Source organism: Planctopirus limnophila DSM 3776, assembly GCF_000092105.1.
Taxonomy (GTDB): Bacteria; Planctomycetota; Planctomycetia; order Planctomycetales; family Planctomycetaceae; genus Planctopirus; species Planctopirus limnophila.
The window spans coordinates 576,715-634,385 of record NC_014148.1 but is presented as its reverse complement, the minus strand read 5'-3'; the positions used below and the strand labels follow the sequence as shown (position 1 = coordinate 634,385).

The following is a 57,671-nucleotide window of genomic DNA, read 5'->3' as shown; positions in this document are numbered from 1 at the left end:
TCGACGACATACGCAAAGATGCCGAAGAAAAGGCCAAAGGCATTATCTTACGCTACAAACTCAATACGAATCCCGAGGCTGGTATTGACCCCGAAAAGTTTGAGAACTTCTATACCAAGCTGCCTTCTCCGAATGACGAGTTTTTTAAGGTGGAATACTTTGTTGCCGACAAGCGCTGGCCTCGCATTCGCCTGATCCCGCGTGAGAACAAAGGGATTACTGTCGAACAACTCGCCTCAACAAAATCCGCAGGAAGACGCCTGCTGGCAAGTATCGATCCACAAAAGTTTTATGTTGTCTTTGATGTTTTGACGAACAGTTTCGATGCCTACCTCTCCGCAAGACACGTTTTGATGCAGGCCAACGTTCCTGCCGGCTGGGAACCCAGACCTGATCAATGGGTTTACGAATCCTGGATCCCGGGAAATATTGAACTAGGACCACCACGTCCACCGGCGCCACCTCCCATCACCCCTCAAACACCCGCAAAACCACCCAATGTTATCGATTAGCCGGTCATCGATTAACCGGTGGCCCGTCTTCAGCGAATCACAGGACCAGTCCCATCGTCGATCATGTTTATGAAAGATGCCGCTCACTCCAGCAGATTCTGGCTCGCCAGGTAAGCACTTAATCATGCTGCATCTGTGCCGGACTGTTTGCTGCGATGCCTGAAACGATTCCCCAGCCGTGAGCAAGATACCAAAGAATCTCAAAAATCTTTCTCTTGGCCGTTTTTCTGCGAACCAGATTTGCCTGAGAAAGGTCTATTAGGGGCCAGCCAGGAACACGATCTTAACGAAATGACCAAGATAGCTGAGTACGCCTCTTGTATCGAAGTGACGTTCAAGAGCGATTGGATATTGAACATGTCAATTCTGCACAAGAACCATCTTCAGTTCATACAGTCCTCCAGAGTGAGCCTGAATCCGTCAGGCAATCAAGGCTCGGCGAGTCATTTATTATCCTTGCTGCCCAATCAGAACAGACAGAGTTGCCGCCAAATCTCCGATGAACGAAATCGGAAACACACCGATAGCCTCGATGGGTTGACCTCATAGACCAGGCCAGCCCACAAGACTGGTAACCCGGTGTGACCTTGAGGTGACACCGGGTTTTTTCGTAGCTATTCACAGGTTACCTGGCTGTCGATTGGTCATTGAAATCCATCAGCGAAGGGCTTGCCGACGGGTCGGCACTTGGATTTGCAATCCAGGTCACAGGGTTCAACTCCCTGCAGGTCCACTGGCGGCAAAGCCGCAGAGCCGTAGACAAGAGAAATTAGAGAGTAGAAAAGACTTGACCATCTACTGCGGTCTACTTTCTGTTCTCTAATTTCTCGACTGATTCGCCGGGCAGAGGCGCAGATGTGAGCAGGCCTGCTTTGGGAGCAGGAGGATCTCGGCTCGACCCGGAGGTGCCCGACTTAAAGAGATGGTAGTCGAGGGCTGGTTGCGCAAATTCGGCTGATAACCGAGTCGCGCTGAGTTCGATTCTCAGAGCTACTACTGAAGAACAAACAACACAAGGGACAACACAATGCCATTACTTAGCTGCTTGAAATACATAGCCACAACCATCGATGAGGTTATGGTGTAGCGGCAGCATAGCGGACTTTTAATCCGTAAAGCGTGGGTTCACACCCCACAGGCCTCACTCATCACGGCATGTAGCTCAGTGGTGAGAGCGGCGTCCTTATAAGACGTGAGTCGAAGGTTCGATTCCTTCCATGCCGACTTGGAAGACAAAACGTAAATGGGATTGTGGCAGACGAGGTCATGCACTGGTCTCTTAAACCGGCCGATGTGGTTTCGATACCCACCAATTTCACTTTAGAAGTTTGGAGTAAGAAGTTTGAAGTTTGAAACTTTCACACTTCCCAATTCGCACTTCATCGCTCATTGACAATTTGGTTGAGCCAACAAAAGGCGTCCATGGTGTAGTGGTAACCCATCTCCTTGCCAAGGAGGAATTGCGAGTTCGATTCTCGCTGGACGCTTTGCTCAGGCTTCAGGCTTCAGGCTTCAGGCTTCAGTCCTCAGCGATCGAAGTAATCCGTTAAGCACGCGTCCTGTTTCACTGGCAAGTGAGGCTGTTTCTTTGGCGGATTGTGAATCGAGATATCCAAGGCGATCTGCAAGTGATATTTGATATTCTACTTCGCAAACTGAGCCATACGCTATTTCCAGAAAACGTGAGTAATCAGCTTGCGACGATTTCGCACAACCCTCAACGATATTTGATGGTACTGAAACTGCCGCTCGTCGAATTTGTGACGTAAGCCCAAACATCTCCTCTTTTGGAAATGACTTTGTACATTTGTAAATCTCCAGTGCTAATTGATCGACTAATTCGAATGCACGCAGCTTGTGATAGTCTCGCATGATTTTCTCCTGAAAGCTGACTCCTGAAGTCTGAAACCTGATCTTACTCCGGTGGGTCCTGTGCTGGTACGGGAAGGCGACTGTTAATCGCCTGGACGCAGGTTCGATTCCTGCCGCCGGAGCCTTTCAGAAGTGTGAATTGAGAAGTTCGAAGTTTGAAACTTCGAACTTCAAACTCCCACCGTGCCATTGGCCGAGCGGCAAAGGTTTTTAAAGGTGGCCGGAAAGTCACACGTTGTGCAACGATTGATTCCCCAACGAAGTCGATCATGAAACAACGTGAAAAACCTTCCAATTCGGTCAGGTCGGTTCGACTCCGACATGGCACTCTGTTTGATGAAGGTTGTTCGGATGTCGGCTAATGGTAAGCCAACTGCCTTTGAAGCAGTGGTATGAAGGTTCAACTCCTTCCGCCCGGGTTGATAGATATCAAATTACCGGAGTAGCAACTGTTGGTCGTTGCGTCTGGCTCTGAACCAGAAGCTCGCAGGTTCGATTCCTGCCTCCGGCAATGTGGCCGTCCTGTATTGGTTTCAGGAACCTGGCTGTGAACCAGGTCGATGTCGGTTCAATTCCGATCGGTCACCCTTTGCCAGACTTCAGGTTTCAGGTCCCCCTTCTCGCTCTGAAGCCTGATCCCTGATGCCTGAAACCTGATCTGGAAGACATCCGGCTGGATGAGGAAACCGTCTTGAAAACGGCTGGCGCCTGGCGCTTCGGGGTTCGAGTCCCTGGTCTTCCGCTCTTTTTAAACGCATCGTCCTGTGGCCTAGCGGCGAAGGCATCTGTCTTACAAACAGTCGATCGACAGTTCGAGTCTGTCCAGGACGATTTAATCACGGCGCTAATCCGCTTGGTGCGGGGCGTGTCTGCAAAACACGCTGATCGCGAGTTCGAATCTCGGTAGCGCCTCTTTTGTTTACGGCCTATTGGTCCAGCCTGGAGTGGACGCCGCCCTGTCACGGCGGAGATCACCGGTTCAAATCCGGTATGGGTCGCTCGGAAGTTTGAATTCAGAAGTTTGAAGTTTGAAACTTCCCACTTCACAGTTCTAACTTCTCAATTCACAATTCTTTCGGTGCAGTACGCCAGCGGCTGAGCGGCTTGTTTTAGAAACAAGTGTTTGTGGGTTCGAATCCCCCCTGCACCACTAATCACGTTTCAGGATTCAGGTTCCATTTAATGTCCTTGAGGTGTAAGGGACTGCATTTAACCCTGCGAAGGTTACGGACCAGGTTCAACTCCTGGCAAGGATATTTCCTCTTCCTGAAACCTGATGCCTTCCCCCTGATACGTGTTGATAGGGCCCGCGAGTGTGATGGATTCGCACGAGAGTCTTCGAAACTTTCAGACAAGGTTCGATTCCTTGGCAGGCCGTTTGGAAGTGTGAATTGTGAAGTTCGACGTTTGAAATTTCACACTTCACACTTCTCAATTCAAACTTTTTCCGACGCGGTACGCGAATTGGAATAGCGGCGAAGCTTAAACCTTCGTGATTGCGGGTTCAAATCCCGCCTGCGTCACTCATCAGGTTTCAGGAGTCAGTTATCAGGCTTCAGGAATTTCAAAACCTGAATTCTGAAACCCGAGGTCAGAAACCTGAATTGGAAGGTAGCCGGATATGGTTGGCCGGGCCTGTTTGCTAAACAGTGCAGCATTCGTGCTATATGGGTTCGAATCCCTTACCTTCCGCTCAAAAACAGTAGTGAGGAGTGAGATGTGAGTCTTGAGGATTTTCTTCAGACTCAAGTCTCCCTCCTCAAGACTGCTCGCAGCTCGATGGTGAAGTGGATATCACCTCTCGCTTCTAACGAGAAGTTCCAGGTTCGACTCCTGGTCGAGCTACTAGAACAGTCTTTAGGAGTCAGGTGTCAGTCTTCAGGAAATCCACACCTGATACCTGGAACCTGAATCCTAAAGTCTCAAACAACGATCGACTGCCGAGTTGGAGCACAGCCTGATAAGCCGGAAGTCGTGGGTTCGAATCCCACTGGCGCAACTTTGATTTAGTTCATTGCGCCGTAGCTCAGTGGTAGAGCGCCGTAAACCCTCTGACACATCTCTTCATCGATCGTTTTGAAACAACACTTGACTGCCGGTTCGGAGTACATGGTTTAGCAGGTTCGATTCCCGCCCGGTCCACTCGTTAATGTAACAATGGGCCGGAACCTCGAAGGTCGCTTTGCGTCCGTCGAGGTAATAACTCTGGCCACAACCTCGTCAGGTGTTTTAATCAAAGGAGGAAATTGTGATCGCTTGCGTCGATGTCGGATATCAAGTGCAATCTGCGCTGGCGGCATGCGTCACAATCTCCGATTGGAAGGCAGAGTTGCCACAGGGGAGTCACACGGTCGAGATTCCGAGCATCGAAGATTACATCCCTGGAGAATTTTACAAACGCGAACTGCCATGCATAAAGGCAGTACTGAATCAGCTTGTTGCCAAACCAAGCCTTATCGTTGTCGACGGATACGTATGGCTCGATGCCAACGGAAAAAGGGGGTTGGGTGCTCACCTGTTCGAGTTACTTGAAGGTCAAGTCCCGGTGATCGGTGTGGCCAAGACTTCGTTTGCGACAGCAAAAAACGCGATTGAAGTTTATCGGGGGAAAAGTTCGAGACCACTCTGGATCACAGCAGTGGGAACCAACGAAAGCGAAGCGGCAAGGTGCGTGAGCGAGATGCACGGAAGTTACAGGACTCCCACGATTCTCGCACTTGTCGATCGTCTGAGCAGGAGTGGACCCGAGCCTGTTTCGAAAAGTCAGGATGATGCATGAACCAACGCCAGCGCTGGAGCTTGCTATAGCTACGGATCTGCGTGTTCGGATCATCCCGTTGAACGACACTGCCAGGATTGTCGATCTCATGGATTACCAGTTGTATGACTGAAATGAATAGAGCCGGCTTGTGCCGGCTCGCGATGAGCCATTTATTCGGCAGGCCAACACATTTGTATTTCTGAGGTGATTGCCTTGGCCAGATTCGATGCGTTGCCGATGCACACGGTTACTTTCGGGCGCAGAGACGCCTGCAGATTGCTATCGTCTCGCATTTCGGTCGCCCCGCTGATCTCTTTTACTTTACCTTTTGTTCCTTATTCTACAGGAATGTTCGCCTGGGAGCGGACTCGGCCTCCAAAACCGATGGACAGTGTTCGAATCACTGCGTTCCTGCTCGTAAACCAAAATGACTGCTCATCTTCCTTTACTCCAAATCTCAAAAAACATGCGAAAACTGGCAACCATACAGACAATTTCAGCCATCGAGCCAATCACAAATGCAGACTCGATTGAACTGGCAAGGATTTTGGGTTGGGCGGTTGTGGTCAAGCGCGGAGAGTATCGCGTCGGTGACAAAATCATCTATTGTGAAATCGACTCACTCCTTCCCGAGCGTTCAGAATTCGAGTTTCTCCGTAGCAATTGCTTCAAGCCCGCACAAATCGATGCGACCGGTCGCATTGCGGTACCAGCTGGTTTCCGAATTCGCACAATCAAACTCCGCGGACAATATTCACAAGGAATTTGTTTTCCCGTTTCCCTGGTGCCGAACGGTGATCACCTGCCGCTCGGCACTGAAGTCACTGCCGAGCTCGGCATCGTGAAATGGGAGCCCCCTATACCTGCTGGTATGGTTGGCAAGATTAAAGGTCCGTTTCCAAGCTTTGTGCCCAAAACAGATGAAACTCGTGTTCAGCTGCTCGCAGACGCACTCGAGCGACACAAAGGAAAAGAGTTGATTGTCACCGAAAAGCTCGATGGAAGTTCCTTCACGGCATTCCATTATCAGTCTCAGTTCGGCATCTGCAGCCGCAATCAGTGGATTGACGAGATGGATGGCACATCGAAGTATGTCGCCATTGCCGAGTCATTCCATTTGAGGGAAAAGCTGGCTGAAATGTCAAAGCAACTAGGCTTCGACCTGGCGGTTCAAGGAGAGATGATTGGCCCGGGAATCCAGGGCAATAAATACCGGCTCGAGTTTGTGACACTGAGAATTTTTAATGTCGTGAACTTAACGACCGGGATGCTGTTGGACTTCGATCAAATGCAAGAGGTGATTAAGTCGCTTGGTCTCGTGGCGGTACCATTCCTCGAAAAGGTGACACTGAACCATTCCATCGACGAACTGATTAAGCTCGCCGAAGGAAAAAGTGTTTTGAACTCATCCACCTTGCGCGAAGGAATCGTTCTCCGTCCCATATCGGAAACATTCGAGCCGGACACGGGGGGACGATTAAGCTTTAAAGCGATTAACCCCGCCTTTCTTGTGAAGTATGACGAGTGAGAAACATCGATGGCGCCATTCGCTTCAGTACAAGAATCACGGATATGGCTTGGAAAAGACCAAACGTCCATATAATACGCATCGGCACTGCATGCTTATCGACCTTGACGCGAATCTACCCTTCAGCTCTGGCAACAGAACCACTCTAGGGAGCATTATCGAGGAACTCGTCGATGCGAACATGGACCGGATTCCGGCTTTAATGCCTTCAAGATCGCTGAAGTGAAGCGAACCTTCCATCTCATCAATGAGTCCAACAAGGGCTGGAACTGACGGACAGGATTCCATGACGGGCCTAAGGTAGCGATTGCGGGGTGACCCGCTAGTGAATGGCATGCGAGTCTTTTCAAAGATAGACATGCCTGTCAACGGTCGAGTGACAATGTTGCTTGAAGTCGGAAGTCCGTATTGCCGAAAGGCAACTCTTGTTCATACCTCGTTCCAACATTTTCAAGCCGAGATAATGATTGCCTGCTGATTCAGAGTACACCGACGAAGTTCAAAATGGGAAGTTCGAAGTTTGAAATTCATTCTCGCGACTTCTTGATGATCGTTGTCAAAATAGCGATGAGTTCATTTGCTTCACTCGTGAGTAGTTCTAATCGATCTTTTGGAACGACCTCTGACACGGCCAATAGACGAAGCCAGTAATGAGACTCGCGTGCCTCTTTGCAAGCGATTGCATACTTGTGAATGAAGTCTTTGCGGCTCTCTGATGCTCCAGCTTCCTCAACGTTGGCTCCCACCGATGTACCCGACCTAAGCAGTTGCGTTGCCAATGTTGTTGACACTCTGCCATTTTGCTCCAAGAACATACAAAACCGCACAATTCTTTCTGCAAACGCGAACGTTCTATCAGGTAAATCGCTCTTCATATTACCTTCGACTATTCAAACTTACTGACTCGCGCCGTCATCTTACGGTTTCAAACTTCGAACTTCAAACTTCACAATTCCACTATGGCAAACATGTCTCTTTTCGCAAGCATACTTGGCCGACTCCCGAAGGCCAACGCCGTCAACGAAGCCGGTGGCCTCGCATATCAACTCGAACCTAAACACGCGCTGGCCCAGGTGGCTGCTACCGGCACCTTCAACAACGCGTTCTACAGTACTGCAGAATCACAGCTCGACGAAGTGCTCAAGTTGATCGACACAGTCGACGACAACCAGTACCTGGCGAAGCTGGCTCTCTATGCTCGTGAGAAAGCGTTCATGAAAGACATGCCGGCTGCATTGCTGGTCGCGCTGTCAGTTCGTGATACCGAGTTGATGCATCGCGTCTTCGATCGCGTGGTCGACAACGGTCGCGTTCTGCGAACTGTGTTCCAGATGATTCGCTCAGGTCAGTTCAAGAACAAGGCCGGTAAGAGTCGCGTTGGCTTGTCGAGCTCTGTGCAGCGAGCCTTCCAGCGTTGGCTAAACACCGCCTCGGTTGGAAAGCTGTTGAGCGCGTCTATCGGTAACGATCCGAGCTTGCGGGATATCCTGCGTATGGCTCGACCGACACCTAAGGACAACGCTCGCCGGGCGATGTTCGGTTGGTTGACCGATAAGAGCATCGACAAGTGGGCACCCGCCACGGAAGCCGACCTGCCGGTCGAAGTTCAGTCGCTGATCGCGTACCGCAAGTCGGAAAGCGAAGAAGCGCAGGCCTTGATCGCTGGTGGACTCGACATCGTCCGCTGGGACTTGTTGTCCGATGCCGCCAGGGGACCGAAGGTTTGGGCAGTTCTGGCTCGCAAGATGGGTCCGCAGGCACTACGTATGAACTTGAACACTTTGCTGCGACACGATGTGCTCGCCACAAGTGCAATGGTTGATTACGTGGCTGACCGGATCGCTGACAAGACGGAGATTCAACGCTCCAAGCAGTTCCCGTACCAGTACTTTGCTGCGTACTTGAACGCAGACGACAACGTTCCGCAGAAGATCAAGACTGCACTGCATAAGGCCGCCGAGATCGCCTGTGGAAACGTACCGGAGTTGCCGGGACCGGTGGTGATTGGTCTGGATACATCTGGATCAATGAGCAGCCCGGTCACTGGGAACCGTGGACGAGGTGCAACTTCGAAGATGCGCTGCATCGACGTGGCAGCACTGTTCGCAGCAGCGATCCTCAGGCGTAACCCGGCCAGCGTTGTGATTCCGTTCGATACGTCGGCTTACGATGTGAAGATCGATCCCAACGATTCGATCCTGAGCATTGCTCAGCGATTGGCGAAGTACGGCGGTGGCGGAACGGATTGTTCGCTGCCACTGGTTGTTGCCAACCAGAAGTATGCGAGACGAAAGTTCGCCGGCATGGTTCTCGTGAGCGATAACGAGAGTTGGGTCGGAACAGGACGGCACGGTTCAACCGGTGTGATGACGGCCTGGGAAGCTTTTTCATCGAACCAGCGAAAGCTGAGCCGAAAAGCTGCCCCACCGAAGTTGATTAACATCGACTTGCAGCCGTACCAGACAGTCCAGGCTTGTGAGCGAACTGACATCATGAACATCGGTGGCTTCAGTGACGCCGTGTTCAACGTGATCAGTGCATTCCTCGCTGACAACAACCAGCGATTCGTGGCTGAAGTGGAAGCGATCGAACTGTAAACGCGAATTGGACTCCGATCCATTTTCTGTATACTCAAGCCAACACCCGCGGGTCGAAATTCCGGCCCGCGGGTGTTGTTATTTGATGGGAAGAGACAGTCCATGGAAAAAGCCGAAGCCCCATTCCATAGCGAAATGACCCTTTCCGGGAGTAGATCTCGCATCAGCCTACCGACATGCTTATTCTGTACAGAGAAATCCGTCTTCCCTCTGATGGAAAGTCCCTTGCATGCCATTTGAGATTATCTGCGGCTCCTGTCAAAACCCGATGATGGTCGAGGCCGAAGGAAATGTGGTTGTGGAGTGCCCCGAGTGCGGTGCCCATCTCGAAGTTCAATCAGAAATCCCCGTGGAGTCCGAGCCTGTCGCTCCGGTGAGTTCCGAAGCAGAGAGCATCGATTCGACATTTGATTTTTCTCAGCTTGGTGCCCCTGCCAAGAATTTCCCTGGATCAGCATCAATCCCGGATTTTCTGTCATCCATACCTCAGCCTGATTTTTCGACCAATACAACTTCCTCCCCGATGGCCTCAAAAGATTTCTTGCCTCCGTTCATACCTGCTATCGACAGCCCGACAGGCGCAACAAGTCCGGCGACCGTCAACTTCGATTTTCTCCAGACTGTTCCATCCTCGACAGAGCCCTCAGGCCCTGGCGAACATCATGATGATTTGCAGTCTTTTGTATTTCCGAGCCCACATCTTCCCGGGATGGATGAGCTCCCCATTCCAAGTCTGGGATCAATCATCGCGGAAACAGTGCCGGCAGAATCTCTTCCTGGCATGCCTTCTTTTGAACCAGCCCATGCCGTGACCAGCGAGCCGGAAGAAGAGGTGGTGTTCGACTTCATACCCGACTCACAGCCAGTGATCGCCCCCCATTCCAGTTTGCAGGAAATCAGTGAATCATTCCCTGCCGTGACTGAAGAGACTCTAAATCCAACACTTGCAGATGACAGCTATAGTTCTCCGGCTGGTCTACCAGGCCACACCATAGCCACAACGATCGATCCATCCCTCAGCAACGATCTTCATACCAGCGATCCGGAAACAGATCACTTCTCCCAGTCATCACCACAACTGGCCGAACTCATTCGACAGACAGCCGGCGTTGGGCTCATGACAGCAGAGCCTGCCATGAATCTCACAGAACCTTCGATGACTGTTGACGTAACGACGCAAGGTCACGGAGATTCAGCAACCCCCGATTTCCCAGCCGTCGCCACATCAAATGCGCCATCGATCTCCGCAGGTACGGAAATCAACTCCGCCGAAGATCAATCGCTCGCTTTTCTCTCAAATCTTGATCAGCCGTTAGTGGCTGCACAAACCCCCGAGACGAATCTGGATGTCCAACAGCTATCCAGCTTCTCCCAACTGGCCCAACCTTTTCCGACCGGTGAAGATCTCACTCTGGTTTCCACTGGAACTACATCAGAAAAACGATCAGGAGACAAAGTTCAGGAGGGTAATTTTCAGTTCTCGAGGCAACCTGTGCCAGTCGGAAGTTTATCGGCCGGAACTGCCGACGCTTTTCCGGAGAATCCTGCATCTCTCCGAAAAGAAGAGGTCGTCTCCAGGCAACTCTTTCTCCTGCTGGCGGGCTATGCCAGTGCCTCGACTCTTGCACTTCTCTTTTTCATCGTGCAATACATGAGACAACCTTACCATCAACTCGAAAGCCTGCCGGATATCAAACCGCCCGCCACCGGCATCTCAGTCACACTCATCAATCCCGACAATCGTGTGGCCCCGCTACACACCCTCAAACTGAATCAGACGCGTCGCTTCGGCAACATCGAATTGACTCCACTGAAAGTCACTCGCGGCCCGATCAGCATCGTGCAGAATGCCTCGAACTCCTCATCAGAAACAACCGAGCCAGTTCTGAAGCTGCTCGTTCGATTCAAGAATGTCAGCCGGGATCAGACCATTATCCCTTTGGATCGAGAGCTGGTATTTTTTCGTGATCGACGATTTGGCAGTCGTGCCAATCAGTTCATCAAGTGGGCCGATCAACTGGCGTCAGATACCGGTGTGATCAATCTTTTTGAACTCCCTCTGCAAGATGAAGTGTCGATTGCCAACATGCCCCTGGGGATTGCGCTCGCACCGGGAGAGTCTATTGAGACTTTTCTCCCTTCCGAGGCCGGCGGTATCGATGAACTTAACGGCAATCTCATCTGGCGACTGCAGTTCCGCAAAGGTCAGAATCCCCGCAGTGGGTACCCGGTGACAACTCTGGTCGACGTCCAGTTCAACTCGGATGACATCGAACGCGAGGCCACAGCCAGCTGATCAATTCATGTTGTTTGATCGATCTTCATAGCCAACGCAGGTTCAGAACGTCACGCTCACAACCATCCTCATTTTCACCAGTTGTCCATCATGCCACCACTCTCTGAAGCACTGACTGGCCTCATGGGTGGACTGGGGCTTTCGGCGGCCAGTGGTTTAAATACCTACGTTTCTTTAATCACGCTGGGGCTAGCACATCGAAGTGGCTGGATTACGTTAGCTGCACCCTATGACTGGCTTGGCAATGAATATCTGCTGATTGCGATCACCATTTTAGGGCTGATCGATTTGATCGGGGATAAGATTCCTGCCGTTGACCACGCTCTGCACACGGTCGGCATGTTTCTGGCTCCCATCGCCAGCGCCATTCTGTTTGCCAGCCAGACATCCTCCGTCATCCAGATTCACCCTGTGATTCTCCTCGCTGCTGGTTGCCTCGTAGGGAGTACCGTCCATCTTTCCCGCTCAGCGATCAGACCAGCAGTGAACGTAGCCACGGCTGGAACTGGAACCACTGTCGTTTCGGTGATTGAAGACCTCATCGCATTACTGCTTTCGATACTGGCAGTGGTACTTCCGATTCTGGCCGGAATGATTGCGATCGTGTTGCTCGTCATGATGAGCTGGTTATTTTTTCGCGTACTGGGCTATGCAAAAGTTCGACTTCGGCAGCGATGGCTTCGCCAAACAGGCGATGCTGCCATTCACGGTGACGAACCTCGTCGAGACCAAGTTTCTGACATCCCTCAGCCAGCAGATCAGGACGGACAAAAATTGCCGCCGGAGTTGCATGACTGACGAGATCAGCCACGCTGCGAAGCTCGATTGACTCTGTCTTTGTCAAAACATGTGCTTCGCAAAGCTGAGTAAACAAACTCTGGGACGGCTCAACCCGATGTTCTCTGACCAGTTTGAGTTGATCAACCACGTAGAGCATGAGCCACAAAATCAAAATGGCAACGAGTGCTCCGCCAAACCAGTACAGCGGCATGGCTGCCTGCATGAACCAGGCTTGTCTCAGCACATTCTCGATCATGTACTGACTTTCAAGCGTCATTACCGGAGCCTCTGAATTTAAAGACTTGATTATTCAATTGATTGACCGGGTTTCATCAGCTGGATTAGCCCATGCCAGAATTCCCGAATCGTCTGTTGATGAGACAGGACGCTCGGCCGTTTCTACGTGATTCGACAACTGACTTGCCAGGTTCAATTCCCCCATCGATCCTTTCAACCGTTGGAAAGCAACGACAGCCGCTTCTCTGACTCGCAGACTCTCATCACGAGTCAGATATTGCAGTGCAAGTAAGGAATCCAAACTCGGTAACTTGGCAAGAATATCAACCAGTGTCCTTCTGACGAGCGGGTCGATATCCGTCAACATCTTGAACAGAAAGGCCTGCGTTTCGTGAATCAGTTCCATCCGGTCAATCGCCATTAATGCCCGGATTCTGCGATGACGAATCGCATGGTTTAACTCCAGTTCAATGGTCGTTAACGCTGAATCGTCAATTTCCAGCAGTAAGCGACCTGCATGGCGCCCGATCTCAGGAGTCATGGCCTCCTGCATCTCAAGCATACGTTCAGCGTGAAACCACTCGAGTAACTCTGCCCGGGCGACTTCTCGAACCTCTCGATCTGCACAGCGGAGCTTCTCCAGCAGGAGTCGTGCAGCATCGGGAAACTGTTGCGTTTTCAATTGCGAACAGGCCCAGGCAGCGACAGCACTGTCAGCGGAGTTGAGACTGCTGCGAACGATCTCTTTGACCTTATCGCCATCATGCTGGGAAGCACTCTGAACAGCGACTTCACGGGCCTCAGAGCAACCGTACCTTAACAGCCATTCTTCCACATTCCTCCGGCAATCTCGTGATAACCTGGTCAGATTGATCAAGTGGATAATCCCTGCCTGATACTCTCCGGGGATCCAGGATAAATCGAGTGATTCTCGACTAAGCCAGTTGACCGAGCTGATCTGTCTCAGATTCTGCATCAGCTTTTGAGAGATTGGTTTCGAGATCGTCATTAATAATGAAACCACAAACTCGGGATCATCCCGCTCCTGAACTGCATCGAGTGCTCGGGGATGCGGATAATTGTGGCCAAGAGATCCAATAATCGACCGGAGTATCCCGGGGTGTGTACCACTCATCATCAGATGACGCACAATTTCCCGGACACTCGGATTTGACGACCAGAGGACTCGTCGTACTTCGGGAGCATCATCCGGGCCGATGATCATGAGACACTCAATAAACAACTCTCGAACATTGGCTTTTTGCAGTTCTAAATGGTCAACTTCCAATTCCAGAGCACGCGATAACGCCTCGATAATTGGCAGTCGATAACGGGCTGCCAGTGCCGCTAAAGTCGGATGTAATCGCTTTTCGCTGCCATGTTCTGTTAACTCATGTAGCTTCCAGGCCATACTCCGCAAAAGATTCTCAGCCCTATCCAGAACTGGCTGAGGAACATTGGCCCTAAGTAGCTCAATAACAACAGGGACAGGCTCCAATGTTTCCGTCAGCTCGATCGCATCAAGAGCTGCAATTGCCTGCGTGGGAGTCCCATGGATCAGCAGCTGCCTGAAAGCCACAGAGAGCGTGTCAGCATTCGCCCTGATCTTCTCACCCAGACACACGGATGGTCGAGCGGCAGCAGCAATCAGCATGGCCTGAGCTGGTAAAGAGCCATCAGCCAGCAGCATCTGGGCACAGGCATCCTCAATACGATCGACACCAGAACTCAGACCAATGGCCAGAAGATCCAACCTCTGATTTCCAGACGCCAGCTCCAAAGTCATCAAAGTTCGTAAAAATGGGTCTGGCATATCAGATCATAGCACCCACTCAAACTAGATGACTGAACTGTCAACACTCCCGCAAACCGGGCTGCTCGATCCCTTTGAACACAACAAAAGGTTCCGAAGCGACTCAAAGATGAAACCTATACACTATCCATCAAAAAACGCGTTCAGTGTGCCATGCTTGCAGTTCTGGGCAAGCATGCTTTCCCAATCAACAACGCGTAGCTGCTTTCCGGGACCCGCACTAGATCAGTTCACAACGGCAGCTCAACAATTGCCTGGTCAATTCACCTTCTGGCAACTTCTATAGTCGTCATCATTGATCAGCACATCCAGAAATGCCCCGACTCTCGATACAACCGATAAAACAAGAAGACCTTGGCAACAGTGCCAAGGTCTTCAAGGTATCTCATCGAAAAACTCATCCAGCCTAGACGGGATCAGCAGCGGGAGCTTCAGGAGAAGTTACTTCAGCTGGCGGTGCCTCTTGCCTGACCACTGGAGCTGCGCGTCTCTGTCGTTTGAGGCGATCATTCTCACCGACGAATTCGATCAGTGCACGCCTCCCGGCATCGCCCAGACGGAATTCAGCAAGTCGAACAATCCGGAGATATCCACCCGGACGATCGGCGAATCGAGGCCCGAGATCATCGAACAGAATCTCTAAAGCCACTTTATCACGCAGAGCAGCGAAGGCCCTGCGACGAAGTGCAACGGCGGGAGCAATAGCGTTCGACCACTTCTGCCACTGGTCTGACTTACGCCAGGCTCGCCACTCTTCGGAGTTTCTCTCAGCAGCGGTAGCAAACGGAGCGGCGGCCTTTTCAGCCTCCTGAGCTCGCTTAGCCAGCGTGATCAGCTTCTCCAGATGAGGACGCAACTCTTTCGCCTTCTCAAGAGTTGTCACAATCCGACCTGGGACTTTCGCTTCGCCGTCCTTCTTTTCGGAACGAACTGTCAAAATCAAACTGACTGACATGTTCCGAAACATGGCATGACGATGTGATGCATTGCGCCCGAGCTGGCGCCCGGCAACTTTATGTCGCATGATAAATCCTAATGTCTCTCACGGGCAGAGCCCGGCAATCCAGTAATGTCGAACAAAACTCACTGCCTGAAGGCAGGTAAACAGCTAAACTAAACACGTGCCGAGTTAGGCAACTTCATACCCAACCGCAAGCCAATCAATCCCAGACGCTCGCGAACTTCCGTAAGGGTTGTCTCACCGAAATTTCGCACCTGCAGAAGTTGATCTTCCGTTCGCGTCACAAGGTCTCGAACGAAGTTAATTCCTTCAGATTCCAGACAGTTCGTCGCACGCACAGAAAGATTCAGCTCAGCCAGACTCTGGCCCAGCTTCTCTTCCAACTCAAGATCCACAGGAGCATATCCCGTAGCTTCGAGCATATTCCGGAGTCCACCTTCCGGGAACATTTCCGGACCTGGCTCGCGGTAGGTAATAAACGGATTGAGATGCTTGCGCAGAATCTTGGCAGACTCCACGAGTGCAGATTCAGGAGTGACTGTACCGTTGGTCCAGATTTCGAGGATCAGGCGGTCGTAGTTCGTCCGCTGACCAACTCGAGTCTCCTCGATCAGATAACGGACACGAACCACAGGTGAGAAAATCGCATCGAGGGGAATAACTCCCAGCTCTTGTTCCGGACCATGATGATCAGCCGCAGGAATATAACCACGGCCATTCTCAACGGTCATTTCCAGATACAGGGGCACGTCATCAGTCATCGTGGCGATCACGAGATCACGATTCAGGATTTCCACCTGATCATCGGTGATGATATCGCCAGCAGTAACAACTCCACGCGAGGTCTTCTCAATTCGCAGAGTTTTGGTCGAAGGACTGTGATTCTTGACGATGATCGCCTTCAGATTCAGAACGATCTCAGTCACATCCTCGACAATCCCCGGGATCGTCGTGAATTCATGCTGGACACCTTGAATCTTGACCGAAGTCACAGAGCTACCTTCCAGACTGGAAAGCAGAATCCGACGCAAGCTGTTACCGATCGTTGAACCGAAACCACGTTCGAACGGTTCAACTGTAAACTTGCCGTAAGTCGAACTCAATGTCTCGCGCTCAGGAACAACCCGGCTCGGCAATTCCAGTCCACGCCAGCGAATCCGCATCTGTCAATCTCCAAAAGCCACAGGACTCAAACTTAACGTGTACGTCAGGTCAATCTCGTAGAAAGACGGCAGACTACATAGTTTCAACAAATCACCGATCAGAAAGTGCTTGACCAGCCGGCACGTAAATCAGACGCGGCGCTTCTTCGGTGGCCGACAGCCGTTGTGCGGCAGTGGCGTGACATCTTCAATCGAGCGAATGGAGATACCAGCACCCTGAAGGCCGGTGATAGCGCTCTCGCGGCCAGAACCAGGCCCCTTAACGCGGATTTCCATTTCTCGAACACCGAACTTGGCAGCGCGTTCGGCACATGTCTCAGCAGCACGCTGAGCGGCGAAAGGAGTACTTTTACGGCTCCCTTTGAAGCCCACTGTTCCAGCGGTGGCCCAGCAGAGCACATCACCATTTGCGTCAGTGATAGTCACTGTCGTGTTATTGAAAGTCGCACGGATATGTGCAATACCGCGGTTCACGTTGCGACGAATCTTACGACGCTTAGTCTTTGCCACTATCAAACCCTCAGGCGTCAACCGCCATCAAAAAACGAACAGAAATGCAACCAAACCGAGACTGCAGAACACAAGCACAGACCACTCACACACGTGGCGGCTTAGTGCTTCATATCCTTCACGCCCTTCTTACCGGCAACCGTCTTCTTAATGCCCTTACGAGTACGAGCATTCGTACGAGTTCGTTGACCTCGGCAAGGCAAGCCTCGACGATGACGCAACCCGCGATAGGACTGAATGTCACGCAAACGCGAAATATTCTGCTGAATACTTCGCCTTAACGACCCCTCCACGAGGTAATCCTTATCAAGCATGGCCGAGATGCGTGCCAGCTCGTCATCGCTCAACTCACGAGCTTTCCGCTGAGGATCGATCTCCAGCTTGAAACAAATCTCAAATGCGCGGAAATCACCCACACCGTAAAGGTATTGCAGCGAAATGTAAGTCGGTTTGTCATTGGGGATATCAACCCCCTGAATACGCGGCATAACGAGCTACTCTCTCAAGCTGTGACAATCGGCACGAATTGCAATCACAAGCCAGCCCCGACAGTCACTGGCAAAATCGATCGCGACAATCAAAAACTAGACATACACATCAGTTACGGACGCTTTCATTGTAAGCTCCGCAAGAAACGTTCTAACCCTGGCGCTGCTTGTGCCGAGGGTTCATCGAACAGATCACGTAGACGCGACCCTTCCTCTGCACCATCTTGCAATGCTCACAAATCCGCTTAACGCTTGTCCTGACCTTCATAATCTGCCTTCACAAGGACCACTTCCATTGAGGAAGCGGCATAGTCTATCTTTCAAATTCCCAACTCGCAATCGATACAGGAATTTGTCAATCTCAATTCCGCAAGTTCGGCATCAAAGTTGATTTCCTGCCTGCACAACAGAAACTGTGAACATGTGCTCACATGCCAAATCAAGCAGCGTTATCAGACTCCAGAAGACCGCGGTAGTTTCTCATCACGAGGTGACTGTCAATTTTCTGGACCAGGTCGAGCGCCACTGAAACACAGATCAGCAAACCTGTTCCGCCATAGAAACTCGCGACCAGTGGATCAATTCCCAGAGCATTCGAGATCACAGTCGGGATGATCGAAATCAGACTCAGGAACGCTGCACCCACAAATGTCACGCGAACCATCACAGCCTCCAGATAAGCTGCAGTCCGCCCGCCAGGCCGGTAGCCTGGGATAAAGCTGCCGTAGTCCTTCAGATTATTGGCCATGTCTTTCGGGTTGAATGTAATGGCGGTCCAGAAGTAACAGAAAAAGTAAATCAGACCGATGTACAGAATGTTGTAGATAAATCCACCGTGGTTCTGCATGGTGGCCTCAGCCAGACGGAAGAAACCAACGGTCGGGAAAAACTGAGAGAGAATCTGGAACAAAAACATCGGGAAGAGCAGAAGGCTCGATGCGAAGATAATCGGCATCACACCCGATTGATTGAGCCTCAATGGGAGATACGACCGCTGTCCACCAGCCACGGATCGCCCACGCACATGCTTCGCAGACTGGACAGGAATCTTTCTTTGAGCCTGTGTGATCGCCACGACACCAACGATCACGCCGACGAAGAGAATTCCCAGGAGCAGAAACTTTTCGATACCGGTCTGACTGCCGAGCTTAACGCCATTCTGAAAAGCGGGTTCGAGCAATGCCTGGCCAGCTTGGGGCATACGAGCCAGAATACCAGCCATAATGATCAGACTGATGCCGTTGCCGATGCCATACTCATCAATCTGCTCACCAATCCACATCAGGAGCAACGTTCCGGCAGTCATCGTCAAAGTACAGATCAACTGGAAGAAGACACCACTGTAAGCGGCAATCAAAAGACTTCCTTCATTTCCCATGATCCCGCCAGAAACGGCAAGTTGTCTGATCCAGAAAAAACTCTGTCCGAAGGCGATAAAAACTGTCGCAATACGAGTGTACTCATTGATCTTTTTGCGACCGGCCTCACCTTCCTTCTGGAGCTTTTCCAAAGGTGGATAAACCGTACCGAGCAGCTGAAATATGATCGAGGCCGAAATGTACGGCATGATCCCCAGGCCGAAGATTGTACTCATCCCGATACTCGTACCCGAGAAAAGGGAGATCATACTCATCACCCGCCCCATGCCGTCGCTGCCTTGCGACTGAAGCGTCTCAGCCAGTTTCATCTGATCGATAAATGGCAAAGGAATTAAGCCGCCCATGCGATAGACGGCTAGCAAAACGAGCGTCAACAGGATCTTCTGCCGCAACTCAGGAATGCGAAAAATCATGGCGAGTTGTGAGAACATCTGAGCGATTCCATACAATGATGCGACGCGTGCCCTGTTTCCAAGTCACGCGTCAGAGTCTACTTCAGAGCCTCTACAGTTAAGACAAGTGACATTTGGTAGCCAGAAATCTGAAAATCACAGAATCTCAGATGAAATCCGACGACGAAAAACGGCACTAAACCAACTTAACTGTCGATCCACCTGCAGCCAAAATCTTTTCCTCAGCTGAGGCAGAAAACCGATGTGCAGTCACTGATAGCGATTTTGTCAGATCACCATCGCCAAGAATCTTGACTTGATCGAAGCGGCCCTTAGCCAATCCGCGAACTGAAAGCTGTTCGGGAGTGACGACTTCACCCACTTCAAAAGCCTTCTCAATCGCAGAGAGATTCACTTCCGCAATCTTCAGAGCGAAGAAATTATTGCTGAAGCCCCGCTTGGCGATTCGACGCATCAATGGCTTCTGGCCACCTTCGAACCCCAGACGACGCTTGGTTCCACTGCGGCTGCCAGCACCTTTATGGCCACGACCAGAGGTCTTGCCATGTCCCGAGCCAGGGCCTCGGCCGACACGCTTGCGTGTCTTGTGGCCATTGATTCCGATGTTCACATCATGAAGCATCATAATTAAATCTTCACTCCCCGCAGACGAGCGACATCTTCTCGCGTCCGCAATTTCTCAAGAGCAGCGAAGGCGGCCTTGACGGCATTCAGCGGATTACTTGAGCCCCTGACCTTCGTCAGAATATCTCTCATACCCAGTGACTCAGCAATCGCCCGCAAACTCGAACCAGCAATGATCCCGGTACCAGGGTTGGCCGGCATGAACATCACCTGACTTGTTCCATAGTTGCCAATCACCTGGTGAGGAATTGTTCCATCAACCAGAGGGACTCGCACCATACGCTTGTTGGCCTGCTTGACAGCCTTTTCAACTGCCAGAGGAACTTCAACGGCTTTACCGTAACCGTAACCGATACGACCATTCCCATCGCCCACAACGACGAGTGCGGTGAAGCTGAAACGCCGTCCACCCTTAACCACGCAAGAGCAGCGACGAATCTGGACAACTCGCTCTGGAGATGAATTCTGATTTTCCGAGCTCACACCTATTTCTCCGACTGATCAACTCACCAGAGCACTGAGACTTAAAGCAACAAACAGAAGATGTCACACGACACAAGACTCAACAGACTAAAAGGAGAGTCCAGCTTCACGTGCCGCATCTGCCAATGCCGCCAGACGACCATGGTAACGATAGCTGCCGCGGTCGAAGGCAATCTCAACAATGCCTTTTTCCTTAGCACGTGACGCGAGAGCCTTTCCCACGGCGGCCGCAGCAGCGCAGTCGCTGCCATGCCCCTCAGGCAGAACTGACTTCTCCACTGTCGAAGCAGAGACAAGCGTCTGGCCTGCCACATCGTCTACGATCTGAGCGTAAATATGTTTGTTGCTGCGAAAAACCGTCAACCGGAGACGCCCTGAAGACCGCACACGATTCTGCACGCGGAATCCACGTCGCTCCTTTTGCTTGGCAGCTCTCTTGATCAGCTTCATAACAAACTCACTTTTCAGACAGATACAAAATCAACAAAGAAGCAATCTGTTGTAACACACAGGCCCAGAAAATACTAACTCATGGCCTTGCCGCTCTTGCGGCGAACTCGCTCGTCGGAGTATCGAACGCCTTTACCTTTGTAAGGCTCAGGTGGCCTGACTCGTCGAATATTAGCTGCAAACTGCCCTACGGCCTGCCGATCAGCACCACTCACAGTAATATGAGTGGGATCAGCCAGAACGCAAGACACCCCCGTAGGAACATCCAACTTGATCGCATTGGCAAAACCGACCTGAAGTGTCAGAGTCTTTCCAGCCAGTGCAGCCTGGTAACCCACACCCTGAATCTCCAGTTTCTTTTCCCAGGGCTTATCGACGCCCACAACCATGTTGTTCACAAGAGCTCTCGTCAGACCATGGAGTGCCCGACTCTCGCGAGTATCATCGGGACGCTCGACGAGAACTTGACCTGCGTCTACGCGGACAGTGATCTTCGGATGAACGGTGAGCGAAAGTTCGCCTACCTTCCCCTTGACTGAGAGCTTATCCCCCGCGACCTGGACTGTAACTCCAGCGGGAATAGCAACTGGTTTTTTACCGATACGAGACATATTACACCCTGAGTCCCAACCATAGCGGCCGGAAAATTCTCTCAATAACGACAGACACAAAAACAGCAAAAGGCGTGAAGTTACAGACTACCAGACAGTGCAAATAACCTCACCACCAAGTCGCTGCTTGCGTGCTTCTCGATTACTCAGCACACCCTTGCTGGTGGAGACAATCGCAATCCCCAAGCCCTGGAGAACATTGGGAAGATCGTCAACACCCGCGTAGACTCGACAACCCGGCTTGCTGATCCGCTTGATCTGCTGAACAACCCGCTCACCACTTGGACCGTACTTCAGACTGATCCTTAATGTAGAACGGGGCTGCCCTTCGATGACTTCCGACTCCCAAACGTACCCCTCGCGCTGCAACACAGCAGCGATAGCAGCCTTTTCGCGTGAATAAGGAATATCCACGAAAGGGCGCTCGCAAGCTACGGCATTGCGAATTCGAGTCAACATGTCAGCCACAGGATCGGTCATCATAGCAGAAGAAACCTTAACAGCTTCCAGACAAAGAACTTACCAGCTCGCTTTTTTGCAGCCGGGAATCAAACCATCGAGTGCCAGATTTCGGAAACAAATACGGCAGATCTTGAACTTACGATAAACTGCTCGGGGACGACCACAAAGCTGACAGCGATTTTCACTTCGCGTCGAGAACTTAGGGGTTCGCTTTGCCTTCGCAACGTGTGCTGATGTGGCCATATTCCAATCTCGGTCAACTTAAGGAGCTAAGCAGTACGACTCTTCAAACCTAATCTTTACGGAAAGGAATACCCAGCTTTTTCAGCAGGAGCCTTCCTTCATCATTATTACGGGCGGTGGTGACCATGGTAATGTTCATCCCCTGGACGAAGTTCACCTTATCCGGATTGACCTCAGGAAACACAAGCTGTTCCGTAAGACCCATGCTGTAATTTCCGTGGCCATCGAATCCATTAGGATTCACACCACGAAAGTCACGCACTCTGGGGAGAGCCAGAGAAATCAAACGGTCAAGAAACTCATACATCCGGCGACCGCGCAACGTCACCATACAACCAATTTCCATCCCTTCACGAAGGCGGAAACCTGAAACAGCTTTCCGAGATTTCGTGATCAACGGCTTTTGCCCAGTAATCGATGCCAGGTGCTGAGCAGCCTCTTCCAGTCGCTTTCGTTCACCAATGGCCTTACCCAAGCCCATGCTGACAACGACTTTGGTTAATTTTGGCAACGACAGTTCGTTCTCACGACCCAACTCTGACTTGAGAGAGGGAAGAATCTCAGAACGATACCGTTCCATCAACCGTGCCATGAAACTAGCCTACCTTCCACACAAACATCACTGCCACAGCAGATTCAAACGTACCAGTTTCAATTAACCAGGAACCGATGCACTTTTTGGAGCAGGACTGATTACACCAATCGACGCATCACACTTTTTGCAGAAACGCTCTTTGCGTCCGTCTGCCAGTAATCGCATCCCAATCCGAGTTGGCTTGCCACATGCACTGCAATAGTAAGCCACATTGGAAGATGAAACTGGCATCTCACGCGATAAACGACCGCCCTGCTGGCTCTTGGGATGCCCACGTCGTACGTGCTTGAAAACACGATTAACACCCTCAACAACCACTTTGTCACCCGACTGGACGACAGACAACACCTTGCGAGGTGTCGCGCTCGCGTCATCACCCGTCAGAACAACAACCATGTCACCCTTGCGAATTCGCATGTTAAACCACCTCCGACGCAAGACTGATAATCTTCATATATCGCTTCTCACGAAGCTCACGGGCCACGGCACCAAAAATGCGTGATCCCTTAGGATTTCCATCATTATCGACAATCACGACAGCATTTGAATCAAAACGGACATAACTGCCGTCAACACGACGGGATGGCTGGCGAACCCTTACCACCACGCCCTTAACGACACTGCCGGACTTAACCGAGGATCCTGGCAATGCCTTCTGAACCGCCAGGACAATCACATCACCTAAGGTCGCAGTTCGCTTCCGTGAGCTGCCTAGAACCTTAATGCAGCGCGCAGTTTTTGCACCGGTGTTGTCAGCAACATCCAGCATAGTCTGCATTTGAATCATGACATCAACTCGCTTAAATCACGCAGCCACTAATTTAAATCGCACAACTGTCACAGCAAAAATCAGGAAGCATCGCTCGACGTGGGCAATGCTGTTTTGACGACCGAGACAAGAGCCCACCTTTTGAGGGCGGACATGGGTCGACTCTCAATGATCTCAACTGTGTCACCCAGGCGAGAAACATTATTCTCGTCATGGGCATGGCAAACAGTTCGACGGCGAACTGTCTTACCATACTTCGGATGCTTAAAAATTCTTTCAACTTCCACTCGGCGGGTTTTACTCGCCTTATCGCCTGTTACAACACCGATGACTGTCTTACGCATCTATCACTCCGTCTGCGAATCTGCAGGACAAAAATTTAGACCTTTGCCAGTTCCTGCAGACGCAGAACCGTCTTAATACGAGCTATCTCCCGTCGGGCTCGACGAACAAGACTGGGAGTTTCCAACTTCTCGGATGCTGCCTTGCAACGCAGGTCAAACAATGCCTTCTGCGCTTCATCCAACTGAAACTGCAATTGTTCAGCAGACATCTCACGAAGATTACGGGCACTTGTCATGATCTGCATTTCACCTCAAACAAAACTCTCAAAACCAATAACTGTGCGAAACACAGCATCAAACCTTAATCGTGCGCCCAACCAGCCTGACCTTCAAAGGGAGCTTGTAAGCCACACGAGCGAAACACTCGCGGGCTGCTTCCTCCGAAACACCAGCCAGTTCAAACAAAATTTTCCCAGGTCGAACCACAGCCACCCAGTGGTCTGGTTCACCCTTACCTGTACCCATACGAGTCTCTAAAGGACGCGCTGTGACAGGCTTGTTCGGAAAAATTCGAATGTAAAGCTTACCTTCACCACGAACATATTGCGTTGCAGCAATACGACAGGCCTCGATAGTTGTTCCGCGAATGTGTCCAGGCTCAAGAACCTGCAGACCCCAGTCGCCAAACGACACCTCGATGCCGCGAGTCGCATTACCTTTTACGCGACCTCTTTGCTCTTTGCGGTGCTTGACCCGCTTGGGCATCAGCGCCATAGCTCTCTTCCTCGTTACGATATTCGCCCAAGTCGATCCACACCTTAACGCCAATGACACCCATTGTGGTCTTAGCAATCGCAAGACCATAATCGATGTGCTTCTGCAGAGTTGAAAGAGGAATCGAGCCTCGGATCGCCTTTTCGGTGCGGGACATTTCAGCCCCCCCAAGACGACCATTCATCTCGATTTTGATCCCCTCAACACCTGACTCCATCACCTGATCCAGTGATCTCTTCATCACGCGACGAAAACTACCACGCTTCACAAGCTGCTGTGCAATATCCTCTGCCACCAGAACCGCACTGCGATGCGGCTGATGAATTTCGACAATCTTGAGCTCCATCCGACGACCCGTCAGGTCTTCAAGCTCGGCCTTCAAACGATCAACTTCCTGGCCCTTCTTACCAATGATGATACCAGGACGAGCCGTATGCAGATGGACAATCACCTGATCACGGGTTCGTTCGATCTCGATCCTTGGTATTCCGGCAAACTCATACTTTGTCTTGATAAATCGCCGGATCTTCTGATCCTCGATGAGCAGATCACCAAATTCCTTCTTGGTCGCGTACCAACGACTTCGCCAGTCTTCGACTATCCCCACTCGAAAGCCTGTTGGCCGAACCTTCTGACCCATTGCTGGTCTACCCTTCTGACGGATGGAAACCATCCTGATGCTTCACCAAATCGGCAAATTACCCTGCAATTGATTTCAAAAACAAACGACATCCACCACCGGGAGACATATAGCCTGAAGCGGCAATACTACTGACCAGCGACTGGACTTTCAATCGATCCAATAGCGATCGTGATATGAGAGAAACGCTTGCGAATCACAAACCCCATTCCACGAGCGTGAGGCTGAATCCGCTTGAACATCGGACCGCCATCCACCTTGCACTCAATAATTCTGAGAGACTCGGGCACTCTTTCTCCCCGATCTTCAGCATTGGCAATAGCGCTACTCAAGACTTTCTCGAGCATTCTCGCACCACGATGAGGCATGTACCTGAGGGTCGTTAAACCCTGCCCAGCAAACTGCCCACGAATCAGATCCGCGAGATGACGAACCTTGGTTGGTGCAATACGAGCGAATTTGTGAACAGCCTGGTAACGCATGATCCACCTAAAAGACGAAATCCATTAACACTTCAAAGCAACAATTCTACTTGTTACCCTTGCCACCGTGACCACGGAAGATACGCGTCAGGGAGAATTCACCCAGCTTATGACCGACCATCTCTTCTGTCACATAGACCGAAAGATGTTGCTTGCCATTGTGAACAAGAAAGGTATGTCCCACAAACTCAGGGCTGATTGTGGAGCGACGAGCCCAGGTCTTAATGGGTTCTTTCTTGCCGGCGACGACTAACTTCTCAATCTTCTTGAGAAGCTTTTCATCGACGTACGGGCCCTTTTTCGATGAACGACTCATTCACGTATACCCTATTGCACACAAACACGAACAGTTAACTCAAGCCGATCAAAATCATTCAAATCAAAGCTTCAACTGACCATAACGCACAGACTTACGACGGCGAACAATTGCGTTACGGCTGGTCTTCCGAGGATTACGAGTCCGTCCACCCTTGGCCAACTTTCCAGTCGGACTGACTGGGTGACGGCCACCAGAACGGCGACCTTCACCACCACCCATCGGGTGAGCAATCGGATTCATGGCACTGCCGCGAACGTAGGGCCGCTTGCCCATCCAGCGAACACGACCAGCTTTCCCGATAACAATGTTCATGTGCTCACCATTACCGAGCACACCAATGGTAGCCCTGCATGATGACGGCACGCGGCGCACTTCACCTGAGGGCAATGTAATCTGAGCCCAACCCGACTCACGAGCATTCACAACTGCGGAAACACCCGCACTGCGACAAAGCTGCCCGCCACGACCAGGCTGCAATTCGACATTATGAACAGACGTTCCCGTGGGGATCTTCTCCAAGGGCATGCAATTGCCAACGATCGGCTCCAGGCCGTCGTTCGCACTCATGATCTTGGAACCCGCCGCCAGACCTTCAGGAGCAAGGATATATCGCTTCTCGCCATCTTCATACTGCACGAGAGCAATACGGCATGTTCGGTTAGGATCGTATTCGATGTGTGTCACGACTCCCGTGACGTTGTCCTTATTCCGCTTGAAGTCAATCAGGCGGTACATCTTTTTATGGCCGCCACCAATATGCCGACTGGTGATTTTGCCCTGGAAGTTGCGACCACCGGTCTTCTTGTAAGGGACTACAAGAGACTTCTCAGGCTTCTTCTTACGATCGGTGATTTCGGAGAAATCACTGACCATGCCACCGCGACGACCGGCACTTGTGGGCTTGTAAAAACGGACACCCATAATTCAATTCCAACAACTCAAATGAACGTGAGTCAGCGGGACAAAATCGACTCGATTTCAATCAACCACAAATATCAATAACTAAGACCTAAAAGAAAGCAATGCGGTCGTCATTGTTGAGAGTCACAATTGCCTTCTTCCAGGCAGATCTATAACCCAGCTTCATACGATGCCGACGTGGCTTACCAACTCGATTCTGAGTGCGAACCTTCTCAACCTTAACTGAAAAAAGCTCTTCAACAGCCTTCTTGATATCAAATTTCGTGGCCAGCGGATTCACCTGGAACGTGTAGGCATTACGCTTAGACGAAAGATAAGTTCCCTTTTCCGTAATGAGCGGCTTCAGGATCACCTGATATGACTCGAGCACTACACCAGACTTAGGAACAATGGCCATAACAAACTTCCTTACCCGCCAGAACCGCTACCAGCCTCATCTCAATCGAAACATGCCCTATAAAACTACTGTGCCGGCTTTCTCAATAAATCCAACGCATCAGTTGTGACAACCAGCTGCTTACGGAGCAGCAACTGATAAGCATTAAGCCCGGCAGCTGGCGAAACACCAACCTTGGGAATGTTGCGGGCAGACTTCCAGACATTTGAGTCGTGTGAAGGAATACTGATGAGACAACCCTTCGACTCAAGACCCAGCTTATTCAACAAACTTGCCACGACCTTGGTCTTAGGAGCCTCAAGGGCAAGCGACTCAATAATTGTGACTTCGTTGTCCTGGAACTTACCGAGCAGCGCCATCCGAGTTGCCAACTGCAAAGCCTTGCGAGGCAAACGATAGCTGAAATCTGTCGGACGCTTTGCGAAAGCATGTCCACCGCCACGACGGACTGGCTGTCGCTTGTTCCCCTGGCGGGCGCGACCTGTCCCCTTCTGTTTGAACAGCTTCTGCTTACTTCCCGCAATCTCTGCTCGGCTTTTGGATTTAAACGTTCCCTGCCGCAAATTGGCCTGATACATCACCACAGCATCGTGAAGCAACTGCTTATTGATACTGTCTGCCAGCTCCGCTGGATCAAACTCGTAGTTGCGACCCGTCGCCTCACCCGTCGATGTATGAATTGGAAGACTGATCATAATTGAATGTCTTTACTATGCAAAACAAAAGAGACGCTGACTCAATCAGGCAAAGGCACGAGGGAAGAACCTACTTACAGTTCGTCTTCCGCACTCGCACAAACCCGCCGCTATAACCAGGAACTGCGCCGCGTACCAGCAGCACATTATTTTCATCATCAGCTCTCACAACCTGGAGCCGACGGACAGTGACCTGAGCATCGCCGTAGTGCCCGGGCATCTTCGTTCCTTTGAAGACCTTACCCGGATCCGTACTCTGACCAGTTGACCCACCAGAGCGGTGCACCTTCTTAACACCATGGCTCGCACAAGTACCGTGGAAGTTATGCCGCTTCATAACACCGGCAAACCCGCGACCCTTCGAAGTCCCCACCACATCAACGTGCTTCACTTCACCAAAGATCTGGGAGACCGTCAGCACCTGACCAACAGTAAAAGCGGAGGCCTCTTCGGGGGTGACGCGAAACTCTCGAACGAATCGCTTGGGTTCGCAATCCGCCTTTTCCGCAAGTGCCACACCAGCGGCAGCAAGCGACTTTCGCCTCTTGCTATCAATCGCAGCCACATGCCCTCGCTCTGAGCGAGATGCGAGGCGACGAGGCTTATCAGAAAACCCCAACTGAACCGCTGAGTAGCCATCACGCTCAACAGTGCGAATCTGGAGCACGACACAGGGACCACACTCAATGACGGTCACAGGAATCGCTTCACCTTGAGGGGTAAAGACCTGAGTCATACCAACTTTGCGACCTAACAATCCGCACGACATACCGAACACCTTAAAACCTAGCGGACTGTTCATCGCCATCGCCAGAGCCTGGCAATGCGGACATCATCCGAACAAATCAACGTATCAAACCGAATCTATCGCGACGCCAAGGCAAAACTTAGCTGGCTGTCGCCTTAATCTTCACATCCACACCGGCAGGGAGAGACAGCTTATTCAGCGCGTCAATCGTTTTGCCAGTCGGTTGAATAATATCAATCAATCGCTTGTGTGTACGAATCTCGAACTGCTCTCGAGACTTACGGTCAATGTGCGGAGACCGCAACACAGTGTACCGCTCAATTCGAGTTGGAAGCGGAATCGGTCCATGAACGATGGCTCCGGTCCGTTTTGCGGTATCCACGATTTCGCTTGCCGACAGATCGAGAACCGAATGATCGTAGGCTTCCATTCGGATACGAATCTTTTCCTGCTTCTGACCAACCACTCGAACTTCCCTTCAGCCAGCAACTTACGCGTTTTTCAATGAGCGATCCAAGAAGCGAACTCATGGACGGAGCGAAGATTCTAAATTCACCACCCTTGAATGTCAATCAACCGGGATTGACAGTTCTTTCGCTTTGGTTCCAAACGCTCAAATACGGAGATGAAACGGAGACTTCATTCACCCAGCATTGTTTTGAGTACGGAATCTGGGGCTGGCGCAAATCGCAGTGGCTCCATGGAATAGGAGGCACGCCCCTGCGAAAGACTGCGCACCTGGGTCGAATAGCCAAACATTCCCGAGAGTGGAACCTCCGCCTCAATCACAACCAGATTGCCTCTGAGCCCGGTATTCAGAATCGAGGCACGCCGGGAGTTTAAATCGGCTGTGACATTCCCGACAAAGTCATTGGGTGTAACAACTTCCAGCTTCATCACAGGCTCCAGAAGCATTACCCCCGCCTCATCAAGGACTCTTCTCACGGCACTGGACGCTGCAGCCCGAACGGCGATTTCGTTGGTTTCCCCTTCGCGAAAACCGGCTCCCAGCACCTGCAACTTCATGTTCATCAGTGGATAACCGACCGTTCCACCACTTTTGGATTCGTCGTTCATGGCCTGAATCAACACCTGAGTCAACTCGGCCGGGAATGCCCCAGGTTTCATTTTGTTTTCAACCACAACGGACTGAGCACCCTCCAGAGGTTCAGCCCGCAGCTTGATCAGCGCATAAAGCGATGTCGCCCCCGCCTGCCGCTCAAAGACTTCTTCAAACTCCACCGCTTTACAGATCGTTTCGCGATAGGTTACCCGAGGCTTATGAATTCTCATTTTCAGATGGAAGTCACGCTCCATCCGTTTACTGATAATTTCGAGGTGCAATTCCCCCATGCCGCTGACAATTGTCTGGCCGGTCTCTTCACTGACTTTCGCACGGAATGTGGGATCCTGCTTGGCCAGCAGCTTGAGTGTCTCTTCGAGTTTTTTGCGATCAGCACTCGTCTCAGGCTCAATGGCCATCGAAATCACAGTCTCAGGGAATGTGATTGACTCCAGAAGAATCGGCTGATTCGCTTCACACAGAGTGTCCCCTGTTACAGAACTCTTCGGCCCCACGACCCCCACAATATCGCCAGCGCCCGCCTCATCGAGCTTCACCCGGGAGTCGGCCTGCATTTTCCATAACTGGCTGATCAGTTCTTTCTCGCCAGTACGAGGATTGAGCATTCGCGAGCGGCTTTTTAACACTCCCGAATAGACCCTTACGAAGTACAACTCCGAATGCTCGTCGACCTGGACTTTGAAGACCAGGCCAGCGAATGGTTCATTTTCATTCGGCTTGCGAACTTCAATGTTCTCTTTTTTCGGATGCCGACCTTCCACCGGCGGGACATCCAGTGGACTGGGCAGATAATCCACCACAGCATCCAGAATCGGCTGCACACCGATGTAATCCAGTGAAGCCCCACACAATAGAGGCTGAAACTGACCCGTGATCGTGCCTTGACGAATCAGACGATTCAAATCGGCCAGTGGAATATCCCCGGTTTCGTCATACACGGCAAAAACATCGTCATCGAGCATGGCTACGCTCTCGATGAGCCGAACGCGATAATCATCCGCCAGATCCTGACAGGCGGCAGGGATCGGCTCACGGCGAATCTCCCTCCCCTTCGACTCTTTATCAAAGTAAACCGCTTCCATTCGCAACAGATCCACGATCCCCGTAAATCCGTCAGAATTCGTAGCTGGCCCACTCCCGATAGGAATTGAAAGAACTAACGGAACGCCCTGCAATCGCTCGGTGATCTGACCAATCACACGCTCGAAATTAGCCCCGATCCGATCCAGCTTGTTAATGAAGCAGATGCGCGGAACCTTAAATCCATCCGCTTGGCGCCAGACTGTCTCGCTTTGAGCCTCGACACCTTCCACCGCACTGAAGACGACCACGCCACCATCAAGGACCCGCAGGCTGCGCTGGACTTCCGCAGTAAAGTCCACGTGCCCGGGAGTATCAATAATGTTGATAGAACAACCGCGCCAGGAGCAGCTGATGGCTGCCGAGTAGATCGTGATCCCCCGCTGAGCTTCCTCGGGATCAAAGTCCGTCACGGTATTTCCATCATCCACATTTCCAGGGTTATGAATTTCGCCTGCATAGAACAGGATGCGCTCGGTAGTGGTCGTTTTGCCTGCATCGATATGAGCAATAATGCCAATGTTGCGAATTGATGAAATGTCACGAATCATGACCCGTTTTCCTCTCTCCAGCAGCCAACGCGAGGTTCAAAATAAACCTCCAGCAGTCAGCCACTCAGTTTGATCTGACAGACGCTCTCGAACAACTCACTGAGTGAAGACGATGGATCCGAAAAAAAAGTGCGGCGTGATCGATTATCACGCCGCACTTCAAATCAGTAGCCGGCTGAACAGCCAGAGTGCAACACTTGAACTCAGCTTCCAACCAGTAACAGTCGGAAATTAGTTAGCAAAGTGAGCGAAAGCCTTGTTGGCATCGGCCATGCGGTGCACGTTTTCACGGTAAGTGACAGCAGCACCTTCACGACGGAAGGCGGCCATAAACTCTTCAGCAAGCTTACGGTGCATAGGGCGACCCTTCTTGCCACGACAAGCAGCCAGAATCCAGCGAATCGCCAATGTCTGCTGACGCTTGGGCTTCACCTGAGTCGGCACCTGGTAGTTGGCACCACCCACGCGACGCGAGCGAACTTCGACGTTGGGACGGCAGTTATCAACAGCCGTGGTAAAGATCTCAATCGGGCTGCGATCGGGAATCTTCTCGGCAATGATATCCAGAGCATCGTAAAAGACGCCTTCTGCGACACTCTTCTTACCATCGTGCATCAGGCAATTGATGAACTTGGAAGCCAGACGGGAACCATAACGGGTATCGGGCTTAAGTTGATCAGCACTGGCTGTAAATTTACTGGCCATAAATCTCTCAAACGTTTAGCAAGACGAAAACAAGCTGATGTTTACCGACTGACAATCTCTGACCACCACAACAAGGCAGACGCATCTCACAAAAAACTGTGATAGAGAACATCCGCCCTCAATGATCGCCTACTTAGGCCGCTTGGTACCGTAACGACTGCGAGCCTGCTTACGATTGTTCACACCCAGAGTATCAAGCACACCGCGGATGATCTTGTAGCGAACACCCGGCAAGTCGCGAACACGACCACCGCGCACGAGCACAATCGAGTGCTCCTGCAGGTTGTGCCCTTCACCAGGGATGTAGGCTGTAATTTCTTTTCCATTAGAGAGGCGAACACGAGCAATCTTCCGCAAAGCCGAGTTTGGCTTTTTAGGAGTCATCGTCTTCACCATCAGACACACACCACGCTTTTGTGGACAAGCCTCAAGTACCGGTGACTTGGTCCGGTTAGGTTGCTTCACGCGTGGTTTGCGAACGAGCTGGTTAATCGTAGGCATAAATCAATCTGTCCATCAGGCTGCAGACATCTGCCGCATCAACAAGAACTATTTGTATGTGCTTACCAGATAACAACTTACGGACTCAAAAGACCGAATGAACATGTCTGCGAGCGGATAAGTTTCTCTGGAAAGTCGAAAAGGATAACGTACGGCTGTTGAGAGTTCAACCTAACCGAGTCACGAACCCGACTTTCAGTTGGTTCTCACGCCTGGCTCCGTGCCAGTGCACATGAACCAGAATTCAAGCAGAGAGAGGCGACTCCTCGTTTCTCTCTCTGCTTCACACCACTCAATCAGTCCCTGCGTCTTCTCAGGGATTTATTCGAGACGCCCCAGCCCACTGTTGGGCGAAATCTCTGGTTCGTTGAGCAAGTTTGCCCGGGCGGCCAGAATCCTGTCTCTTTCGGCAGTCAACTCCGCGAGAGCTTCCGGCCGAATTCGAACCTCAGACTTCTGATGAAGCTTGAAGCCAGTTCCTGCGGGAATCAGGTGGCCAAGAATCACGTTTTCCTTCAAACCCACAAGGTAATCGGACTTACCGGCGATGGCAGCCTCCGTGAGCACCTTGGTCGTTTCCTGGAAACTGGCTGCCGACAGGAAGCTTTCGCTCTGCACAGCGGCCTTCGTAATCCCCAGCAATTGTGTACTGGCAGACGCTGGTCGTGGCTTGGCCGTCGCAATCGGCTGCCCGCCGGAAGCTTCAATTTCTTCGTTCACTTGAGCAATCGTTTCCAGCGGGACAATGTCGTCCTTATGGAATTCTGAGTCACCAGGATCGGTCACTCGGCCACACTGCTGAAGCTTCTGATTAATCTTGCGGAATTCAAACCGGTCAATCAGCACGCCTGGCAGCAATGTCGTATCACCGACATCATCCACACGAACCTTTCGCAGCATCTGGGCAACGACCAATTCAATGTGCTTGTCGTCGATGACCACACGCTGTGAGCGGTATACGTTCTGGATTTCATGCAGCAAATAGGCATGGACTGCTTCTTCGCCACTGACTGCCAGAATGTCGTGAGGCACCAGTGGTCCGCGAACAAGGGCATCCCCGGCTTTCACCTGCTCACCTGAGTGAACCAGCAGTTGCTTACCATGGGGAATAATGTGTTCACGTTCGGTCCCGTCAACACCCTTGACCTTGATGATTCGCTTGCCGCGTTTCTTCTCAGCCACCAGTTCTACTTCGCCATCAATCTCAGAGATAATGGCAGGTTCTTTAGGCTTACGGGCTTCGAATAGTTCAGTAACTCGGGGCAGACCACCGGTGATGTCCTGCGTACCCATCGATTCGCGGGGGTTCTTCGCCAGAATCGAACCGGCGGCCACTTGCTGGCCTTCGAGAACTTCCACTGTCGCCCTTTCAGGCAGGTAGTAGAAGTCCAGAATTTTACCAGCACTGTCTTCCAGCACAATCTGCGGATGACGATCACCCTTATGTTCGATGATCGTCTTACGAATGTTACCCATGCGATCGGTTTCAGAGCGAACAGTCTGACCCTCGATCAAATCTTCGAACCGCACCTTACCACCCACTTCGCAGAGGATCGGTACTGAGTGAGGATCCCACGAGCAGAGAATCTGGCCCGCTTCAATGACTTCGTTTTCGGCAACCTGCAGAGTCGCCCCGTTCGGAATCGTGTACTTCTCGAGTTCACGATCTTTGCTGTCCACAACGGTGACTTCACCATTGCGCCCCAGCACCACGGCTTTACCATCCGCATTGACAACGCTGCGAACGCGGGCAAAGCGAACTCGACCACCCTTGCGGCACTTGATTTCGCTGTCTTCCACGTCACGAGATGCCGTTCCACCCACGTGGAAGGTACGCATCGTCAACTGGGTTCCAGGCTCACCAATCGACTGGGCAGCAATCGTTCCGACTGCCAGACCTTCTTCAACCAGTGCACCTGTGGAGAGATCCATCCCATAGCAAAGCTGACAGATCCCGAGGCCTGCCTCACAGGTCATGGGGCTGCGCACCTGGATTTTCTCCAGGCCCATCGCCTCAATCTTGCGGGCAATCTCGATTGTGATCAGTTCATCCTCACGAACAACCACTTCATCTGTCACAGGATTGACGATATTCGTCCGGCTGACTCGTCCACGAATGGCGTCAGCGAGACCGACTTCGACCTTCTCGCCACGGTAAATCACACCGCGGGTAATCCCCTTGGTGGTGCCGCAATCACGCATGGTGATGACGAGGTTCTGACAGATATCCGCCAGCTTACGAGTCAGGTATCCCGAATCGGCTGTCTTGAGTGCAGTATCAGCCAGACCTTTACGAGCACCGTGTGTCGAGCTGAAATACTCCAGCACTGTCAGGCCTTCGCGGAAGTTGGCCTTAATCGGTGTTTCGATGATTTCGCCACTTGGCTTAGCCATCAAACCACGCATACCGGCCAACTGCCGAATCTGTTCGACGCCACCGCGTGCACCCGAATCTGCCATGAGGAAGATCGGATTCACATAACGACCTTCATCGCGAACGTCGTTCTTGAACTCGTCCATCATAGAAACGGTGATCGCTTCGCGAGCCTGAGTCCAGCGGTCCAGCGTCTGTTCATAGCGCTCTTTCGCCGTAATCACACCCTTCTCATAGTTCTTCTGGAACTTGAGAACGTGAGCTTCGGCTTCCGAAATCACCTTGTCCTTATTGGGTGGTGTCTTCAGATCGCTGGCGGCAAAAGAAAGGCCCGAGCGAGTTGATTCGCGGAAACCAGTTTCCTTCATGCGATCCAGCAGAGCAATCGTTTCGCGACGACCCATTTCGAGATAGCAGTCGGAAATCACACCTGCCAGGTCGCGACCTTTCATGGTGTAGTTATAGAAAGCCATCTTTGGCGAGATCATATCGTTAAAGACCACTCGCCCGACGCTCGTCTCAACCAGGCCACCCTTCTTGTAGGTGTCAGCCCCTTCTCCCTTCACTCGCTTGTCTTTCGGCAGGCGAACGCGGATCGAAGTATGCAGGCGCACCTTGCCATGCTGGAAGGCTGTGTAGACTTCCTGCGTCGAAGAGAATGTCATGCCGTCGCCAATCAGGCCTGGCTTCTTCATCGTCACATAGTAGCAACCCATCACAATGTCCTGTGACGGACTGATGATCGGCGCCCCGTTCGACGGGCTGAAGATGTTGTGTGTCGACATCATCAGCGTATGAGCCTCAACCTGTGCCTCAATCGAGAGCGGCAGGTGGACGGCCATCTGGTCACCGTCAAAGTCAGCGTTAAAACCACGGCAAACCAGCGGGTGAATACGAATCGCATTCCCTTCCACCAGTTGTGGTTCAAACGCCTGAATACCAATTCGGTGCAGCGTGGGTGCGCGGTTGAGCAACACCGGGTGATTCGTGATCACCTCTTCAAGAATATCCCACACCTCTTCGTCGCGACGCTCCAGCATCCGCTTAGCCGACTTAATGGTATCGGCATGGCCGAGTTCCTTGAGGCGACGGATGATGAAGGGCTGATAGAGCTCAAGAGCAATCTTCTTCGGCAAACCACACTGGTGCAGCTTCAGGGTTGGACCGACGACAATCACCGAACGAGCCGAATAGTCAACGCGCTTACCCAACAGGTTCTCGCGGAAACGACCCTGCTTCCCCTTGATCATATCTGTCAAGGATTTGAGCGGACGATTCGACGAGCCAAGCACTGGCCGCTTGCAGCGATTGTTATCAAACAACGCATCGACCGACTGCTGCAACATGCGCTTCTCGTTGCGCACGATGACTTCAGGAGCATTCAAATCGACCAGTTTTTTCAACCGATTGTTTCGATTGATAATGCGGCGGTAGAGGTCGTTCAGATCGCTCGTCGCGAAGTTGCCAGAATCGAGCAGCACCAGTGGCCGCAGATCAGGTGGAATCACTGGCACACAGTCGAGCACCATCCACTCAGGGCGGTTATCGCTGTCGCGGAGGGACTCCACAATCTTCAGACGCTTGATCAGCTCTTTTTTCTTCTGCTGGCTGTTCGTCTTCTTGAGCTCAACGCGAAGCTGCTGAGAAATCTCGACGAGATTCAGATCGAGCAGCATCTTCTTGATAGCATCCGCACCCATGTCGGCGTCGAAGCTGCCTTCGCCGAACTTGGTTTTGGCCTGACGATATTCTTCTTCTGTGAGCAACTGACCCCTCTTCAGAGTCGTGTCACCCGGATCAATCACCAGGTAGTCCTGGAAGTAGATCACTTTCTCCAGTGACGTCGTCTTCACACTCAGCAGAGCGCCCAGGCGACTGGGCATACTCTTGAAGAACCAGATATGCACGACCGGGGCAGCTAACTCAATGTGCCCCATGCGCTTACGGCGAACACGACTATGCGTGACTTTAACGCCGCAACGGTCGCAGATCATCCCCTTGTACTTCATGCCGCGGTACTTACCGCAGGCGCATTCCCAGTCTTTTTCTGGACCGAAAATACGCTCACAGAACAAACCATCCCTCTCGGGACGATATGTTCGGTAGTTGATAGTCTCCGGCTTTTTCACCTCACCGAAGGACCAGCTCCGGATATCGTGAGGGCTGGCCAGATTGATCTTAATCGAGGAAAACTCATTGACGCGATCGTACGATGTTTCGCCGGTGCTCACCCAACACTCCTTGTGCGAATCGGTTTCGGCGCAGTCTGCGCAGCAACCGGTAAGACTAACATGATCCCGCCTCAACCTGCAACAAACTTGAGAATTTTCTTATTGACAGGTTCGCCAGAAAGCGAATTGAGGAAATCTCACTCCCTAGGATGCTGCAGCTTGATCGCTGATTTGTTCAGAACGAAACAAAACATTGATCAGCCGCAGTCCGGTCGATATAATCGCAATACCATACAGACAAATACTTTGCGATCCACCGAATGACTCACAGTACGGCGTTGATCCTCAACAAAACGCCACCTGGTTCAGGGCGCCACCTCTGATAACGCCACCATTCTCTCAGAAGACACTGGCTTGCGTCTGGCCTGCGAAGTTTTCTCCGGCTGAGCGGCCGAAGGCTTCTCTTCGATGTCAATAAAGACATCGATCTGCTGTCCGACGTAAATCTCAACGGGTTCATCCGCGGCCAGGATTTCATTTTCAAGTGGGTGCGTTGCGGGTTGACCTGCTGATGGCACAGGTGTGGTGTTTTCGGTTTTGGATGGCGACTTTCCCTTGGATCGCCAATTGGGGTCAATCGCGTAGATCACCTGCAGGACGCGAGTGTCCACACGCTCTTTACTATCACCGGTCAATGACTTTTTGGGCTGCGTGTAGGGTTCTACTCGCACAAATGAAAGATCGATGGGAAACTTGGCGTCTCCACGCAAAAATCCCTTGGCAGGCAATCCGGGACGAAATCTGGGGATATCCTGCTCATCAATATCGACGCGCACATGCAGGGTCGAAAGATCACCCATGATGATCAATGGCTGACCCGGTGGGGCTCCGACGAATTCTCCAGGCCGCAAATCGACTTTCAGCACCACGCCATTGATCGGAGATTTCACCACCAGCCGGTCAATTTCTGTTTGGGCCTGAGCCACTTGCTGTTCAGCCCGCAGGACAGCTGCTTTCTGCACATCAATTTCATAACTCCAGGCACCTGCCCGAAGTTTTTGATCCTGCGCCTCGGCGTTCTCCAGCCGGGCCCGGGCCATCGAATAGGCCTGCTTTCTTTGGACGAGTTCTTCCTGCTGGATCACTCGTTTCGCCACCAATTCTTCGGCACGGTTGAGCTGGTCTCTCTGCAACTCCAGATCCTCACGGGCCTCTGCCAGTTTTGCAGCACTGGGAGGAAGATCTTCTGGCCGAGGTAACGCTTTCAATCGCTCCAACTCAGCTTTGGCCGATAGAAGCGCTGCGGTCTGAACTCCCAGCTCGGAACGCTGTTTTCGATCATCGAGGCGGAATAATACCTGGCCCTTTTCGACCGACTGGCCCACTCGAACGGCAATCTCTGTAACAACACCAGCGGTTTCAGCAGCCACTGAGATGTTCTCCGACTTCGCTTCAATCAGACCGGACCCGGCCACCACCTGTCGATAAGGTGACCTGGCCGGTTCCACAGGCGGGAACTGTGCCGGTGGGCGCACATTTTCCAAACTCATATGAACGAGTGAAAACGCCAAGGCCACGGCAGCAAGAACTGGCAATATCCAGCGGCGCATCAGTGAGTTTCCTTTGTCTTGAACTGACTGATCACTTGAGAATCGGTCATCGACGATGACGGAGAATTACTGATATTCGTCACTCGACCATCGCTCATTTCAATCATGCGATCACCATAGGAATAGACCCGCGAGTCATGCGTGACGACAATCACCACACGCCCCGGCTGAACGGACACTTCCCGGATCAGTTGCATCACAGTCCGACCCGAATTTCCATCCAGTGCAGCCGTCGGTTCATCACAAACGAGTAGTCGCGGTTCATGCACGAGTGCCCGAGCAATGGCGACTCTCTGCTGTTGACCGCCTGAAAGCTCTCGTGGATATGCCCCCGCCCGGGGAGAAAGACCGACGCGATCGAGCATTTCTTTCGCTTTGATCAATGCCCGGGGCCTGGGAACCCCCTGAATCAGCAGCGGTACACAGACATTCTCAGTCGCAGTGAGAGCCGGCAGCAGATTGTATTGCTGAAACACAAAACCCACGTTCTGAGCCCGAAAACGAACCAGCTTTCCGCCCTTCAAGCGCGATTGAGGCGTTCCAAACAGTTCGACATCACCACTGGTGGGAAACAACAGGCCGGCAATAATCGAAATCAGTGTTGTCTTGCCACAACCACTGGGGCCCACCAGCAGGGTCAACTGGTTCGAGTAAAAATCAATATCCAATTCGTGAAGCACGCGATTGCGATTCGCGCCGTCACCAAACTCTTTCACAAGCTTCACACAAGCCACACCCACCTTCAGTGGGGACTGCGTGTTAATCGAGGACTCCGGCATGAGCAATGTATTCATCGATACCCCTCACACAGACACGCAGGAAACAACCTGTTACTTACCAGCATCCCACAGACTCATCACTATCACTTAGCAAAGTAGAAACCGGTAAACAAAAATCGCGTAGCAGACTCAGATTCCATGTATCACTTACTATCTCACAAACAGTGCGATGACTTGTTATCGGAAAACCACGGCCGGTTCGAGCGTTAACACCTTTCGCAGACTTAATGCGCTTGCCAGGCAAATAATTAACGTGACAGCCAGGCACGTTCCCCCGGCAATTTCCCACATCAGATGCAAACCGCGCAAATCGGGTAAAAGCCTGGTCGTCGCGACAAAGAAAAGAGCCGTCAATCCTAAACCAATCGAAAGACCAATCACCCCCACGACAGAAGCCTGCAGGCAAATCATGCCCACGATCCCCCAGTTTGTGACTCCCATCGCTTTGAGCGCTCCAAACTGTTTCAGATTCTCAATTGTAAATAAGTAGAATGTCTGTCCTGCAATCGCCGTTCCGACAATAAAACCCAAGGTGATCGTGATCCCGAAATTCACCGGGATCCCCGTATTCTCCAGATAGTATTTGATATTGATCCAGACAAACTCACGATACGGCATGGCAATCAATCCGGACTTCTCGCCAATTGAGCGAGTTTGCTCATTTATCAGGCGACACACTTCATCAACCTGATATCCTTGACGGGGAGCCGCCACGACAAATGACAACTGCTGGCGTTCGCTGGCCACAAACTGAACAGCCTGTGAATATCGCGTGAATACAACCGGGAATGATTGAAATGGTGCGGAAACATCGCAAATCCCGACAATCACTGCCCGGCGATCATTCATTTCGACTTCACGACCGACCTGAAAAGGCTCGTTCGGCCATAGATACTTGTATCCATACTGATCCATCACGATGGCATCCGGCCGCTTGAGATCGCGAATATCTCCTTCAATCATTTTGACAGGAGCACCGATCAACGACTGATCATCAACTCCCATCAGAATCACCTGGCGAAAGTTTCCCGTTTCGATTTTAGCTCGAGCCAGTCCTTTATAGATTTTGACCGCCCAATCCACTCCTTCCACGCCACGGATCCGATAGAGATCGCTATCAGAAAGGGGCTTAATTTCGTCGGCATTCTGCAGATATGGATCCATGACCCAGATCTGAGCTTCTCGAACATCAGCAATTGGATTTGCCGTGCGGAGAATAATGCCCACAAAGATCGAGCATTGCTGGGCAATCAGGAGAACTCCGAAGCCCACACCAAAGACGGTCCCGAGGTATTTCACGGGATCGCCATTGAGCATTTTCCAAGCCACCCAGTTCATAACTGGTGCTCCATGAATTGTGTGTAGAATACTGCTTATAGAATCAATCCGATTTTCAAAGCTGAACTTTATGAATCAATTTGGGTAACCAGTTCTGGTCGGTTGGCAACCGTTGCTAATCCCGCGACTGAGAATCTATAGATATGACTGGCAATCTGCTCCACTGTGAGCTGATTATAAATAGTGTCCCCCGCCAATTGCCGGGCGATCGCCTGATGAACGTAGTAAAAAAGTACCTGCCCCACGATACTGAAGCCGCACTTCCAGATGGTTTCTTCAGGGATATCATCTCCCACAATCTGCATGAGAATTTTTTTAAGATGCGTGGCCATCGGGCGGAGTTGCAGCTCAATTACTTCTTTGCCCTCAGGAGTGGGCCTGGTCATTTCCCAGAGCATGATTTCGAGGTGCCAGGCCGGCTTCTGGCTTGCCAGATGCTCCTTGACCATTTCGAGAATGAAAGACTTCAGCTGTTGCAATGGTGTCTGGGCCTGCCACTCCTCACTCGCCATGACCTGCCCAAGATTTTCCTTGCAGACATGCACATGTTCGAGAACAGCTTTGTAAAGACTGCGTTTATCCCCAAAGTAGTACTTGATGGCCGCCACATTGGCCTTGGCTTCGTGACAGATCTCCCGGACACCCGCAGCATCAAATCCTTTGTCTGCAAACATGAGACCAGCCGCTTCCACCAGCCGGGTCCGGGTATCATCCGAAGAGGGGGGCATTACTTTTTCCAACAAAACTAAACAAACGTTTGATTCATTCTAGGCTATCGACCCGACATGTCAAACACTTGTTTTAAAATTTCTGCGAAGATTTTGTTTCAACGTAACCCTCGCAGGAAATGCATGTTCCAAACCTTCAAACTCAAGAACATGCACTTACGACCCCTAAGTACCTTCTGTGATTGCGTTGACCTCTGTTCGACAGGGATCTATCTCTTTGCTGGTGCTTCGCATTACGCCGGTTGTGCCATGTAGGCAGCCTTCATGCCAGTTGATGTGGTTTTGACTCGCGAATTCTGCGGGTCTTCACACTTGGCAAGTCGATAGTTGATAAAGATCAGATTTTCTGGCAAATGAGAGAATCTGGAATGTTTACAGTGATTGCGAAGAAAATCGCGATTACACTGGGGCTGGTTTTCAAAAGTCGTATTGACTCAGTCTTCACCTTGCCCGGCTGGCAAATATCAGTCTCTCTCCTGAGCTGGTTGCGTCCACCAGACAATCTCGAAGTTTTCGTTTCTCATGTGCTTTTTTTCGGAGTTAGTGATTATGGCAATGCTCATTTCTGGAATCGGGACTGCTGCTCCCGCATCACGAATCCCGCAAATGGATGCTTACTCTGCCATGAGCAACACCTGTTGCGACTCCGATGAACATCGCCGGGTCATGGAAATGATCTATCAGGGATCAGGCGTCAAACATCGCGGCTCTGTTCTAGTCGGTGCGGAACCAGAAGATTTCATTCGAGCCGACGATCGAGATGAATTCTTCTTTTACGAACGCGAGAACGAAGAAGATTACGGGCCCTCCACGCAGGAACGCATGAGGCAATACGAGCAGCATGCCTTACCACTGGCCATCAAATCATCTGTCGCTGCACTCCGGGATGCAGGCCAGGACGCCAGAGAGATCACGCACATAGTGACGGTTTCCTGCAGTGGATTTAATTCTCCCGGCGTGGACATGGGCCTGATTGAAGAACTGGGCCTCAACCGCAACACCTCACGAACTCATGTCGGCTTCATGGGTTGCCACGGCTCATTTAACGGTCTGCGTGTCGCTCATGGATACACTGCTTCTGATCCCGATGCCGTCGTTCTGATGTGCTCTGTCGAACTCTGCAGCCTGCACCACCATTACGGCTGGACAACCGACAAAGTGATTGCCAATGCACTCTTTGCAGATGGTTCTGGAGCCGTCATTTGCCGATCTTCGAAGATTGAGGATCGAAAGCCAGCCTATCAACTGATCCGCAGTGGCTCGTTCCTGGTGCCCAACACCAAGTTCGCGATGAGCTGGCGGATTGGAAATCATGGCTTCGAAATGACTCTCTCGCAAAAAGTTCCTGCACTGATTGAGGAAAACCTCGTCAGCTGGCTGACTCCTTTCCTTGCTCGCGAAGGACTCACCATCAAGGATATCGCTGGTTGGGCCATTCACCCGGGTGGTCCGCGTATTCTCGATTCCTGCCTGGCCGCACTTTCACTTTCCAACAGCCATGTGGCCCCGGCCCGTGAAGTGCTCGAAAAGCACGGCAACATGTCCTCTTCAACGATTCTGTTCGTACTCGACAGAATGCGTGAAGAAAGAATCAATGGCCCTGTTGTCGCCCTCGGTTTTGGACCAGGACTTGCGATTGAAGCCATGCTTCTGAAAGCTGAAAACATCTGATCTCAGGTGATTCCTGCCCCATCCAACCCATCGGCATTCGTGCCGTTAGGATCAGTCGCGCTCGGGTGAATCCGAATATATCGGTTGCATGCCTCATGACTGTTAAATCGCGGTCATGAGGCAAACCGTTTCCATCGACAGATTCAGGTCGATACGAACGGCATGAAACCCCACGAATCTTTTGAACTTGTGGATCTTTTGGGCATGCCTTCCCGACTCATCGGCCAACAGCCAGAGTTACGAAGCCTTCTTGAGGCTTATCAGCCCCAGAAACTTGCGAACGGGCTGACAGAGACCTGGATCCCGCGCATTTCCAGCCTTGAATGCATGGAGCCTGCTGCTCTTTCTGCCGGGCATGGGAAGTTGATCGCCTGGGGGCTCATTCGATTTGAACTTGCAGAAGCACAGCATGGTCTGCGCTATCAACTGACTCCCGAAGGTCGTCAGGCCCTGGGTTATGGCCTCTCGGTGGTTGCGTCAGAAACGGCCGATGGCGAGTCACCCGAAGAGTTGATGGAATCTGAGATGCTGGAAGTCTCCGGCAGTCGAGAAGGTTCCGAATTGGCTTCTGTCTGATCTTTTGATTTTGAATCGCCAACCTCGACTGCGGGCTGGCCTTGCAGTCGCCCGACCAGATCATCCAGCGCCCCTTCTTTCTCGATGAATTCCCGAAACCTGCCAATGTCAACTGGCCGCATGAACAGAGACAGGCTCGGCTCCAGGAAGATCATGAGCTGGGCGGCAATTCCCGCGAGTGGTTGGCACGATTCAACCACCAGAATAGCCGGAACATCGAGGTTTCTCCGCTTCAGTTCCTGAGCCACCCAGGCCGAAAGCGCCCGATCTTCCGCAGATAACGGAGGCTTTCGAGGTATGGCGAAAGCATTCGCCCAGAACGTTCGCCACGTCATCAGATGGCACCATCAGCGTTCAAAATCTGTCCTTATCGATGCTCATCAGCATTCGGGATCATTCACAATCCCACAGAATCGCATACCCCCTGACACAGTAACGGTCGCGTTCGTCACGATGATGCCAGATTGTGACAGTCACGACGAGTGAAGACTCGCCCGCGAGCGATTGCAAATCGGGAAATCTTCGCCCAGCTTAACAAAATCCCGGCTGGTTCCTACAACCGGAGTTGATCGACAGATGAATTCCAGAAAGAGGCTACTCACAGAGGATTCTGAGAGGTGCGTTGTCCCACTCAAGTCGTATAATAGCGTCCGCAAAGTCAACGCCAATTACCTGACAGGAACGCTCTGATCAAAGAGTCCTGAGACGTCACCGGTTCAATGACTGAGTGAAAATCACTCTCCCTGGTGTTTGACTTCTGCAAAAACTTACTGGCAGACATGACGCCGCCAGATGTTCGTCACGGCTGACATGGGATTGGCAATCGAGCGATACTCTGAAACTTCCCAGAGTTCGGTGGATACGAGAAGCATGACGACAACATCGGCTGGCCCACGACCCTCGGCAGGGAATCATTCTGCAACCTGGGCCTCTCCTCGAGAACCTCAAGCCGTGGCCCAACTGTTGGGACGACTCAACTGGCCATTGTCGGTGACTGCTCTTGAACCAGAATCAGCACCCCATGACTATTGCATTGAGCCCTGGCATGGTTCTGCGAAAGGACATTTACTGGGTATCATTCCCGCACTCCACCCTCACCAACTGGGCTCGGCCGCCTTCAGGCAATATCACGGCGTCAAATATGCCTACATGTCCGGTGCCATGGCGGCAGGGATTGGTTCCGAATCCATTGTCGAAGAGATGGCTCAGTCGGGCATGCTGGGGATTTTTGGAGCAGCCGGACTTTCGCCCGAACGTGTTGAACAGGCCCTGACCAGGCTGGAGCAAAACTGTGCCGGGAAGCCATGGGGCGCCAACCTGATTCACAGCCCCAGTGAACCTCGGCTCGAAGCGGCTGTGACAGATCTGTATCTTCGGCGAAATGTCCGGCTGGTCGAGGCTTCTGCATTCCTGGATCTGACACCCAATATCATTCGATATCGGCTCTCTGGTGTGCATCAGCGTGGACACGAAATCGTGGTCCCCAACCGTGTCGTTGCCAAAGTTTCTCGCGTCGAAGTCGCTACGAAATTCATGTCCCCGGCACCTCCCAAACTGGTTGCCCACATGGTCTCTACGGGAGTGCTGACTGAAGAACAGGGACGTCTTGCGGCTTACATTCCTGTCGCTCAGGATGTGACTGCTGAAGCTGATTCGGGTGGCCATACGGATAACCGCCCGCTGGTGTCGCTGCTGCCTTCGTTGATTGCCCTGCGCGATCGACTTCAGGATGAATTCAAGTTTGCCGAACCAGTGCGAGTCGGTGCAGCGGGAGGGATTGCCACACCCCAATCGACAGCCGCAGCCTATCTGATGGGTGCCGCCTATGTGATGGTAGGCTCCGTTCATCAGGCGTGTGTGGAATCAGGTACCAGTGATGTCGTGCGAAAACTGTTAGCCGAAGCTCAGCAGGCTGACTGCATTATGGCACCGGCGGCTGACATGTTCGAGATGGGAGTTAAACTGCAGGTCTTGCGACGAGGCACCATGTTCGCCATGCGAGCCGCCAAGCTGCACGAACTCTATCGCACCTATGCATCGGTTGATGACATCCCTGTCGCTGAACGTCAGCAGATCGAAAAGACGATGTTCCAGACCACACTCGACCACGTTTGGCAACAGACCGTCGAATTCTTCACCAAGCGGGATCCTCGTCAGCTGGAACGTGCGGAAAAAGAGCCGAAACATAAAATGGCGTTGATTTTCCGATGGTATCTGGGCCAGTCCTCACGCTGGGCCAATCAAGGTTTGCCAGAACGTCGACTCGACTACCAGATCTGGTGCGGCCCTTCGATGGGAGCTTTCAATGAATGGACCAAGGGTACGTTCCTCGCCGAACCTGCCGCCAGAAAAGTGAGTACTGTCGCTCTGAATCTGCTCTACGGTGCGGCTTATGTGCAACGAGCCAATGCCTTGCAATGGACAGGCTTCCCTGTTCATCCTGATTGGCAGAGAGTTGTTCCACAGGAGCGACAAACTCTTCTCGACTTGATCAACTGATGGCTGTGATCACAATCGATAGTTTGCATCCTGTCCAGATTTTGCATCCTGTCCAGATCCTGAAGAATAAATGACCGGCATGGCTCCCTCGACAATGTCTCAACTTGCTACGACACCACAGCAACATGGATCTGCTCCAGAACCGATTGCGGTCATCGGTCTGTCGTGTCTGTTTCCGGAAGCGGCCAGTGCCGAGGAATTCTGGTCAAATATCCGGCGTGGTGTCGACTGCATTCGTGAGATTCCCGAGACACACTGGAACGTCGACGACTATTTCCACGCTGACCCGAAATCTCCTGATAGAACCTATGCCCGTAGGGGTGGGTTTTTGAAAGCTGTTGATTTCGACCCGCTCGAATTTGGCATCTCACCGAATAATCTTGAAGCGATTGATACCTCCCAGCTCTTGGGGTTGGTGGCCGCCAAAAGAGCGTTGGAAAACGCAGGTTACGGGCAGGAACGAGTCTTCAACAGATCGCGGGTTTCGTGCATTCTCGGAGTCACCGGTACTCTCGAAATGGTCATTCCACTGGGTGCTCGACTGGGGCATCCGCACTGGAAACGAGCTCTCGAAGAAGCGGGTGTGGCCCCCTCAGTGGCACAGGATGTCATCGAGCGCATCTCGGCAGCGTATGTCCCCTGGCAGGAAAACTCTTTCCCTGGGCTACTAGGAAACGTGGTTGCCGGTCGAATTGCCAATAAGCTCGACTTGTGGGGCACGAACTGTGTGGTCGATGCCGCCTGCGCCAGTTCATTAAGCGCGTTACACCTGGCTCTGCTCGAACTGCAGGCGGGTCGGAGCGATATGGTGCTCACCGGAGGTGTCGATACCTTCAATGATATCTTCATGTATATGTGCTTCAGCAAAACGCCGGCACTGTCTCCGACAGGAGATGCCCGGCCATTCAGCCAGAACTCAGATGGCACAATGCTGGGTGAAGGTGTCGGGCTGATGGTTCTCAAGCGACTCGCCGATGCAAAACGGGATGGCGATCGCGTTCTGGGTGTCATTCGCAGTGTGGGGACTTCCAGTGATGGCAAAGGGACTGCGGTTTATGCGCCCAAAGCCGAAGGTCAGATTCGCTGCCTGGAAGATGCCTATCAGCAGGCGGGGATTTCTCCCCACGAAATCGATCTGGTGGAAGCTCACGGGACGGGAACTAAAGTTGGCGATGCCACCGAAATCAAAGGTCTGACGACGATCTTTGAGGCCGCTGCCCGAACAGTTGCCGGCGAAGCAAAAAGTGCCTGGTGTGCTGTCGGCTCCGTCAAGTCGCAGGTTGGTCACACCAAAGCGGCTGCAGGCATTGCCAGTCTGATCAAAGTGCTCCTCGCACTTCACCACGAGGTCCTGCCCCCGACAATTAAAGTCGATCAACCGGCGGATGCTCTCCGCTCCAATTCCGGCGATCGTCAAAGCCCGTTCTATGTCAACATTCAGAGCCGCCCTTGGCTGCCGGGCCTGAATCGCAAGCGGCGGGCAGGAGTCAGTGCGTTCGGCTTTGGAGGAAGTAACTTTCACTGTGTGATGGAAGAAGCACCGGCTGAATGCCGCCCGCCACGCCAACCGGGGTGGGATGGTCAGATTCAACTGCTTACGTTCAGTGGCCCTGATGACGATCAGCTCATTCGAACGATCCATGAGTTTCTCGCGCAGGCTCGTCGTTCACCAAAAACAGTTCGCCAGCTAGCATCACAATTGCGGAGCCAGTTTCGTGCTCAGGATCTCTGCCGACTAGCCATGGTGGCTGATCTTTCCTCGACCGACTGGCCAACACCGGCAACACGGGCGATCGAGCAGATCGGCCGCACGCGGCAGTCTCCTCTCGAAGCACCTGTGCAATGGACACTTCCCGAAGGAGTCGCCTATTCGCGAGGATTCGCCTCTGGATCGATCGGACTTTTATTCCCCGGACAGGGATCACAGTATCCGGGAATGCTCCGCGATCTGGCTTGTCTCTTTCCCGAAATGCGGGATGTGCTGGCTGCTGCCAATCATGCCTTTGCGGATGCACCTCGAACGGGAAATCGGGCCTTTTCCTGGACGTTATCGGACGCAATTTACCCTGTTAACGTCTGGAATGACGAAGCGCGTGCTTTGGCCACTACCCAGCTGAAAGCCACGGATGTCGCACAGCCTGCCTTAGGCGCCGTCAGCCTGGGAGGATGGAGAGTTCTTCAACGGTTTGGCATTCGACCAACCGCTGTGGCTGGGCATAGCTATGGGGAATTGACCGCTCTGTGTGCGGCGGGCCGATTTTCGCCTGAAGAGCTTTATCGACTCAGTATGCTGCGCGGGCAACTCATGGCGGAAGGAGAACTTCAGCCGGGTGGCATGCTCGCAATCCATGCTTCAAGTGAAGTTGTCGAGCAGGCACTTCGCGAATTGAATCTCGAACTGGTAATTGCCAACCATAACAGCCCTTCACAAGTCGTGATCTCGGGTCGGCTGGATCAGATTGCCCGGGCTGGTGAATTGCTGGGCCAGCGGAATCTGCGAGGCAAACAGTTGGCGGTGGCTGCGGCATTCCATAGCCCGCTGGTCGCACAGGCGGCCCACAAATTCCGTCCGGCACTCGAACAGATTCCCTTTCATGGCGGATCGATTCCCGTTTACGCCAACTCATCGGCCAAAGTCTATCCACAGGAAGCAGACGCTGCCCGCGAACTGCTGGCCAGTCAACTGGCCAGGCCTGTCCATTTTTTGGATGAGATTCGCGCGATGTATCAGTCAGGGGTGCGCACGTTTATCGAAGTGGGCCCCGGCCACGTGTTGACAGGGCTGGTCTCTTCGATCCTGAGTGGGCAACCGCATCAGGCTCTGGCTCTTGATAGTTCACAAGGACGCCGACGAGGTGAATGGGATCTGGCCTGGTTACTGGGCCAACTGGCTGTGAGTGGTCACGATCTTCAACTCGCGCATTGGGATGCCCCCACACTCTGGAGTAATCACCATCTCCCCGAACCACGGGAAGGCACCATTCCGATCTGTGGTGCCAACTACACCAAGCCCAAGCCACCTCTGCCTGTCAAAACGAAGTTGGCTGAGCCGGTTCAAATCCCGGCAACGAGCTCTGAACTGCCGAGAGCCAATTTGACCAACGCTATTGGTTCGATGCCTCAAAGCTCTTCTGATGTTGCTCAACAGCATGCTTCATTGACACCACCAAAGTCATCGATGTCACCTGAGTTAAGTTCACACACTACGGCATCTTCATCGACAGGCGCATCAGCTAAGTCTTCCGAATTTTCACTGAATTCTATGGAAGATCGTTTCGTTACCAACAGCATCACGAACACCGCACAGATCAACCAAACACAACCGCTCACTCATCCCGTTCAGATCAAGGATTCTTCCCCCGTGGCATCCTATCTTGAGACACTGCAGGCCATTCAGCAGCAGACCGCTCTGGCACATCAGACATTTCTCGCGCAGCAGCAGCAGGCTTTACAGTTGTTGACACAACTCATTCAGCATGTGCCAGCCGCCAGCCCCAATGGTTCAATGACCAGCCCTGCGACCCAGGCACTGGCAGCACCTCTGCCACCGGCAATGCCACCCATAGTGACACCTGCGGTGCCCGCCACAACGATCTTGGCTATACCGCCAGTCGCCGTCTTGCCACCGGCCCCACCCATGATCACACCCGCTCAACCTGTGGTCTCAGCAGTGGTACCAGCAGCAGTTCCAGTCACAGTACCAGCTCCTGTGCCAGTTATGGCACCTCCAGCCGGAAAGACGAACTCCGAACTGGCAGCGTCACTTTTGGAAGTGGTCTCTGAAAAGACCGGCTACCCCAAGGAGATGCTGCAACTGAGAATGAGTCTTGATCATGATCTGGGAATCGATTCGATCAAGCGCGTCGAAATTCTCAGTGCCATGCAGGAACGTTTCCCGAACCTGCCCGCCGTGTCTCCAGAACAGCTCGGCTCGCTTCAGACTCTTGCCGATGTCGTCGCAGCCTATCCGCAATCGACAACAGGTACTGCACCAGCAGTTGCGAAGATTCCCCAGGAACTGACCGCACCAGTACCGACTTCCAGCCGATCGCAGACGAGTTCTGTCAGCGAATCCAGCGGTCTGGCTGCCTCACTATTAGAAGTGGTCGCAGAAAAGACGGGGTACCCCAAGGAAATGCTGCAACTGCGGATGAGTCTTGATCATGATCTGGGGATCGATTCGATCAAGCGGGTCGAAATTCTCAGTGCCATGCAGGAACGTTTCCCGAACCTCCCTGTTGTGTCTCCAGAACAGCTTGGCTCGCTTCAGACTCTCGCCGATGTCGTCGCTGCCTACCCGGGCGAACCAGTGCCGTCCGCGGGCATCGCGGCTTCCTCGGGAGTGATTCAGAGTTCGGCCTCTCCTTCCGTGAGCATGCCAGCAGCTTCCCATGGAACCAATGGTTCAAACGGACATTCTGGCGGATCTGATCTCGCCAATGCCTTGCTGCAGGTCGTCGCCGAAAAAACGGGTTACCCCAAGGAAATGCTACAGCTGCGGATGAGTCTTGATCACGACCTGGGGATCGATTCGATCAAGCGTGTCGAGATTCTCAGTGCCATGCAGGAACGATTCCCGAACCTGCCCGTCGTTTCTCCAGAACAACTGGGCTCGCTCCAGACACTCGCCGATGTCGTTGCGGCTTATCCGGAGACCACTGCTGCAGGCATTCCCGTTAGCACGTATGAGTTAAAAAAAAACACTTCATCTGATGCACTAGGCTCATTCGGACTCATTGTTGAATCCACTCACAAAGAGAATGAGCTTCCCCCGACTGCCATTGCTGGCAGCACACAGGCCATGCCCCGTGAGGTTCGCTTCCCGGAACCACACACACTCCAGCGTGGCCTTTTGAAAACAGTGGCTCTCGCACCTGCCAGCGAACGCCGCACTAAGGATGTATTCCGGCACGAAGTCTGGATCACTGATGATGGCCTCGGAGAGAGCGGTCTTTCCCGCGCACTCGCCAGTGCTCTGATCAACGAGGGCATTACCTCTCGAATTGTGCCTCAGACAGCCACCATACAAGGTGCGTCGGTGGTTAGTGTTCCCGATGTTCTGAGCGGCTTGATCCTTCTCCCAAGTACAGCGGCCCAGGACCCTTTGACAAACCTGTGGCAGAACCTCGAATGGCTGCAGCAGGTTTCGTCGGCACTTCGCAAAGATGTTGTGGCCGGTGAAAGACGATTGTTAGGCGGCGTTGTCCGTCTCAATGGCCACTTTGGAGTTTTGGACTCCAACGCTCCTCGCCACATCGTCGCTCCAGAATCGGGCGGATTGACCGGGCTCATCAAGACCGCTCGGCACGAATGGCCCGAAGTCACTGCGAGAGTGTTCGACATAGGACAACTTTCCCACACAGAGGCTGTACCGCAGCTTGTGGAAGAACTTTTGGCCACAGGCCCCCTCGAGACGGGGATCGCGCAGTTTCCGGGAGGATCTCCCGTAGAAGTTCAGGTGGAATGGAACACGCTCGATGTGCAGGGAGCAACTGCCCAAGCGAACCCCGTTCTGTCTACTGGCGATCTCGTCGTTGTCTCAGGTGGTGCCCGCGGCGTGACGATGGAAGCCGCCCTTGAATTCGGCAAAGCCCTGGGGACAACCATGGTGCTATTGGGGCGAACTCCGCCTCCTGAACTTTCTGCGACGACCAGCGAGAATGACCGACCACTGACGGAAATCGAATTCCGTCAGCAGATCATGAGCGAAAATCCCGTCGGCTGGACACCTCGAATGGTAGCGGATGAAGCCCGTCAACGATTGGCGCAGCAGGAACTCCGTACCAATCTTGATCGTTTTGCGAAGGCTGGTGTGCGAGCCGTTTATCAACGGGTGGATGTTTCGAATCCCTCCAGTGTCCGCCACGCGTTGGCAGAGATTGTGGCCACTATGGGCCCCATCCGGGGTTTGATTCACGGGGCGGGTGTGATTGCGGATGCGCGGATTGAGCGTAAGACCCGGGAGCAATTTGACGATGTCATGCGTGTGAAGGTTCAGGGGCTGAAGCATCTCCTTGCCGCTATTGATCCATCTCAATTGCGCATGCTGGGCCTATTCTCTTCGTTCACCGGTCGATACGGCCGAACGGGACAGGCCGACTACGCGATTGCCAATGAAATTCTCAATAAGCAGGCGCGGGGATGGGCAGCGCAGCATCCCGAGTGTCATGTGACCTCGTGGAACTGGGGGCCATGGGATGGCGGGATGGTGAATGATCAGTTGCGAGCCATTTTTTCCAAAGAACAGGTGGGATTGATTCCCCTGCGGGAAGGTGCTTCGATTTTTGCCAGCGAGTATTGCCAGTCGAGCGAGCGGCCGGTCGAAATCGTCGTCCTGGCTCCTGTCCAACCGACGGCTGCGGCAACACTCGTTGAGTCACAAACGCCCATTGAAAAGACTAAGCCAGTCGTGGCCAGTCGACAGGGGTTTGATCGATTACTGTCAGTCAATGACCATCCTTTTCTGGATGATCATGTGATTGGAGGAAAAGCGGTCCTTCCGCTGGCGATGATGCTCGAATGGATGGCTCATGGGGCAGCACATCTTTCCCCGGGGATGGCACTGAGTGGTTTTGAGAACGTCAAAGTGATGAAGGGTGTCCGCCTCAGTTCTCATGAACTCGCTCACCTCAAGGTTCAACTGGAGCCTTTAGCCGAAGCTGACAGCCCCCGCCACACCAGTGGATGGGTTCAACCATGGCAAGCCCGGTTGACCAGCGAAGCGGCTGGACGAACGCTGCTGCACGCCACAGCAGACGTCATCATGACGGGGCAGACCATCGATCAAACTCCCGTAACCACCACCAACGAATTGCGAGGAGACTCGTTTGATCGTTCAATCCTGCCCGCTGATCTGTATCAGGAATGGTTGTTTCATGGCCCTCTCATGCAGGGCATCGAGCAGGTTCTGACCTGCAATGAACGACAACTCAGCGTGATCTCGCGCGTGGCAGAGGCCCCTCGGTTGTGGATGCATAAACCTCATCGTCACAGTTGGCTGATTGATCCCCTTGTCTTGGATGTGATCTTTCAGATGGCGATTGTCTGGGCTTGGCAACAGCGTGGCATGCCGTCGTTACCGACTGGAATTCGCCGCATTGAAATTCTCCAAAGAAAGTGGCCTGCCGAAGGTGTGATCATCACGTGCCGCATCCAGAAGACGACAGCCCATGTCGTCAGCATGGATGTGGAAATCCTGAATCGACAAGGCCAGACACTGGCACGACTGGAAGGAGTGGATTCTCTGATGGATGCCTCTCTCAAGCCGGCATTTGCAGCCCGCAGGCTGAGCCCTGGGCAACTCCTCAATCGATAGTTGATCGCATCACGACATTGGACTGTTGATCCAGCGAGAAAGACAATGCATTGGGGATGCAAGCGTCTGGGCCATACTTGATGATTTTTTTTGAAGCCAATAGAAGCGACGACCCAACACTTGACATGATTCAGTATCACTCTCCGGGACGTGCTGTGATCAGTGATGAGTCTTCAATGCAAGGGCAATTTCACTGGCTTTTCAGCAGAAAAATCTTGGGAAATGTTGCGGTACTTCTTGACGTTGAGAAGGTTTACGGAACTATGCGCCAAGATGATTTTCCGACTTGTGCGAGTTGATGTCCGTCGGCAGAATGACCCCTCAATTGATGACATCACTCGGACGCGAAATGCCTGGCTCATACTCGCAGGTCGTGTGGAAGTGATACCGGAATACAACTGATGAGGTTCAGGATGCTTGAGTTTTCACGAGCTGTGAACGAGTGTCTCATTGTTGGTGATGATACGATCATTCGAGTGATTGAGATTCAGCCAGCCTTCGTCAGGCTTGAGATTCTTCAGACCCGGCAGCCGGAAACCCGACGCATCGAAACGCTATGGCTTAATCCTGAAGATGATTCGACCAACGAATCATCGACTGAGGATGTTCCATTCGGTGACTCAAGCACGGGTGAGACTTTTTTTACACAGCCTCACTTGAGTGCAGGTTCGAATCACTATTCATCGACGACCGATGAAGACGAACTGGACGATGGCTTTCTTGACTTCAGTGACCTGGTGAACTGGAAGCCACAGGAAGGCCGGGAGGAAGACGATTCCCGCTTTGACCTGGAAACCGATCTTTTGCCATTACGTTAGGTCATAGCGTTTGAATGACGCGATGGTTGAATCATCGGGTCAGAGTACCGAAGGAAAGGCATGGCGATAGTGCCTGAGCTCACAATCTGGGCTTTCTGGCTCTCCCGTAATTGTGATGACATCGATTCTTGATTGTCGATGCAACCACCCTTTCGACTTCAAGAGCGCCATCGCCACTCTCGACAGCTGTTTTTGTTTACGCGGATGAATCGCCTCTTCTGGTCGGCCGCGCGCATCCGACTTACGGGTTTTCACCTCGATGAAGACAATCGTTTCGCCTTCGAGTGCCAGAAGATCAATCTCACCCAGTCGGGTGCGTAGATTTCTGGCGAGAATCTGATATCCCAACTCCTTCAAGTACTTCTCCGCTCTGGCTTCGCCCTGCTCCCCGATGTTCAGAGTCCGGTGAGATGATGGTGAATGAGGAGATCTCTGCCAGAAAGCGACACACCATCGACATGCAGAGAGACGTAGTCCCCAGCGAGAAATCCACAGCTTCAATGAAGTGTGTCGCCTGGCATTCAACTCGACCGGTTGATTGAGCTTGTTTTGTATCGTGCGTTTCTGTTGATGTTCGTCGGGCATCACACAGATTCCATGATTTTCATGACAAAGGTCGCTCGTCAGAAACAGACGGATAGATTCTCGCTGCGAACTTTCACAGTTCGTCAGGTGTCAATCCTTGGTGTTGATTGCCTGAAGCATTTTGATTTCCGCAAACCTGCTCATGAGAACAACCAACGGCGTTTTGTGTCGGAAGGATTCTGCAGGACAAACTCACCTGACAAATTCGTTTGCTGAAAGGGTTTTCCCTCCCAGACTGTAAAGCCTCTCAGAAATGAGCTCTCGTGAGTACCGGAATTCTTTCTCAACAACTCCATTTTCGCCGACGAATCGCTTTCGCTGACTCTTTTCGCTTTTTGAATTGTGTACATAATGATCGACATCTATCGACCTGACACCGACGATTTTCCTCAGAATGACGACCGTACTGACCCGGTGCCCACGAGGCACAGGAATCAGGAGGGACTCCGCACGTGGTCATTTCATGGGGCTCATCTCCCGCTCGCCAGAAGTGGTCAGTCAACAACAGACGAAACATCACTGGCTTTTGGCAATTCTGGTCAGACCAGTATTCGTCCTTTTGAGCAGGGATTTTCTCGCAGGTCACTTGCTGGAACAGGATCTTCCAAGCGAAAATCCTTAAGGCAGGTGATTCATTCGCGAGGAGGTCAAATGATCAATACAGAAACCGTTGGCCGCCCGATGGAGATCCTGTTGGTCGAAGACAGCCTGATGTTCTCGCGCATCGCTATTGGCGCTTTGAAAAACAGTCACCTGCGACATCGACTCACCTGGGTGACTGATGGTGAGCAGGCCCTGGAATTTCTCCATCAGCGGGGGATTTATCAACAAGCCCCCCGGCCTGATCTCATCTTTCTGGATCTGGGTTTACCCGGTATCGATGGTCGAGATGTTCTGGCGGAACTGCGTGCTGAAGAACAGATCAAATCAATCCCTGTCGTCATCATGACGGCTTCGACAGACGAAGCCACGTTCGTCGAAACAGAGAAGTTGCAGGTGCAAGGTTACCTGACGAAACCGCTCGATATCGAGAAGTTCAATCGGTTGATGATCGATCTGAATCAGTTCTGGCACCAGGACATGATCCTGCCACGAACTGCAAATTGACCGTTTTCCATTTCAATTCTCCGATTTGCGTAGAACGTGAGCCTTCACCGTTTTTCCCTTTTTCTGGCAGATTTTCCTTGCAGTCAGCATCGACCAGCGGCAAATATGCGATAAGTGTGTTCAGTGATTATCGCAGCATGAGCACATTTTGCCGCTACGCTCGACTGGCAACAGGTTCTGCGAGACGCTCATTGATCATGGGGAAATTGAGTATGCGTCGAGTTACCGGCCTTATGCGACTGACAGGCGGAGTGCTCTTGAGTGGGGCTGTCCTGAGTGGAGCCTTCTGGAATCACCAGGGACAATCGACTTCATCCTTTGCCTCCGAAATCCAGGCACTAAGCTCTGAACAGCAGGCTGATCAGGCAGAAACCAGAGCCCTGGGGATTCAAGCCGCCTCCGGTGCTTACCTGCTGGCTCAGGCCGACGGCGCGAAAAAGGCCATGGCGCCCAAGACCGAAGCTGGTGCCAAACCCGCGGACGATAAGGAAGATTCGCCGCGTCTGCCCAATAACTTTGGGAAACTCGAGCTTTCCGGCGAGCAGAAAGAGCAAGTCTATACCATCCAGAAAAAGTATGCAGCCGAGATTGAGAGCCTGGAAAAGCAACTGGCGGCTCTCAAAGCCAAACGTGATGCAGAACTGCAGGGTGTCTTGACCGCGGCCCAGAAAGAGACACTGAAATCAATTCAGTCCACACCCAAAACCAAGAAGGCCAAAACTGCCGAAACCAAACCAGCGGCCTAAGGTCAGAGGATCACATTGGCATAGCGCAGGCATGATGCGAGCGTCATGTGCCTGAGACCTTGCAATCAGAAGCCTAGCTGAGTGTCCGTGTCTGATTTCATCTCAGGCACGGACACTCTTTTTGTTTATGACGCTGAAGCGTCACTGCCTGACGCCGCCAGCATACTGCGTTCTCGCAGAGTTCGTTGAAGAGGCCAATAGGTTGGCCCTAAACCGTCGCCATAGAAAATGCTGGCCATGTCCTTGTGGGTTCTTCCCTGTAGCCGCACCACTCGTTGATCGTCCGAGTTGCTCGAGCATGCCATCACTCTGAATACGTCCATTAAGTTGCTGGCCATAGCGATCAGGCTTCCTGCGTTTAGCACATTATCTGCCAATCACGGGTTTAATGGACTTCGCTGGCAGAATCTGCGGATCGATCCAGAGATCGAATGCGAAACATCGCCGGATTCTTGTCTTCTCCTTCCCTCACAGCCTGAAAAACCCTCAGGTACGGTTCAACCGTATTCAAGATCAGAATCGTTACAGACCGAATATTCACGATAACTCGACAGAGTGGCTGTACGGAACGTGTGGGCACGAATTGAGTTGTCCATGGTTTCGAGTCGGCAAAAAGAGCCGCTCCG

General features: G+C 52.3%; 51 protein-coding genes and 15 tRNA genes (1 of these 66 running past the window's edge). 28 read left to right on the top strand and 38 right to left on the bottom strand.

Going from position 1 to position 57,671, the window contains the following annotated elements; translation table 11 throughout:
- The 5 genes from PLIM_RS02725 to PLIM_RS02710 form a co-directional block, all read left to right on the top strand.
- Positions 1–512: the final stretch of a hypothetical protein gene (locus tag PLIM_RS02725; RefSeq protein WP_013108790.1), read on the top strand. The gene continues 607 nt to the left of window position 1, outside the view; only the last 512 of its 1,119 coding nucleotides appear in the window; the start codon falls outside the window, past its left edge; its stop codon occupies positions 510–512.
- A gap of 1,072 nt (positions 513–1,584) precedes the next feature.
- Positions 1,585–1,656, top strand: a tRNA-Lys gene (locus PLIM_RS02720).
- Positions 1,657–1,663: 7 nt separating this feature from the next.
- Positions 1,664–1,736: transfer RNA gene (locus tag PLIM_RS02715), tRNA-Ile, on the top strand.
- Positions 1,737–1,757: 21 nt separating this feature from the next.
- Positions 1,758–1,830, top strand: a tRNA-Lys gene (locus PLIM_RS23990).
- Positions 1,831–1,928: 98 nt separating this feature from the next.
- Positions 1,929–1,999, top strand: a tRNA-Gly gene (locus PLIM_RS02710).
- A 25-nt stretch (positions 2,000–2,024) separates the two neighbouring features.
- On the opposite strand, the gene PLIM_RS23555 is transcribed toward PLIM_RS02710, so the two are convergent.
- On the bottom strand, positions 2,025–2,384 hold the full coding sequence (locus tag PLIM_RS23555) for a four helix bundle protein (RefSeq protein ID WP_013108789.1): 360 nt from the start codon (positions 2,382–2,384) through the stop codon (positions 2,025–2,027).
- A gap of 47 nt (positions 2,385–2,431) precedes the next feature.
- On the opposite strand from PLIM_RS23555, the gene PLIM_RS23985 reads away from it, so the two are divergent.
- The 13 genes from PLIM_RS23985 (at position 2,432) to PLIM_RS02650 (ending at position 6,673) form a co-directional block, all read left to right on the top strand.
- Positions 2,432–2,506 (top strand) — tRNA-Asn (locus PLIM_RS23985).
- 225 nt (positions 2,507–2,731) lie between these two features.
- Positions 2,732–2,803: transfer RNA gene (locus PLIM_RS02695), tRNA-Gln, on the top strand.
- An 18-nt stretch (positions 2,804–2,821) separates the two neighbouring features.
- Positions 2,822–2,895, top strand: a tRNA-Gln gene (locus PLIM_RS02690).
- Positions 2,896–2,897: 2 nt separating this feature from the next.
- Positions 2,898–2,971, top strand: a tRNA-His gene (locus PLIM_RS23980).
- Positions 2,972–3,142: 171 nt separating this feature from the next.
- Positions 3,143–3,215: transfer RNA gene (locus PLIM_RS02685), tRNA-Val, on the top strand.
- Between the two features lie 9 nt (positions 3,216–3,224).
- Positions 3,225–3,296, top strand: a tRNA-Cys gene (locus PLIM_RS23975).
- 11 nt (positions 3,297–3,307) lie between these two features.
- Positions 3,308–3,382: transfer RNA gene (locus PLIM_RS02680), tRNA-Asp, on the top strand.
- Between the two features lie 79 nt (positions 3,383–3,461).
- Positions 3,462–3,534 (top strand) — tRNA-Leu (locus tag PLIM_RS02675).
- Between the two features lie 299 nt (positions 3,535–3,833).
- A tRNA-Leu gene (locus PLIM_RS02670) sits at positions 3,834–3,907 on the top strand.
- A gap of 83 nt (positions 3,908–3,990) precedes the next feature.
- Positions 3,991–4,076 (top strand) — tRNA-Ser (locus PLIM_RS23970).
- 81 nt (positions 4,077–4,157) lie between these two features.
- Positions 4,158–4,229, top strand: a tRNA-Arg gene (locus PLIM_RS02660).
- Positions 4,230–4,632: 403 nt separating this feature from the next.
- Entirely contained in the window at positions 4,633–5,163 is a 531-nt protein-coding gene (locus tag PLIM_RS24945) for an endonuclease V (protein ID WP_013108788.1), read from the top strand.
- Between the two features lie 409 nt (positions 5,164–5,572).
- The gene (locus PLIM_RS02650; protein ID WP_013108787.1) at positions 5,573–6,673 is read left to right on the top strand and encodes an RNA ligase (ATP); all 1,101 of its coding nucleotides are present in this window, start codon (positions 5,573–5,575) and stop codon (positions 6,671–6,673) included.
- A gap of 527 nt (positions 6,674–7,200) precedes the next feature.
- On the opposite strand, the gene PLIM_RS24940 is transcribed toward PLIM_RS02650, so the two are convergent.
- Positions 7,201–7,548, bottom strand: a complete 348-nt coding sequence (locus PLIM_RS24940) for a four helix bundle protein (protein ID WP_013108786.1) — start codon at positions 7,546–7,548, stop codon at positions 7,201–7,203.
- An 84-nt stretch (positions 7,549–7,632) separates the two neighbouring features.
- On the opposite strand from PLIM_RS24940, the gene PLIM_RS02640 reads away from it, so the two are divergent.
- The 3 genes from PLIM_RS02640 to PLIM_RS02630 all read left to right on the top strand — a co-directional run bounded on the left by PLIM_RS02640 (position 7,633) and on the right by PLIM_RS02630 (position 12,364).
- Complete coding sequence (locus PLIM_RS02640) at positions 7,633–9,270, top strand: TROVE domain-containing protein (protein WP_041400983.1); 1,638 nt, start codon at positions 7,633–7,635, stop codon at positions 9,268–9,270.
- Between the two features lie 229 nt (positions 9,271–9,499).
- Positions 9,500–11,566 carry a hypothetical protein gene (locus PLIM_RS02635; protein ID WP_013108783.1) on the top strand — a complete coding sequence of 689 codons (2,067 nt, stop codon included), beginning with the start codon at positions 9,500–9,502 and terminating at the stop codon, positions 11,564–11,566.
- Between the two features lie 90 nt (positions 11,567–11,656).
- A complete protein-coding gene (locus tag PLIM_RS02630; RefSeq protein WP_013108782.1) occupies positions 11,657–12,364 on the top strand; it encodes a DUF4126 domain-containing protein in 708 nt (235 codons plus the stop codon).
- A 292-nt stretch (positions 12,365–12,656) separates the two neighbouring features.
- Here PLIM_RS02630 and PLIM_RS02620 read toward each other — a convergent pair whose 3' ends face one another.
- The 35 genes from PLIM_RS02620 to PLIM_RS02455 all read right to left on the bottom strand — a co-directional run bounded on the left by PLIM_RS02620 (position 12,657) and on the right by PLIM_RS02455 (position 41,728).
- Complete coding sequence (locus PLIM_RS02620) at positions 12,657–14,336, bottom strand: HEAT repeat domain-containing protein (RefSeq protein ID WP_196349515.1); 1,680 nt, start codon at positions 14,334–14,336, stop codon at positions 12,657–12,659.
- 466 nt (positions 14,337–14,802) lie between these two features.
- Positions 14,803–15,420 carry a bL17 family ribosomal protein gene (locus PLIM_RS02615; protein ID WP_013108780.1) on the bottom strand — a complete coding sequence of 206 codons (618 nt, stop codon included), beginning with the start codon at positions 15,418–15,420 and terminating at the stop codon, positions 14,803–14,805.
- Between the two features lie 89 nt (positions 15,421–15,509).
- On the bottom strand, positions 15,510–16,520 hold the full coding sequence (locus PLIM_RS02610) for a DNA-directed RNA polymerase subunit alpha (RefSeq protein WP_013108779.1): 1,011 nt from the start codon (positions 16,518–16,520) through the stop codon (positions 15,510–15,512).
- 129 nt (positions 16,521–16,649) lie between these two features.
- Positions 16,650–17,030, bottom strand: coding sequence for a 30S ribosomal protein S11 (gene rpsK / locus PLIM_RS02605; protein ID WP_013108778.1), 381 nt, complete (start codon positions 17,028–17,030; stop codon positions 16,650–16,652).
- A 101-nt stretch (positions 17,031–17,131) separates the two neighbouring features.
- On the bottom strand, positions 17,132–17,518 hold the full coding sequence (gene rpsM, locus PLIM_RS02600) for a 30S ribosomal protein S13 (protein WP_013108777.1): 387 nt from the start codon (positions 17,516–17,518) through the stop codon (positions 17,132–17,134).
- 151 nt (positions 17,519–17,669) lie between these two features.
- The gene (gene rpmJ, locus PLIM_RS23545) at positions 17,670–17,786 is read right to left on the bottom strand and encodes a 50S ribosomal protein L36 (protein ID WP_081440180.1); all 117 of its coding nucleotides are present in this window, start codon (positions 17,784–17,786) and stop codon (positions 17,670–17,672) included.
- Positions 17,787–17,957: 171 nt separating this feature from the next.
- Entirely contained in the window at positions 17,958–19,328 is a 1,371-nt protein-coding gene (gene secY / locus PLIM_RS02595) for a preprotein translocase subunit SecY (RefSeq protein ID WP_013108776.1), read from the bottom strand.
- Positions 19,329–19,485: 157 nt separating this feature from the next.
- Entirely contained in the window at positions 19,486–19,935 is a 450-nt protein-coding gene (gene rplO, locus PLIM_RS02590; RefSeq protein ID WP_013108775.1) for a 50S ribosomal protein L15, read from the bottom strand.
- Between the two features lie 2 nt (positions 19,936–19,937).
- Positions 19,938–20,417 carry a 30S ribosomal protein S5 gene (gene rpsE / locus PLIM_RS02585; protein ID WP_013108774.1) on the bottom strand — a complete coding sequence of 160 codons (480 nt, stop codon included), beginning with the start codon at positions 20,415–20,417 and terminating at the stop codon, positions 19,938–19,940.
- An 87-nt stretch (positions 20,418–20,504) separates the two neighbouring features.
- The gene (gene rplR, locus PLIM_RS02580; RefSeq protein ID WP_013108773.1) at positions 20,505–20,867 is read right to left on the bottom strand and encodes a 50S ribosomal protein L18; all 363 of its coding nucleotides are present in this window, start codon (positions 20,865–20,867) and stop codon (positions 20,505–20,507) included.
- A 74-nt stretch (positions 20,868–20,941) separates the two neighbouring features.
- Complete coding sequence (rplF, locus tag PLIM_RS02575) at positions 20,942–21,478, bottom strand: 50S ribosomal protein L6 (protein WP_013108772.1); 537 nt, start codon at positions 21,476–21,478, stop codon at positions 20,942–20,944.
- A gap of 87 nt (positions 21,479–21,565) precedes the next feature.
- Positions 21,566–21,961 carry a 30S ribosomal protein S8 gene (gene rpsH / locus PLIM_RS02570; RefSeq protein WP_013108771.1) on the bottom strand — a complete coding sequence of 132 codons (396 nt, stop codon included), beginning with the start codon at positions 21,959–21,961 and terminating at the stop codon, positions 21,566–21,568.
- Positions 21,962–21,997: 36 nt separating this feature from the next.
- Complete coding sequence (locus PLIM_RS02565) at positions 21,998–22,183, bottom strand: type Z 30S ribosomal protein S14 (protein ID WP_013108770.1); 186 nt, start codon at positions 22,181–22,183, stop codon at positions 21,998–22,000.
- A 49-nt stretch (positions 22,184–22,232) separates the two neighbouring features.
- Positions 22,233–22,775, bottom strand: a complete 543-nt coding sequence (gene rplE, locus PLIM_RS02560) for a 50S ribosomal protein L5 (protein ID WP_013108769.1) — start codon at positions 22,773–22,775, stop codon at positions 22,233–22,235.
- Positions 22,776–22,838: 63 nt separating this feature from the next.
- Positions 22,839–23,195, bottom strand: coding sequence for a 50S ribosomal protein L24 (gene rplX / locus PLIM_RS02555; protein WP_013108768.1), 357 nt, complete (start codon positions 23,193–23,195; stop codon positions 22,839–22,841).
- 1 nt (position 23,196) lies between these two features.
- On the bottom strand, positions 23,197–23,565 hold the full coding sequence (gene rplN / locus PLIM_RS02550) for a 50S ribosomal protein L14 (protein WP_013108767.1): 369 nt from the start codon (positions 23,563–23,565) through the stop codon (positions 23,197–23,199).
- A 62-nt stretch (positions 23,566–23,627) separates the two neighbouring features.
- Positions 23,628–23,891 carry a 30S ribosomal protein S17 gene (gene rpsQ, locus PLIM_RS02545; RefSeq protein WP_013108766.1) on the bottom strand — a complete coding sequence of 88 codons (264 nt, stop codon included), beginning with the start codon at positions 23,889–23,891 and terminating at the stop codon, positions 23,628–23,630.
- A gap of 35 nt (positions 23,892–23,926) precedes the next feature.
- Complete coding sequence (rpmC, locus tag PLIM_RS02540; protein ID WP_041402732.1) at positions 23,927–24,127, bottom strand: 50S ribosomal protein L29; 201 nt, start codon at positions 24,125–24,127, stop codon at positions 23,927–23,929.
- A 58-nt stretch (positions 24,128–24,185) separates the two neighbouring features.
- The gene (gene rplP / locus PLIM_RS02535) at positions 24,186–24,605 is read right to left on the bottom strand and encodes a 50S ribosomal protein L16 (RefSeq protein WP_013108764.1); all 420 of its coding nucleotides are present in this window, start codon (positions 24,603–24,605) and stop codon (positions 24,186–24,188) included.
- Complete coding sequence (gene rpsC / locus PLIM_RS02530; RefSeq protein WP_013108763.1) at positions 24,544–25,245, bottom strand: 30S ribosomal protein S3; 702 nt, start codon at positions 25,243–25,245, stop codon at positions 24,544–24,546. The genes rplP and rpsC overlap by 62 nt, the downstream gene beginning before the upstream one ends.
- Positions 25,246–25,373: 128 nt before the next feature.
- Complete coding sequence (gene rplV / locus PLIM_RS02525) at positions 25,374–25,727, bottom strand: 50S ribosomal protein L22 (RefSeq protein WP_013108762.1); 354 nt, start codon at positions 25,725–25,727, stop codon at positions 25,374–25,376.
- Between the two features lie 46 nt (positions 25,728–25,773).
- Positions 25,774–26,043 (bottom strand): 30S ribosomal protein S19, encoded by a 270-nt coding sequence (gene rpsS / locus PLIM_RS02520; RefSeq protein ID WP_013108761.1) that lies wholly within the window; start codon positions 26,041–26,043, stop codon positions 25,774–25,776.
- Positions 26,044–26,106: 63 nt separating this feature from the next.
- Complete coding sequence (gene rplB / locus PLIM_RS02515) at positions 26,107–26,967, bottom strand: 50S ribosomal protein L2 (RefSeq protein WP_013108760.1); 861 nt, start codon at positions 26,965–26,967, stop codon at positions 26,107–26,109.
- An 88-nt stretch (positions 26,968–27,055) separates the two neighbouring features.
- On the bottom strand, positions 27,056–27,364 hold the full coding sequence (gene rplW, locus PLIM_RS02510; protein ID WP_013108759.1) for a 50S ribosomal protein L23: 309 nt from the start codon (positions 27,362–27,364) through the stop codon (positions 27,056–27,058).
- Positions 27,365–27,429: 65 nt separating this feature from the next.
- Complete coding sequence (gene rplD, locus PLIM_RS02505; protein ID WP_013108758.1) at positions 27,430–28,059, bottom strand: 50S ribosomal protein L4; 630 nt, start codon at positions 28,057–28,059, stop codon at positions 27,430–27,432.
- Between the two features lie 70 nt (positions 28,060–28,129).
- Positions 28,130–28,828 (bottom strand): 50S ribosomal protein L3, encoded by a 699-nt coding sequence (rplC, locus tag PLIM_RS02500; RefSeq protein ID WP_148227253.1) that lies wholly within the window; start codon positions 28,826–28,828, stop codon positions 28,130–28,132.
- A 118-nt stretch (positions 28,829–28,946) separates the two neighbouring features.
- Entirely contained in the window at positions 28,947–29,273 is a 327-nt protein-coding gene (gene rpsJ / locus PLIM_RS02495) for a 30S ribosomal protein S10 (RefSeq protein WP_013108756.1), read from the bottom strand.
- Between the two features lie 173 nt (positions 29,274–29,446).
- A complete protein-coding gene (fusA, locus tag PLIM_RS02490; RefSeq protein ID WP_013108755.1) occupies positions 29,447–31,522 on the bottom strand; it encodes an elongation factor G in 2,076 nt (691 codons plus the stop codon).
- A 231-nt stretch (positions 31,523–31,753) separates the two neighbouring features.
- Positions 31,754–32,227 (bottom strand): 30S ribosomal protein S7, encoded by a 474-nt coding sequence (rpsG, locus tag PLIM_RS02485; protein ID WP_013108754.1) that lies wholly within the window; start codon positions 32,225–32,227, stop codon positions 31,754–31,756.
- A gap of 129 nt (positions 32,228–32,356) precedes the next feature.
- Positions 32,357–32,728: a 30S ribosomal protein S12 gene (rpsL, locus tag PLIM_RS02480; RefSeq protein ID WP_013108753.1), complete on the bottom strand. Its 372-nt coding sequence runs from the start codon at positions 32,726–32,728 to the stop codon at positions 32,357–32,359.
- A 321-nt stretch (positions 32,729–33,049) separates the two neighbouring features.
- Positions 33,050–37,333 (bottom strand): DNA-directed RNA polymerase subunit beta', encoded by a 4,284-nt coding sequence (gene rpoC, locus PLIM_RS02475; RefSeq protein WP_013108752.1) that lies wholly within the window; start codon positions 37,331–37,333, stop codon positions 33,050–33,052.
- Positions 37,334–37,638: 305 nt separating this feature from the next.
- The gene (locus PLIM_RS02470; RefSeq protein WP_013108751.1) at positions 37,639–38,883 is read right to left on the bottom strand and encodes an HlyD family secretion protein; all 1,245 of its coding nucleotides are present in this window, start codon (positions 38,881–38,883) and stop codon (positions 37,639–37,641) included.
- Positions 38,883–39,677 carry an ABC transporter ATP-binding protein gene (locus PLIM_RS02465; RefSeq protein WP_013108750.1) on the bottom strand — a complete coding sequence of 265 codons (795 nt, stop codon included), beginning with the start codon at positions 39,675–39,677 and terminating at the stop codon, positions 38,883–38,885. Before PLIM_RS02465 ends, PLIM_RS02470 begins: the two co-directional genes overlap by 1 nt.
- A 162-nt stretch (positions 39,678–39,839) precedes the next feature.
- Complete coding sequence (locus tag PLIM_RS02460) at positions 39,840–41,000, bottom strand: ABC transporter permease (protein WP_013108749.1); 1,161 nt, start codon at positions 40,998–41,000, stop codon at positions 39,840–39,842.
- Between the two features lie 68 nt (positions 41,001–41,068).
- Complete coding sequence (locus PLIM_RS02455; protein WP_013108748.1) at positions 41,069–41,728, bottom strand: CerR family C-terminal domain-containing protein; 660 nt, start codon at positions 41,726–41,728, stop codon at positions 41,069–41,071.
- A gap of 522 nt (positions 41,729–42,250) precedes the next feature.
- Between PLIM_RS02455 and PLIM_RS02450 the strand changes: the two genes are divergently transcribed.
- The 5 genes from PLIM_RS02450 to PLIM_RS02420 all read left to right on the top strand — a co-directional run bounded on the left by PLIM_RS02450 (position 42,251) and on the right by PLIM_RS02420 (position 54,607).
- Positions 42,251–43,399, top strand: coding sequence for a type III polyketide synthase (locus PLIM_RS02450; RefSeq protein ID WP_148226950.1), 1,149 nt, complete (start codon positions 42,251–42,253; stop codon positions 43,397–43,399).
- 204 nt (positions 43,400–43,603) lie between these two features.
- Complete coding sequence (locus PLIM_RS02445) at positions 43,604–43,975, top strand: hypothetical protein (protein ID WP_148226949.1); 372 nt, start codon at positions 43,604–43,606, stop codon at positions 43,973–43,975.
- Positions 43,976–44,845: 870 nt separating this feature from the next.
- Complete coding sequence (locus PLIM_RS02435) at positions 44,846–46,474, top strand: PfaD family polyunsaturated fatty acid/polyketide biosynthesis protein (RefSeq protein WP_013108744.1); 1,629 nt, start codon at positions 44,846–44,848, stop codon at positions 46,472–46,474.
- Between the two features lie 79 nt (positions 46,475–46,553).
- Positions 46,554–53,789, top strand: coding sequence for a type I polyketide synthase (locus PLIM_RS22275; RefSeq protein WP_196349514.1), 7,236 nt, complete (start codon positions 46,554–46,556; stop codon positions 53,787–53,789).
- Positions 53,790–54,202: 413 nt separating this feature from the next.
- Complete coding sequence (locus PLIM_RS02420; RefSeq protein WP_013108742.1) at positions 54,203–54,607, top strand: carbon storage regulator; 405 nt, start codon at positions 54,203–54,205, stop codon at positions 54,605–54,607.
- 39 nt (positions 54,608–54,646) lie between these two features.
- On the opposite strand, the gene PLIM_RS02415 is transcribed toward PLIM_RS02420, so the two are convergent.
- Positions 54,647–55,192, bottom strand: a complete 546-nt coding sequence (locus tag PLIM_RS02415) for a YraN family protein (RefSeq protein ID WP_052301471.1) — start codon at positions 55,190–55,192, stop codon at positions 54,647–54,649.
- Between the two features lie 351 nt (positions 55,193–55,543).
- Between PLIM_RS02415 and PLIM_RS24665 the strand changes: the two genes are divergently transcribed.
- Both PLIM_RS24665 and PLIM_RS02400 read left to right on the top strand, forming a co-directional pair.
- On the top strand, positions 55,544–56,299 hold the full coding sequence (locus PLIM_RS24665) for a response regulator (protein ID WP_230849377.1): 756 nt from the start codon (positions 55,544–55,546) through the stop codon (positions 56,297–56,299).
- A 212-nt stretch (positions 56,300–56,511) separates the two neighbouring features.
- A complete protein-coding gene (locus PLIM_RS02400; protein ID WP_013108738.1) occupies positions 56,512–57,045 on the top strand; it encodes a hypothetical protein in 534 nt (177 codons plus the stop codon).
- The last annotated feature ends 626 nt before the right edge of the window (positions 57,046–57,671 follow it).

Excerpts from the sequence above, each read along its gene's own strand:
- PLIM_RS23555 (WP_013108789.1), bottom strand. The coding sequence starts at position 2,384 with ATGCGAGACTATCACAAGCTGCGTGCATTCGAATTAGTCGATCAATTA.
- PLIM_RS02650 (WP_013108787.1), top strand. The coding sequence starts at position 5,573 with ATGACTGCTCATCTTCCTTTACTCCAAATCTCAAAAAACATGCGAAAA.
- PLIM_RS24940 (WP_013108786.1), bottom strand. The coding sequence starts at position 7,548 with ATGAAGAGCGATTTACCTGATAGAACGTTCGCGTTTGCAGAAAGAATT.
- PLIM_RS02640 (WP_041400983.1), top strand. The coding sequence starts at position 7,633 with ATGGCAAACATGTCTCTTTTCGCAAGCATACTTGGCCGACTCCCGAAG.
- PLIM_RS02635 (WP_013108783.1), top strand. The coding sequence starts at position 9,500 with ATGCCATTTGAGATTATCTGCGGCTCCTGTCAAAACCCGATGATGGTC.
- PLIM_RS02630 (WP_013108782.1), top strand. The coding sequence starts at position 11,657 with ATGCCACCACTCTCTGAAGCACTGACTGGCCTCATGGGTGGACTGGGG.
- PLIM_RS02615 (WP_013108780.1), bottom strand. The coding sequence starts at position 15,420 with ATGCGACATAAAGTTGCCGGGCGCCAGCTCGGGCGCAATGCATCACAT.
- PLIM_RS02610 (WP_013108779.1), bottom strand. The coding sequence starts at position 16,520 with ATGCGGATTCGCTGGCGTGGACTGGAATTGCCGAGCCGGGTTGTTCCT.
- rpsM (WP_013108777.1), bottom strand. The coding sequence starts at position 17,518 with ATGCCGCGTATTCAGGGGGTTGATATCCCCAATGACAAACCGACTTAC.
- rpmJ (WP_081440180.1), bottom strand. The coding sequence starts at position 17,786 with ATGAAGGTCAGGACAAGCGTTAAGCGGATTTGTGAGCATTGCAAGATG.
- secY (WP_013108776.1), bottom strand. The coding sequence starts at position 19,328 with ATGTTCTCACAACTCGCCATGATTTTTCGCATTCCTGAGTTGCGGCAG.
- rplO (WP_013108775.1), bottom strand. The coding sequence starts at position 19,935 with ATGATGCTTCATGATGTGAACATCGGAATCAATGGCCACAAGACACGC.
- rplR (WP_013108773.1), bottom strand. The coding sequence starts at position 20,867 with ATGAAGCTGATCAAGAGAGCTGCCAAGCAAAAGGAGCGACGTGGATTC.
- rplF (WP_013108772.1), bottom strand. The coding sequence starts at position 21,478 with ATGTCTCGTATCGGTAAAAAACCAGTTGCTATTCCCGCTGGAGTTACA.
- rpsH (WP_013108771.1), bottom strand. The coding sequence starts at position 21,961 with ATGATGACCGATCCTGTGGCTGACATGTTGACTCGAATTCGCAATGCC.
- PLIM_RS02565 (WP_013108770.1), bottom strand. The coding sequence starts at position 22,183 with ATGGCCACATCAGCACACGTTGCGAAGGCAAAGCGAACCCCTAAGTTC.
- rplE (WP_013108769.1), bottom strand. The coding sequence starts at position 22,775 with ATGGCACGGTTGATGGAACGGTATCGTTCTGAGATTCTTCCCTCTCTC.
- rplX (WP_013108768.1), bottom strand. The coding sequence starts at position 23,195 with ATGCGAATTCGCAAGGGTGACATGGTTGTTGTTCTGACGGGTGATGAC.
- rplN (WP_013108767.1), bottom strand. The coding sequence starts at position 23,565 with ATGATTCAAATGCAGACTATGCTGGATGTTGCTGACAACACCGGTGCA.
- rpsQ (WP_013108766.1), bottom strand. The coding sequence starts at position 23,891 with ATGCGTAAGACAGTCATCGGTGTTGTAACAGGCGATAAGGCGAGTAAA.
- rpmC (WP_041402732.1), bottom strand. The coding sequence starts at position 24,127 with ATGACAAGTGCCCGTAATCTTCGTGAGATGTCTGCTGAACAATTGCAG.
- rplP (WP_013108764.1), bottom strand. The coding sequence starts at position 24,605 with ATGGCGCTGATGCCCAAGCGGGTCAAGCACCGCAAAGAGCAAAGAGGT.
- rpsC (WP_013108763.1), bottom strand. The coding sequence starts at position 25,245 with ATGGGTCAGAAGGTTCGGCCAACAGGCTTTCGAGTGGGGATAGTCGAA.
- rplV (WP_013108762.1), bottom strand. The coding sequence starts at position 25,727 with ATGCGTTACCAGGCTGTTCACAAATTCGCTCGTATTGCACCAACCAAG.
- rpsS (WP_013108761.1), bottom strand. The coding sequence starts at position 26,043 with ATGAGTCGTTCATCGAAAAAGGGCCCGTACGTCGATGAAAAGCTTCTC.
- rplB (WP_013108760.1), bottom strand. The coding sequence starts at position 26,967 with ATGGGTGTCCGTTTTTACAAGCCCACAAGTGCCGGTCGTCGCGGTGGC.
- rplW (WP_013108759.1), bottom strand. The coding sequence starts at position 27,364 with ATGGCCATTGTTCCTAAGTCTGGTGTAGTGCTCGAGTCATATCAGGTG.
- rplD (WP_013108758.1), bottom strand. The coding sequence starts at position 28,059 with ATGATCAGTCTTCCAATTCATACATCGACGGGTGAGGCGACGGGTCGC.
- rplC (WP_148227253.1), bottom strand. The coding sequence starts at position 28,828 with ATGTCGTGCGGATTGTTAGGTCGCAAAGTTGGTATGACTCAGGTCTTT.
- fusA (WP_013108755.1), bottom strand. The coding sequence starts at position 31,522 with ATGATTCGTGACATTTCATCAATTCGCAACATTGGCATTATTGCTCAT.
- rpsG (WP_013108754.1), bottom strand. The coding sequence starts at position 32,227 with ATGGCCAGTAAATTTACAGCCAGTGCTGATCAACTTAAGCCCGATACC.
- rpsL (WP_013108753.1), bottom strand. The coding sequence starts at position 32,728 with ATGCCTACGATTAACCAGCTCGTTCGCAAACCACGCGTGAAGCAACCT.
- PLIM_RS02470 (WP_013108751.1), bottom strand. The coding sequence starts at position 38,883 with ATGCGCCGCTGGATATTGCCAGTTCTTGCTGCCGTGGCCTTGGCGTTT.
- PLIM_RS02465 (WP_013108750.1), bottom strand. The coding sequence starts at position 39,677 with ATGAATACATTGCTCATGCCGGAGTCCTCGATTAACACGCAGTCCCCA.
- PLIM_RS02460 (WP_013108749.1), bottom strand. The coding sequence starts at position 41,000 with ATGAACTGGGTGGCTTGGAAAATGCTCAATGGCGATCCCGTGAAATAC.
- PLIM_RS02455 (WP_013108748.1), bottom strand. The coding sequence starts at position 41,728 with ATGCCCCCCTCTTCGGATGATACCCGGACCCGGCTGGTGGAAGCGGCT.
- PLIM_RS02450 (WP_148226950.1), top strand. The coding sequence starts at position 42,251 with ATGTGCTTTTTTTCGGAGTTAGTGATTATGGCAATGCTCATTTCTGGA.
- PLIM_RS02445 (WP_148226949.1), top strand. The coding sequence starts at position 43,604 with ATGCCTTCCCGACTCATCGGCCAACAGCCAGAGTTACGAAGCCTTCTT.
- PLIM_RS02435 (WP_013108744.1), top strand. The coding sequence starts at position 44,846 with ATGACGACAACATCGGCTGGCCCACGACCCTCGGCAGGGAATCATTCT.
- PLIM_RS22275 (WP_196349514.1), top strand. The coding sequence starts at position 46,554 with ATGGCTCCCTCGACAATGTCTCAACTTGCTACGACACCACAGCAACAT.
- PLIM_RS02420 (WP_013108742.1), top strand. The coding sequence starts at position 54,203 with ATGCTTGAGTTTTCACGAGCTGTGAACGAGTGTCTCATTGTTGGTGAT.
- PLIM_RS02415 (WP_052301471.1), bottom strand. The coding sequence starts at position 55,192 with ATGCCCGACGAACATCAACAGAAACGCACGATACAAAACAAGCTCAAT.
- PLIM_RS24665 (WP_230849377.1), top strand. The coding sequence starts at position 55,544 with ATGATCGACATCTATCGACCTGACACCGACGATTTTCCTCAGAATGAC.
- PLIM_RS02400 (WP_013108738.1), top strand. The coding sequence starts at position 56,512 with ATGCGTCGAGTTACCGGCCTTATGCGACTGACAGGCGGAGTGCTCTTG.